This window comes from Thiohalophilus sp., from assembly GCF_034521165.1.
Taxonomy (GTDB): Bacteria; Pseudomonadota; Gammaproteobacteria; order UBA6429; family Thiohalophilaceae; genus Thiohalophilus.
In genome coordinates, this window is sequence record NZ_JAXHMV010000016.1 from 1 (window position 1) to 56,148 (window position 56,148).

Genomic DNA, 56,148 nt, shown 5'->3' on the forward strand with positions numbered 1-56,148 from the left:
GCATCAGTGTTTATATTATCTGTGCCTCACTGGTGCTGTTGATTGCCTTTGCTCGCCTCTATCTTGGCATTCACTGGCTGAGTGATATCCTCGGTGGCATATTACTGGGACTGATCTGGGTCGGCCTGCTGGGCATCGGCTATCGGCGCCATATCGAATCACCCCCGTTACCCCTCAAAACCCTGAGTTATCCGATCCCGCTGATTTTAATCCTGCTGGTGGCCTATCCGACAAGCCAGCTGGACAAGGGGCTCCCGGAACCGGTCGAAACAACCCAGCATTACCGACTGAGCATGACCGGCTGGCAACAAACCGGCTGGCAAGCGCTGCAGCAGTATCGATCCGATCTGCTACAGCAGCAAAAGTACCCGCTTAACCTGCAATGGGCCGCAAACCGACAAGCGATCATCACCACCCTGAAAGACCTGGGCTGGCAACACCGCGGCGAGTCTCACTGGCGCGGCTGGTTGCGGCCTTCCACGCCGATCGAGGAGCTGCCTGTCATTCCGCATCTGCATGAAGGGCGCTATGAAACTCTGCTCTTTGTACGATTCAACGAGCAAATGCAGCGACTGTTGACCGTGCGACTGTGGCAATCGGATCTGTTCGTACAACATGATGCCCGGGAAGTCCCGTTGTGGGTCGGCGAGGTGGCCTATCTCGAAACAGTGCGTATCGGGCCGCTCAAATATCTGAAAACTGCTGATGATTTCAATCGGGCGCTGGACAGTTTCCTCGGTGATCTGGCTAACCAGATACTGACAACCCGGCACGAAGCCGGTTCGTTGCCGATTATCCTGCTAAGAGAAAAGCCGGGACAGCAGACGGACAGAGAATAACCCGGGCCTGGGTTTTCAATCTCCGGGCTGCTGTTTCAATACCGCGGCGACTTCTGCGAGCTTCTGGCTGGCATTATCAACACTGAGTAAACGCTGTTTGACTTCCATATCCAGCGGCAACAATTCTATCAGGCGCGAAGCCACCCAATCCTCGTCATCCAGATGTTTCTGCATTGTTGAATAAGGTGGTTCCAGCTGGCTCAGGATATTGTCCAGTATACGGGCCAGGTACTGCTGTGAATCGGGCAGTGAACCACCGATAATTTCCGGCAACAGTTCCACCTCGGCTTCGATGGACTGGTTCTTGTTTATCTGGCGTGACAGGATACTGAAACGCTGTTCACCTTCGAGTGTCACCCCCAGCATGCCATCGGGGCGGCGATTCCAGTAGCGGATCTTGCATAGTGTTCCGACATTATAGGTTTCAGCGGCCTTGCCGACTTCCTGGCCCTGCTGAATCAACACCACACCAATACCGCAATCGGTGCGCAGGCACTGGCTTACCATATCCAGATAACGCGGCTCGAAAATACGCAGCGGCAACACGCCGCCGGGGAACAGAACGGTGTTGAGGGGAAACAGGGGAAGGGTGACTTTCATCGACTTACTACCCGCTCATGCGACTCATTCGGGAACAGGCTCGCCCCAGGAGCGGGTCAGGGACTGTTCGATACCCAGATGTTCCAGAATCCGGGCAACAACGAAATCGACCAGATCCGAAACACTCTGCGGCTGGTAGTAAAAGCCGGGATTGGCCGGCATGATGGTGGCGCCGACACGGGACAAACGTAACATATTCTCCAGATGGATGACTGACAGAGGCATTTCCCGCACCACCATGATCAATTTGCGCTGCTCTTTGAGCATCACGTCCGCGGCCCGTTCAATCAGGTTATCGCTATTGCCATTGGCCACCGCCGCCAGTGTGCCGGTCGTGCAGGGGCAGATCACCATGTGACCGGCATTATGCGAGCCACTGGCGATAGGCGCGGTCCATTGCTCTTTACCAAATACGGTCAACAATCCCGGATCGGCCTGGTAGTACTCGGTAAACCAGGCCTGCATGTCCGCCGGGCGAGAGGGAATATCCAGTTCACTTTCCATTTGCAGCACCATCTGCGCCGCCTTGGAAACCAGCAGATACACGGGTTGTTGTTTCTCCAGCAGGCACTGCAGCAAACGCAGGGCGTAAGGCGCTCCCGAGGCGCCGGTCATGGCCAGTATGACAGGGCGTTTAACCGATTCGGACATAATTCTCAGCCTTGATATTTATTGGACACATTCGTCCTGCTGCAGGCGCTCCAGCAGTCGCTGATGCAGGTTCTCAAACCCGCCGTTACTCATAATCAACACATGCGTGTCGCCATCGATCTGTTGCAGGATATGCTCGAGAATCGCCCCGGTACTGTCGACCACGCTCACCGGCACCGTAGCCTGATCAAATATAGCAGCCATATCCCAGGATAAACCAGCGGGACGCAACACAATCACCCTGTCCGCCTGTGCCAGCGCCGCCGGCAGGGCCTCGCGCTGTACGCCCAGACGCATGGTATTGGAACGCGGCTCCAGCACGGCGATAATCGGCGCCTTGCCCACATGGCGGCGCAGCCCATTGAGCGTGGTGGCAATCGCGGTGGGATGATGGGCGAAATCGTCATAGACCGTCACGCCGTTGACCTTGCCGCGGATCTCCATACGCCGTTTGATATTGCGAAAATCACTCAGCGATTCAATCGCCAAACCGGCCGGTACACCGGCATGGCGTGCCGCCGCAATCGCCGCCAGGGCATTTTCCACATTGTGCTGGCCGAACAACGCCCATTCGACCCGCCCCTGTGTCCGGCCCTGAAACTGCACCTCGAATGCCGAACCATCTTCGTGAATCAGATTGGCTGACCAGCCATCGGCATGGTTTATGGACTCCACCGGTGTCCAGCAGCCCATTGCCATCACCTCCTCTAACGCCGGGCTTGCATGGTTGGCAATGATCAGACCATTGCCGGGCACAGTGCGCACCAGGTGATGAAACTGGGTCTGGATAGCAGCCAGATCAGGAAAAATATCCGCATGATCATATTCCAGGTTATTCATGATCAGAGTACGCGGCCGGTAATGGACAAACTTGGAACGCTTGTCGAAAAAAGCGGTGTCATATTCATCGGCTTCCACCACGAAAAAGGGGGCCTGCCCGATGCGGCTGCTGACGCCAAAGTTGGCCGGCACACCGCCGATCAAAAACCCGGGTTCAAGGTGATTCGCTTCCAGCATCCAGGCCAGCATACTGGCGGTGGTGCTTTTGCCATGGGTGCCGGCGACTCCCAGTACCCAGCGCGATGCAAGCACATGTTGCGACAGCCACTGCGGCCCTGACGTATAGGGAATTCCCTCATCCAGGATATACTCAACTGCCGGATTACCGCGTGACAACGCATTGCCGATAACAACACAATCCGGGCGCGGCTCAAGATGCGCTGGTGCATAGCCCTCCATCAGCGTAATCCCCTGCTCTTCGAGCTGAGTACTCATGGGGGGATAGACACTGGCATCGGAGCCGGTCACCGTGTAGCCCAGCTGACGGGCCAAAATAGCAATACCACCCATAAATGTGCCGCAAATACCGAGAATGTGAATGTGCATGCGTGACCCAGTGTGTTCCGGATTAAGTTCAGTTCGCCTCTGGCAGCAGTGTGTTGAATGCCGCCAACCCCAGAATCAGATAACCAATAGCAATGATAACACCGGTCAGCCGATGAACCGACAGGGCATGAGAGAGAATGTGTCCGACAATCACCAGACTCCAGATTTGCATCGCCATGATAATCAGCGATGCCATGGTAAAGTTTTGCGGATTGAGGCGGGTAATATAATCCAGGGGTAACATTAACAGCGAGAGAATCACCCCGGTTCCGGTCAGTGCCGTCAGCGTCTGGACGATTCGTGCACGGTACCCGAACATCGTCAGCAAGGCCGCCGTGATCGACAGCATAAGCAGGGTATGCAGCAGCAGAATGCCGGCCAGCTGGCCGACAGTTACTCCGGGTAGCAGCAGATTGACGCGCAGATTATCGATAGCATAGCCGAGGATCAGCAACAATAGCAGCAGTGGCGACGAATAGGGCACATCCTCCGGCCCCTTGCGCAGCAAACAGATTTCCCAGAAGCGCGTCACCAGGGGTCTGGTATAGGCCAATAACCGGTTACTCATTACAACCACCCGTATTGCGTCTGTTATCTGCGTGTAACGGCATTTGATTCAGTGGATAATATCGGGTGGAACTGGTAGTGTCCTCACCCATGTCAAATTACCAATATATCGAGACTATACCGCAACTTGAAGCGGCCTGCGAAACCCTTCGCCTCAGCCCGGTGCTGGCGCTGGACACCGAGTTCATGCGCGAAAAGACCTATTATGCCCGGCTTTGTCTTATCCAGATTGCCAGCGAGGATCAGGTCTATATTCTTGACCCGCTGCGCCTTGAACATCTGCAGCCCTTGTATGAGTTATTATACGATCCTGCCATTCTCAAGCTGCTGCATGCCGGGCGCCAGGATCTGGAACTGTTCTATGACCTGACCGGCAGGATCCCCGCGCCGGTGTTCGACACCCAGATTGCCGCCACCCTGCTGGGTTTTGCCGACCAGATCGGTTATGGCGCGCTGGTGGAAAAAGTTCTCGGCGTACAACTGGACAAGTCCCATGCCCGCACTGACTGGGCCCAGCGCCCGCTCTCAGACAAACAGCTGGCTTATGCCGCCGATGATGTCGTCTATCTGATGCAGCTCTATCCGGAAATTGACCGTCGCCTGCAAAAGCTCGGCCGCGAAGCATGGCTGACAGAGGATTTTGCCGCCCTCTCCGACCCGGGCTTGTATCAAAACGACCCGGCGCAGAGCTGGCAACGGGTCAGTGGCCATGGTCGACTGAAGCCACGACAACTGGCGGCCTTGCAGGGTCTGGCCACCTGGCGAGAACAACGCGCCCAGAAACTGAACAAGCCCCGTAAATGGATACTGAGTGACGATGTGCTGTTGAACCTGGCGCAACGACTGCCTGACAAACCGGACAAGCTGGCCGCCATCCGCGGCTTGCCCGAATCGGTGGTACGGGATTACGGCAACCAGCTACTTGAAGCAATCCGGCAGGCCCGTACCTTACCCGAGGCCGAACTCCCGCAAACCCGGGATCGATTTATTCCCGATCGCGATCAGGAGTTGCTCATCGACAGTCTCTTGCTCTATCTCAAGTATCTGGCATTCAACAGCCAGATCAGTCCGGCAACACTGGCCAATCGCAAGGAAATAGAACGCCTGCTCAGAGGTGAGCGTGACCTGGCACTACTCAAGGGCTGGCGCGAACATATTGCCGGCCAACCAATGCTTGATATGCTGGAAGGTAAAACGGTAATTCAAATCCACAATGGACAGCTGCAAATCCACAACGCAGACTAAACCCGCTGGCACGACACTGCCACCCGGATTACAGCCATAGCGACTGACTGTTTGCCTGATCATGCCCCTGCCCGTTAAACAAGCCAATCACTTCCACTGGCATACCGGCTGCCGATTTACCTTGCTGGTGGACGGGGAGCAATACTTCCCGGCGATGCTGGCGGCGATTGATCGCGCAAAACAGTTTATTTTGCTGGAACTTTACCTGGTGGAATCCGGGCATATGACTCGCCGTTTTATCAAGGCGCTGATCAGGGCCCGTCAGCGGGGCGTGTCCGTTTATATGCTGCTGGATGACTATGGCGCCCGATTCCTGGAACTGCTGGATCGCGAGATTCTGCTGGCCCAGGATATCAAGCTGGTCTTTTTCAATCCATTTGATTACCGACGCTTCTATCGCAGCCTGCGCCGCGACCATCGCAAACTGCTACTGGTCGACGGCCTCACGGCCTTCACCGGCGGCACCGGCCTGAGTGACGCGTTTGCCCCGCCGTTCGAACCGCAACGGGCCTGGCATGAAGTGATGGTGCAAATTGAAGGCCCGGTGGTAGCTGACTGGGAACAGGTATTTTCCCGCACCTGGAAAACCGTTACCGGCCAGTTACCGGAGTTACCCGCTTGTAGCAAGCAACAGTACAGCCCCGGGCAGTCGGGTCGCGTCGCCCTGTCCGCCGGATTGACCTTGCAGGAAATCAAACGGGCTTTTATCAAACAGGTCCGCACTGCCCGCCAGCGCGTCTGGTTGACCACCCCCTACTTCATTCCTTCGCGCAAGATTCGCCGTGCCCTGGTCCGTCGCGCCAGGGCCGGCGTCGATGTCCGGCTTCTATTACCCGGTCCCCTGAGTGACCATCCCTGGGTGTCGCATGCCGCGCGCGGGTTTTATCATCGGTTATTACGCCATGGCATCCGGATATTTGAATATCAGCCCCGTTTTACCCACGCCAAGATCGGCCTGTGCGATAACTGGTGCACAATAGGTTCCAGCAACCTGGATCGCTGGAACCAGCACTGGAACCTGGACGCAAACCAGGAAATCGACGCCGGGGATTTCGCCTCACAGGTGGCAGAATTATTTGAAACCGACTTCGCACAAAGTCTGGAAATTGATCTTGATGACTGGCAGACCCGTTCAGGACGACAACGGCTTCAGGAATGGCTGGCAGCCCGTCTGGTTATGCTGATCGAGTTTGTCGCACGCCGTTACCGAAAATAGTCCGAAGCCCAACATAAAAAAAGGGGCCGAAGCCCCCTTTTTCACCTAGCGCCGCCTTCTGGCGCTTTTCTTCCCGGCCTTCTTTTTGGCCTTTTTCTTGGCGACTTTTTTCTTCGCTTTCTTCTTGGCCTTTTTCTTGGCGACCTTCTTCTTGGCTTTCTTTTTGGCCTTCTTCTTCGCTACCTTTTTCCTGGCGGCTTTCTTCTTCGCCTTTTTCTTGGTCACTTTTTTCTTGGCCGCTTTCTTCTTGGCCTTTTTCTTGGCGACTTTCTTCTTCGCTTTCTTCTTGGCGACTTTTTTCTTGGCGGCTTTCTTTTTGGCTACCTTCTTCTTGGCGGCTTTTTTCTTCGCCACCTTCTTCTTGGCAGCCTTTTTCGCGACTTTCTTCTTGGCTACCTTCTTCTTGGCGGCTTTTTTCTTCGCCACCTTCTTCTTGGCAGCCTTTTTCGCGACTTTCTTCTTGGCTACCTTCTTCTTGGCGGCTTTCTTTTTGCTGCTGCTCTTCTTGGCTGCCACCTTTTTCTTGGCGGCTTTTTTCTTCGTCGTCGTCTTCTTGCTGCCGGTTTTCTTCTTCGCCGCGGTCTTCTTCTTGGCAGTCTTCTTCTTGCTTGCCGCCTTTTTCGTCGCCGGTCTGGCTGCGGCACTTTCCGTGCCCGGCAGGCTGGCCAGGATGCGTTCTATCGCGGCGAATATATCGCTGATTTCACCCACACCCTGGACCGTACGCAGTTTGCCCTGACGACGGTAGTAATCGATCAGCGGGGCGGTCTGCTCCTGGTAAACATCCAGGCGCTTGCGAATGGTCTCTTCGTTATCATCTTCGCGCCGGGTCAGCTTGCCACCACACTTGTCGCAAACCCCTTCGATGCGCGGCGGGGAGAAATAGATATTGTACATCTGACCGCAGGAGCTGCAGGTACGGCGCCCGGTCAGGCGCTTGACCAGCACATTCATGTCCACGTCGATCAGCAGACTGACCTGCAGCGGCTTGCCCATGTCCCCGAGCAACTGGTCGAGGGACTCCGCCTGGGCCGTATTGCGTGGAAATCCGTCCAGGATGAAGCCCTTATCGGTATCCGGTCGCGACAGGCGCTCGCGAATCATGCCCAGTACGATGTCATCGGAGACCAGCTGTCCCGCATCCATCGCGGCCTTGGCCTGCATACCCAGCGGGGTTCCCTTGGAGACCGCTTCGCGCAGCAGATCCCCGGTTGAAATCTGCGGTATGCCGTATTTTTCTACCAGCAGTTTAGCCTGGGTGCCTTTACCACCACCCGGCGCACCAATTAGTACGATTCTCATTGTTTTCTATACTCCGTTGGCTGTATTTGTCTTGAGTCAGGCTTGCACTGAAAATTCTTGTCGTTAACAGACTGCCGTCTGTGTGCACATGTTGATTAAAACTAATCCCTGATATGGGCCAAGTCAATGTGAATCCGCCGCAATTTTGACCACTTTGACTAACTCAACAACGGCGCGATCACCAGGCTGACAATCGCCAGTACGTTGATCAGGATGTTCATCGAAGGCCCGGAGGTATCCTTGAACGGATCGCCCACTGTATCCCCCACGATGGCGGACTTGTGAGAGTCGGATCCCTTGCCGCCCAGTTCGCCGCCTTCGATATACTTCTTGGCGTTATCCCAGGCACCGCCGGCATTGGACATCATCAGCGCCAGCAGCACGCCGGTGACCAGCGCACCGCCCAGCATCCCGCCCAGTGCCTCGGGGCCGATCAAAAAACCGACCAGGGGCGGGGCGGCCACCGCCATAGCGCCGGGCAACAGCATCTTGCGCAAAGCGGCGTCGGTGGCAATCGTGATACAGCGGTCCGTATCCGGTTTCGCGGTGCCTTCCATCAAGCCCGGGATATCCCGGAACTGACGCCGAATCTCCTGAATCATCGAATAGGCCGCATCGCCTACCGCGGTCAGGGTCATGGACGTGACCAGAAACGGGAAAACCCCGCCGATGAACATCCCCACCAGGACCTCCGGCTGGGCCAGCTGCAGATTGAAATCGGGCAGGTTATGGGAAACCGTCTGGATATAGGCGGTGATCAGGGTCAGTGCCGCCAACGCCGCGGCGCCAATGGCAAACCCCTTGCCGATCGCCGCCGTGGTGTTGCCCACCCGATCCAGCGCATCGGTGATCTCGCGAGTCTCCTCGCCCAGTTCCGCCATTTCGGCGATGCCGCCGGCGTTATCGGCGACCGGCCCGTAAGCATCGATGGCCATGGTCATACCGACCGTGGCCAGCATGCCGACTGCGGCAATCCCCACACCGTACAAGCCGACCCAGTGGCTGGCCAGGTAGATAATCAGCGCGATACTCAGCACCGGAAACAGGACCGAGCGAAACCCGGTCGCCAGACCGGTGATGATGACGGTGGCCGCGCCGGTCCGGGATGCCTCGGCCAGATGCCGCACCGGCCGGCCGGCGGTGTAATATTCGGTGGACAGGCCGATCACCATGCCGCCCGCGGCGCCCAGCAAGACACAGAACCAGACGTCGATATGCACCCCCAGCGCGTTGATGACAAACCAGGCGCCGAGCATGAACAACATGGCGGTACCCAGCAGGGAATAGCGAATCGCCTGCTGGGCGCCGCGGTTCTGGTACAGCCGCATCACCGCAATCCCGACCAGCACGCACAACAGCCCCATGCTGGACAGCGCCAGCGGCAGAAACATCAGCGTCGCCTGGGAACCCAGTCGGGCCAGCGCCGCCTCGGACATGACCGCCGCCAGCGCCAGGGTGGCGATCATCGCGCCGCAATAGGATTCGAAAATGTCCGAGCCCATGCCGGCCACATCGCCGACGTTGTCGCCCACGTTATCGGCGATCACGCCGGGATTGCGCGGATCATCCTCGGGAATGCCGGCCTCGAACTTGCCCACCAGATCCGCGCCCACATCGGCCGATTTGGTGAAAATGCCGCCGCCGACACGGGAGAACAGCGCCACCGACGATGCCCCCATACCGAAGCCGTGAATCACATGCGAACCGGCGGGATCCCCGCCGTAAGCCACAAACAGCCCGCCCAGACCGATCAGTCCCAGCGCCGCGACCGTCAGTCCCATCACCGCGCCACCGGAGAAAGCGACACTCAGGGCCCGGCCGGCGCCGACCGTATTGGCGGCGTGGGTGGTACGCACATTGGCGTAGGTGGCCGCCTGCATACCGATATAGCCGGCGCCGGCCGAACAGAGCGCGCCAACCACAAAGGAGATCGTGGTGCCCGGCCCGAGGTAGATATACAGGAGTATCGCCACCACCACGGAAAACAGGGTCAACTGCAGATACTCACGGCGCAAAAAGACCATGGCGCCGCGATGAATTTCGCCGGCCAGCTCCAGCAAGCGGCGATCGCCGGCCGGGTAACGGCTGATACGATAAAAAACCAGTAGTGCGGCCGCCAGCCCGATAATGCCGATGACCGGGGGTACCCAGATAACTGACAACATACCTGCCTCCTATTCTGTTTAAGGTTATTATCCATTATTACAGGTACGGTAATATGACAATCCCACATTACCCAAAGGCCGCTTTCCTGACAATGTCCGGCGTTTCTGTTTGGCGCCGGTGCTGGTAGAATAGCCGCCTTTTGCGGCCACGGCCGATTCGCCGGTCAATCACACACTCCGGCGACCAAATCCGACACATTCGAGGCTTGAGTAATGAATCTGGACAGAGTGAATTCCGGCAAGGATATCCCCAATGACGTCAACGTCATCATCGAGATCCCGGCCCACAGCGATCCGGTCAAATACGAAGTGGATAAGGACACCGGCGCCATGTTCGTGGACCGTTTCATGAACACCGCCATGCATTATCCCTGCAACTACGGTTATGTGCCCCATACCCTGTCCGAGGACGGCGATCCGGTCGATGTTCTGGTAGTGACCCCCATGCCCCTCATCAGCGGCTCGGTGGTGCGCTGTCGTCCCATCGGTATTTTGAAAATGACCGATGAAGCCGGTCCCGATGCCAAACTGCTGGCCGTGCCGATTACCAAACTATGCCAGCTTTACGTCAAGGCCGAGTCCCCCGAGGACATGCCGCAGCAGCTACTGGATCAGATGGCCCACTTTTTCGAACATTACAAGGATCTCGAGGAAGGCAAGTGGGTCAAGATCGACGGCTGGGGTGACAAACAGGCCGCCCATCAGGAAATTCTGGACTCCATCGAGCGTTATAACAACGCCCCGGAAAAACCCTGCTTCTGATACATCAACGTTACTCCATTAACGTTAGCAAAGCGCTGCTGCCATGAAAGTCTGTATTGTCTCCGACAGCCACGATAACCGCTTCCTGCTCAAGGCCGCGGTGGAAGATGGCAAACAGCGGGGCGCCGAGGCCGTGCTGCATTGCGGTGATGTGGTCGCCCCCACCACCCTGCGCATACTCAATCCCCTGGGACTGCCGGTGCATGTCATCCATGGCAACAACACCGGCGACATGTACAGCATGGCCCGGCTCTCTTACGATCCCGACAGCGTGATCCACTATCACGGCCAGGACGCCGGCCTCGAACTGGCCGGGCGAAAAATCTTTATTGTTCACTATCCGCACTACGCCCGGGCCATGGCCACCACCGGCGAATGGGACCTGGTCTGCTGCGGCCACGACCATCGCGCCCTGATCGAACCGATCGTCAACATCCGCCAGGGTCATACCTGGTACGTCAACCCCGGCACCGTCGGCGGCATTGGTGCCGAACCCACCTACGCCATGGGCGATCTCGACACCCTGGAATTCGAAATCCTGCCCGTCCCGGTGGACGAAAGCCTCAAAGTCAACAAAATCTCCGTCACCCCGCACGACTAGTCCCTATCAGAGAGGGTTCCTGCTCTTAGCCTCTGATTAAGACGCAAAGGACGCAAAGGCGCAGAGTTCGCAAAGAACTTTTGATGTTATTTCGTACTGATTACCTGTGCACGTACAGAGTGATTTATGCCGTTCAACCAGGGCGAATAGCCTTTAAAATCGGCAGGACCATAAACGAGGAATATTTTTCGAACAAATGGCTGAAAAAAATATTCCTCCGCGTTCTTTGCGTCTCTGCGTCCTTTGCGTTATCGCCAGGGGAAATAGAGAAGAGGCCTTCAATACCCGGCGGTGTTATTTTCGACCCAGCGTTCGCCTTCGGGGGTCTGTTCTTTTTTCCAGAACGGCGCTTTGGATTTGAGTTCTTCCATCAGATAGCGACTGGCTTCGAAGGCGTCCTTGCGATGCGCGGACCAGACGGCGACCAGGACGATCGCGTCGTCGGTCTCGACCCGGCCGACCCGGTGCAGGATCAGGCTATCGAGCAGGTTCCAGTTTGTGGCGGCATGCTGGCTGATGTCTTGCAGATACTTTTCCGTCATCCCCGGATAGTGTTCCAGCTCCATGGCGGTGACGCTCTCACCCTCATTCAGTTCGCGCATGCTGCCGACAAAGACCGCAGTGGCGCCGTACCGGCCGGCGGCCTGCATGGCCTGCTGGTATTGCAACAGCTCGGCATAGGGTTCGAAGGCCTGTTCGCGGATTTCGCTGTGCATCTCAGCCCCCGGTGACCGGCGGGAAAAAAGCCACCTCGTCACCATCGTGCACCGGCGTCCCGGAATCCACATATTCCATATTCCGTGCCATTAACACGTTGGCCGGCAATTCGGCGTTGTCGGTGGCCTGCGCCCAGACCTCGGCCACGCTCAGCGGCTCGCTGGCGTCCAGACGAGCCTCACTGCGACCGATCTGTTCACGCAAACTGGCGAAAAATTTCACGTCAATCGTCATGGTTCCTGTACCGAATAGAGGGCAGGATTGCCCAAACGGGGCAGGCAGCCTATCATGGATGCTGGCACAGCCCCAACGGGATAGTCTCTACTATTTATGAGCAAACTGACCCATTTCAATCAGGACGGCGATGCCCATATGGTCGATGTGGGGGACAAATCCGTCACCCGCCGGGTTGCCGTCACGGGCGGCGAGATCCGCATGCAACCGGCAACCCTGCAACTGATTATCGACGGTGGCCACAAAAAAGGCGATGTGCTGGGCATCGCCCGCATTGCCGGCATCATGGCCGCCAAGCGCACCGCCGATCTGATCCCCCTCTGTCATCCGCTGATGCTGACGCATGTGGAGGTGGAACTGACCCCGGATCCGGAACACCAGTGCGTACACTGTCGCAGCACGGTGGAAACCCGCGGCCAGACCGGGGTGGAAATGGAAGCGCTAACCGCAACCCAGGTGGCGCTGCTAACCATTTACGATATGTGCAAGGCGGTGGATCGGGGCATGAGCATGCACAATATCGGCCTGCTGGAAAAACAGGGAGGCAAATCCGGTCACTGGCAACGCCAGCCGGCCTGAAGCAATGTCTGTCTCCTCACCGGTTGCTCCACCCGACTCGATTGAGCAACTGCTCGAACGTACCCGAACCATCGCCGGACTTTGTTTTGCCGACCTGGCGGAAGCCCTGGGTGAACCGGTGCCTGATGACCCGCGTCGTGCCAAGGGCTGGCTCGGCCAGCTACTGGAGCAGGCCCTGGGCGCCGATGCCACCTCGTTACCCGAACCGGATTTTCGAGCGCTGGGTGTGGAACTCAAAAGCCTGCCACTGAATGCCGACGGACAGCCACGCGAATCCACCTATGTCTGTACCGTGCCGATGCATGACACGCACCAGCTCAGCTGGGAACGATCCTGGTTGCGGCTCAAATTGCAGCGGGTATTGTGGGTGCCCGTCGAAGCCGATCCCGATATCCCCTTTGACCGGCGGCGCATTGGCACGGCCCTGCTCTGGTCTCCCACGGCCGAAGAGGAAACGCTCCTGCGCGAGGACTGGGAAGAGCTGATGGAACTGATTTGCCTGGGCCGCTGGGAAGAGCTTTCTGCCCGTCACGGCCAATACCTGCAAATCCGTCCCAAGGCCGCCCACTCCCGCGTGCTCACCGCCGCGCATGATAGCGACGGCAACCAGTGTCAGACCCTGCCGCGGGGTTTTTATCTGCGCACCCGTTTTACCCGGCGCATCCTGGATCACCATTATGCCCGAACCTGAGTCCCCGCTCAGGAATCGCGCCGCGTTGCCGATAACCGTTCAGATCGCAAAGATCTCCCCAACTCATACAACACTGGCCCAGGCTCTCTATGACCGGACTGAAACACTGGATTCATCTTATCGAGCAGCAGGAGCTGCCGATTTTTCGTTACACCATCAATGCCATCAATGACGTCGTCAGTGACGAAGACAGTTCCACCGCACGCCTGGCCCAGGTCATTTTGCAGGATGCCTCGCTCACTGCCCGCATCCTGAGAATCGCCAACAGCACGACCTATAATCCGACCGGGTCGCCCATCAACACGGTCAGCCGCGCGATCGTGTTTATCGGTTTTAACATGGTCCGGGATCTGAGCCTGACCCTGGCGGTGATCGAAGCTCTGCTCAATCGCCAGGGACAAACCCATGTCTTTCAACTCATGGCGCGTGCTTTTCATGCCGCGGTGCAGGCCCGCGCCATCGCGGTTCAACGCGGCGATGATGCACCGGAAGAAGTGTTTATTGCGGCCCTCCTCTATCCTCTGGGTGAAATGGCCTTCTGGTGTGTTACCGGCAAGGAAGGCGAAGAGATTCTCGGGCTGATAGAAAACGAGGGGCTGTCACCCAAAGTCGCTCAAAAACAGGTGCTGGGCTTTACCTTTGAGCAGCTTACCGTGGCACTCACCCAGGACTGGCACCTGAGCGATCTTTTGCACAGCGCGATCAACAACCCCACCCTGAAAAACCCACGGGTCCGGGACATCAATGACAGCCACCGGCTTTCGGCCGAAACCGAGAAAGGCTGGGACAGCCCTGCTGTACAGAATAGCATTGAACAAATTGCACAACGTCTGGATATGGAACCCCGACCGGCACGTGAGTGGTTAAAGGAAAATACGCTGGATGCGGTGGAAATGGCCCGACTGTTCGGCGCCGGTTCGATTACCGAATACCTGCCAATCCCGAATCCCCGGCCTTCCAGCGAGGAAGAGACACCGACGGACAAATACCCCGCCGCCGATCCGGTCCTACAACTGAGTATTTTGCGTGATCTATCCCGGATGCTGGAGAAACAACCCAATATCAATCTGATTCTGGAAACGATTCTCGAAGGCATTTACCGCGGCTGCGGTATGGATCGCACCCTGTTTGCCCTTCTCACTCCGGATAAAACCCAATTACGGGCCAAGCATGCGCTGGGGGAACACAATCAGCAGTTTACCGACAAATTTGTGTTCAACCTGAATGAGACGCCTTTTTTCAACTGGTTGTTTCGACAAAACGATGCGGTCTGGATCAAAGAGGGCAAGACAAGCGCCGCCGGATCGCCATTAACCCCCGATTTTCTGGCCGTGGTTGACACCCCGGCTTTTCTGGCCTGTCCGCTATCCATCCGGGGCAAGCCGATCGGGATACTCTATGCCGATCGCGCTCCCAGCAGCCGCGAGCTGAACGCCGACAGCTTTGAAAGCTTTCGTCACTTTTACCTGCAGGCCAAAATGGCGATCGATTACATCTCCATGTCCTGATGAGCTGCCTTTTGAAACATACTGTCGCTGTCTACAGGTCGATGTGCACGGGCAAATCCACGCATGACCGCGACCCCTTCGAATCGTGGCTAACCACCTGACACATCGCAGGTCCCCCCCCGCAAACGTCGTCCCGCAGCGGGTCAACACCGGTCGCTGTAAAATCTTTCGGCTAACCTTTATAATCGTTCCCTGATACAACTGATACACACAACGAATGCGCGGGAGTTCGCAATGAGTGAGTTTGATATTGATGAAGCCATGTTCGGTAACCGGGCGATGGCGTCGAATCCTGAAATGACACTGGAAGATCAACTCAAGCTGCATCAACAGCATGTTGCCGAATTGCCAGACAATGCGTCTGAACTGGATCGCGCCCGCGCCCGGCTGGATGTCGCTGAACTGCTGCTGGCCCTGGAGCGCAAGGAAGAATCCTGGGCAGAAGGCCGCGAAATTATCCAGACATTTTTGAACAATGAAGCCTGGCAGGAAGCGGTGGAAACCTACAATGTCCTGTTTCAGTGTGAACAGCCGGCCTCGCTTTCGGCGCTGGGCCAGGGTGTCTGGCTGGCGGTGACCTTTCCCATCATGCCGCAAACGACCATTGCCATGCTGAATCACATTATCGATGAAACCCCGGAGGATTCCGACGGTGCCGCCGTGGCGGCGATCACTTCCCATTACATCGCCGATCTGCGAGCCCCGGAAGACAAACATGAAAGCCTGACGTTCCTGACCTCCAAGGTTCTGGCCGACGTTGCCCGGCGACACAGTAATGTCGAATCCCAGGAGCAGATGGATATGTGGCTCAAGAAACTGGAACTGGAGGATCCCAAGGCCTTTTTGCCCCGCCTGTCCACCGTGATCGATGTGCTGGTCCAGGATGACTGGTGGTTTGATCGCGAAGCCGTACGCGAGAAGCTGCCGGTTAACTGAGCATGGAGAGAATGCGCAGGACGCCCTCTACACGGCTATAATACTCTCGCAGAGACGCAGAACGCGCTGAGACAGAATACACCAAACAGCACTGAACAACCAGGAAATCAGTTGGGCTCCACGGCCCGGGCCGCGGTCTGATTCGAGGCGCTTTGCGCGCGCAAGCGGTCGTGGCGATTCACAATAATCTGATTACGTCCCAGTCGTTTGGCTTCATACATCGCGTCATCCGCCCGCTTGAGCAGTGACTCGACATCATCGTCCTCTTTTAGCAAGGCCACGCCGGCCGAGAAAGTCGGTACGGAAATATCGACTTGCCCATTATGACAGATCGTTCCGTTGGCTTTTTCCTGTACCTTGTACAGGGCGGACAGAACCCCTTCGAGATCCGTATTCGGGAGAATAACGGCAAATTCCTCGCCACCATAACGGGCAACCATGTCATGATGCCGGAAGGTAGTCAAAATCCGGTCCGCATAGCAGGTCAGGACCGCATCACCGACCGCGTGACCGTATTCATCATTAACGATCTTGAAAGAGTCAAGATCCAGCAGCGCAAGTGCCAGATGAAATCCGTAACGTTGTGAGCGACCAAGCTCATCCTCGAGGCGCCGCATCAGGGCACGCCGATTGGGCAGATCGGTCAGTTCATCGGTCATGCTCAACAGGCGCACCCGGGCAAGTTCCTCGCTCAACTGCTGACTGTCGGTTTCGATCATCTTCAGATAGTGCTTGGCTTCGGCCAGTTTGCCCAGCAAGCCCTGATAGGCCCCGCCAAGTTTCTCTACGTCTTCCATCAGGCTCTGGCGCAACAGGTTAATATCATCAATTTCGTCGGCCTCTGCCAGACCCAGCTTGACGTTCTCCAGCATGTCACCGAACTGCTTGTTCTCGTCGATCGTCTCCTGAATATGCTGCATCAGCTTGGCCTGGACTTTTTCCGCCTGACGGTGCTGACTGTTAAGGTATTGACGATACTTGGAAGCCAGTTTCTGTTCAGTCGACGGATCGTTATGCGGCAACAATTCTTCAATCAGATTCTGAATCAACTGGCGTTGTGATTCATGTTGTGGTGGCGGGGATTCTCTATCCTGTTCTTCTTCTGCTGCTGGCGGTTCAGCGGCAGTTTTGCCAAGCGCGCTGTCACTACCAAAATCGTCACTATAATAAGAGAGTACCGGCTCCAGGGCACGACGCAATACGGCCTCGTCGATCAGCTCCATGCGGGAAATATGCAGGGCATACAGATCCATGTGCCGTTGCAACTCTTTCAGCTCATGACTACTGTGCGGTAACTGGAGCTGCTTTTGCAGCAGCTTGACATGCAGATGCATTGAACTGCCGGGGCTGAGATGCTTGGAGTAAACATCCAGTAGCGAACGTAACCAGAAGCGCAGAATTTGATCGCGGTTATTCTGTTCCTGCTCATGCTCTGTCAACATGCGTTCCACATGCTGATAGAGCACCATACCGGCCGTCGACGATTTGAGATCGTCAAGCAGATTTAAAATGCGGCCGGCAAGACCGGAAGAGACAGAGGTATTTCCCCCATCACGGTTTGCTCCGGTCAGCGCATCCGCCCCTTTGTTATCAGGTGCTGACATCACCGTTCCTAATCTGTCGGGTCTTTATTATTGTGATTGCCCAAACAATCTCTTCGGCCTGGCATACTGCTATTTGCCGTCACAACATAGCTGTACCGAATCACGGGGGGAGAAGAAACAGTCAGTTGGCCAAACCATTTTGTAAAAATTATCTGATTCGCCTGTCTGGCGCAAGCAGTTCTTTTCCCACACATTTCACCTGAAAACCAGGGGTGATGAGTTCAGTGTTACAAGCACTTGGAGCAACTTCGTAACCAGTTTGTTTAATTATGTCTTCTAACAAACTGAGTTCTTCGATATCTCGCTTTTAAAAACCGCTATACTTGGCCAGAGACTTAGGGGTTTTCCCTAACCCTGTCCCCCTGTCCGGAGGTGTTTCATGCCACGATTTTTTTTGATGTTTCCCCTGCTTGGAGTGCTCGGCGCCTGTCAGGCCCCGCCCTTCTCGCCCGATTCGCCGCTGACGGCGGTACCGGTACAATCCACCCTGATCCTGCATGAACCGCTGAACCTGCCGTCCGAAACCGTCAGTCTCTGGTTTCAAAATGGCCGCCAACAACCGGAGTCGAATCTGGATCGCTATTACCCGCATTGCAAATTCGAGACGCTGCGCATGCAGGACAATCCCAAAACCGTTCAACCCGACACGTTTGTGATCCATAAAGTCGTCCGCTGGGATGACTACGCCATGCAGTCCGTCCAGCTGGCCGCCAGCCGGTTCATCTCGGGCCTCGTGGTGGGCGACAGCGATGGCGGTCCCTCTCATGTCAACACCACAACTGAAATGTTCCTGCGCTCCGGGCGTCAGCCCGATGTCTATCGACTGATTTGCAGTCAGTGGGAGGATGCGGCCGAAGCCAATCATGTCACCATCAACCAGATCCGTCGCGTGCTGGGTGACACATTCACGCTAAAATTACCGGAGGAACGGTCGCTAAACCCGGACGGCTCCTGATAAACCGGGAACGTTAAGAACATGACCAGTATCAAAGTCATCCCCGACGATCGCGGCACCCAGAGCCTGCGCGCCGACAATTTGCGCCCGCAGGCCACGGGGCCGGTGTCGGCCATCACCGGCACGCGCGCCTTGCAGACGGGGGAAACACACCCGCCGCCGACACCCCGGTTGCGCATCGCCCATCCCCGCATTCGCCGTCGCCTGCTGGCCGAACGCCGAACCCGGCCCGATCGACGGCGGCATCAGGAACGTCGTCGCACTAACCGGCCGGTCATGCTCGATACCCGCAGCCAGCACGAACGCCGACGTCGCGCCGGACGCCGGCGCAGCGACCGGAGCTCCCCGCCCGTCCGCCACGGTATCGATACGGAAGTCTGAACAGGCCGGGAGACTAATCGACGAACGGCCCCCACTGATGAATCGGTTCCGCATGCGGCTGCCCCATCACCAGCATAAAGCGACTCGCCTGCTGACCTTTTACCGCCAGCTCGGACAACGTCTCGAAGAACAGCGCCTGCCCCGCCTCCAGCGATTGACCATTGACCTCAATCGCCCCTTCCAGGATATATAACAGTCCCCGAAATCCCTCGGGAACCGGCTCAACATACTGTCCACCGGCGGGGAGCTGGACATCGTAATAACGCATGTCGGTTTTGATCTGCAGCGGCGAGGGCTCACCCACAATCACCCGGACCCGGGCATCGTCCACCTGCTGCACGGGGATCGCCTCGCTATCGACCTGTTGATAGCCGGGATCGATCTGTTTGAGTCGTTGCGGCAGATTGATCCACAGCTGAATACCCCGGCTTTTGCCCTGGCTGGCGGGCATTTCCGAATGTTCAATGCCACGCCCGGCAGTAAAGCGCTGGGCGCCACCGGCTGTGACGGTTGATTGATTACCCAGGTTATCCTTGTGTTCCATGCTGCCACTGAACAGATAGGTAATCGCCTCAAAGCCCCGATGCGGATGGGTCGGAAAACCATTGCCCGGCTCAATGGTGAAGTGATCCCACAGGACAAACGGGTCGTAGTTCATCATGCGTCGCGGGATCGGAAACAGCCGCTGCACCTCGGCGCCATCGCCTTCCTGCATCAACAACGCATCGCTGACAAATATTGGCTGACTGCTCATCGCTTTTCTCCCCGGTTATGCTTCTGCAGTAAATCCTGCTGTGGCCCTCTGGGAACGATCCGGGTCGGATTCAGTTCCACATGACTGTAATAATAGTGTTGCTTGATGTGCTCAAAATTGGTTGTATCGGCAATGCCCGGCATCTGGTACAGCTCGAGCAGATAGTTAAACAGATTCGGATAATCGGCAATGCGTTGCCGGTTACATTTGAAATGCCCGACATACACGGCATCAAACCGCAGCAAGGGTCGGAAACAGCCGCCAGTCGGCTTCGGTCATCTGCTTGCCAAGCAGGTAACGGTTTTTCGACAGGCGCTGCTCCAGCTCGTCCAGCGCGGCGAACAGGCTGTCGAAATTTTTCTCGTATGCCGCTTGCGTGCTGGCAAAACCGGTGCGATAGACTCCGTTATTGACCGGCTCATAAATCCGTTCGTTGAGTTCATCGATTTCACTACGCAGTGCTTGTGGATACAGATCGACGTCTTTGTCGGCCCACTCATCAAATGCGCTGTTGAACATGCGAATGATCTCCGCCGACTCGTTATTGACGATGGTTTCCCGCTGTCTGTCCCACAGCACCGGCACGGTCACGATGCCGCTGTAATGGGGGTCGGCCCGGGTGTACAGCTGATGCATGTACTCATAACCATACAGCATGTCACCGGTGGCACCGGGATAATCCCGAAAGTCCCAACCTCCGGGTCCCATATGCGGATGCACCACCGAGACGCTGATGAGATCTTCGAGTTTTTTCAGCTTGCGAAAGAGCAGGGTCCGGTGCGCCCAGGGACAGGCATAGGAAACATACAAGTGATAACGCCCCGGTTCGGCCTTGAAGCCCCCATCGCTGCCGGGACCGGGGGAACCGTCGGGTGTCACCCAGTGGCGAAACTGCGAATCCTGGCGCACGAATTCGCCGTTTTCGGTTTCGGCATCGAGCCAGTCCTCGTGTAACTGGCCGTTTATCATCAAACTCATGGTAGACCTCTCATTCGTTTTCTCTTTGCCTGTCGCGGCAACGCGGGAGCGGCTCTGGCGTGGGGCATACGCCTAGCGTCGCTCCAGACTCAGTGATCCCGGCCCGTGTGCCGCCAGTACCAGCAGACCGCCGGCCATGGCCAGATTCTTCATAAACAGGATCGATTGCATCTGATCGGCCAGATTGCTGTGGAATATCACCGCCGACAAGACCGAAAATGCGGCCAGTGCCCAGGCGGCCCAGCGAGTCTTCCAGCCGACGATCAGCGCCAGCGCCCCGCCGATTTCCAGCAGAATGACCACGGGCAACAACATCCCCGGCACGCCCATCGATTCCATCCAGCCCTGGGTCCCGGCATAACCGGTGATCTTGCTGATCCCGGCCAGTAAAAAGATATGCGCCAGCAGTACCCGCCCGGCCAGTGTCAGATATTGGTTCATGTTGTTCTCCTTACACGTTGAGTTATCCAGTGCGAGAAACATAGCCCCGAATTAACCGATAAAAAAGTTCAAATATTGGCTTAAATTTATCGATTTAACTGATATATTTATTGCCATGCGCGTCCCTCATGTCAGCCTGGATCAGTGGCGGGTCCTGCAGGCCATTGTCGACCACGGCGGTTACGCCCAGGCCGCCGCGGCCCTGCACCGCAGTCAGTCTTCGATCAGTTATGCGATCAAACAGTTACAAATGCAGCTGGGGGTCTCCTTGCTGAAAGTGCGCGGGCGCAAGGCCTGTCTGACCGGGGCCGGCGAGGCGCTGCTGGGCCGCGCCCGGCAGCTGCTGGAGGAAGCCGCGGCCCTGGAAGAACTGGCTCATCACCTGGAACAGGGCTGGGAGGCGGCGATCCGGCTGGTGGTGGACGCCGCCTTCCCCCCGGATCTGCTACTCAATGCCCTGCACGCCTTTGCCCCGCAGGATTGCGGCACCCGGGTGCTGCTGGAGGAAGTGGTGCTGTCCGGCGCGCTCGACGCGTTGGAGCAGGAACACGCGGATCTGATCATCGGGGCCGAGCTGCCGTCGGCCAGCCTGGCCGATCCGCTGCTGGAAATTGAATTTGTGGCCGTCGCCCATCCCGGGCACCCCCTGCACGGGCTCGGGCGCCAGCTGAAAATGGCCGATCTGGAAAAAGAGATGCAGGTGGTAGTGAAGGACTCCGGCCAGCAGGCGCCCCGCGACTTCGGCTGGCTGGGGGCGGAACACCGCTGGACCGTCAGCAGTATCGATACGGCCGTCACCACTATCAGCCACGGACTGGGTTACGGCTGGCTACCGCGACATCAGATTCAGGCCGAACTGGAAAATGGCCAGTTACTGCCTCTGCCGCTGGCCACCGGCCAGATCTACCGCACCCACCTGTATCTGGCCTTCGGCCAGGAACACCCCGGGCCGGCGGCGCAGTTGTTGAGCGAGCTGATCCGGACCCAGGCCGAGAGCTGGCGCCGGGATCAGTCGCCTTTTTGATAGGTCCCGACCAGTTCGGCACGGACGAGAATATGCTCCTCCATCGCCGCCAGCAGCTGATCCCTGGTCGGATTGTGCAGATCGGGCAGCTCCGTATCCAGGGCGTACAGCTTGTGAACATAGCGGTGGCGCCCGATGGGCGGACACGGGCCGCCGTAACCGGGCCGTTTCCAGTCATTGAGCCCTTCCAGGGTGCCTTCAGGCAGGCCCGTCTCGCGGGTATTTTCCGGCAAGCCGCTACTTTCCGGCGGCAGGTTATACAACACCCAGTGGACATAGACCATTTTCGGCGCCTGCGGATCCGGCGCGTCAGGGTCATCGACGATCAAGGCCAGACTGCGGGTGCCCGGCGGCATGCCGGACCAGGTCAGGGGCGGTGAGATATCCTCACCCTCGCAGGTGTACTTGCGCGCAATAGTCTGTTGATCGGAAAACGCCGCTGAACTCAGTTGCAGACTCATGGTGACACCCCCTTGCGATCTATCTCCCAAGTATAGAAGTGATGCCGCCAGAGGGCATCGATCATTTCGGCGTCCGCCGGGGTGCTATCCGGGACGGGGAAGCGTCTAGCCCGCTCGTTTCTGGTCCATGAATGCCGCAAGCTCGGCGATGGTCTGGTATTCGAACAGGTCCACCACGTCGATCAACCCGGGATGTTTGTCGTCAATACGCTGATGAATCTCGGCCAGGGCCAGCGAGCTGATGCCGACATCGAAGAAGTTATCGTGCAGGTGCAACGGCTTGTCCGTCAGCACCTCGTCGCAAATCGTTTTTATTTCACGCTCAGTGGGATTCAGATCGTCATCCTCACCGGCGTGCAGGGCATTATCCTGCTGCTGCAACGCCTGCAGCACGCCGTCGTATTCTCCCTTGAGGTAGTCGTCACCCAGCAACCGGCGTTGCAGTTTGCCGCTGGTGGTTTTGGGAATACGTTTAACCGGGATGACATGCGCGATATCCAGCCCGGTCTGCTCGTTGATAATATGGGTCACTTCCCTTGCCAGGGGCAGGAACCCGGCGAGGTCGCCGCGATACAGAATAAAGATTAACAGCTCATCTTCCTGCTCATCCGGCTGGCGCACGCCATAGGCGACGACCTTGCCCAGTTCCAGTTCCTCGCACTGCAGGGCGATATTCTCGAGATCGTGGGGATAATAATTCAGACCATTGGCAAAGATGATCTCCTTGGTCCGCCCGGTGATCACCAGCTCGTTATTCTCGGTAAGGAATCCCTGATCGCCTGTATTCAGCCAGCCATCGCCGGTCAGAGCCGCATGATTGGCCGCCTCGTTGCGATAGTAACCGGCGGTCACACTGGGCCCTTTGATCTGGACATCCCCAATATGATTTTCGGGTAACGTGCCGTTGCGCTCGTCGGTAATCTTGATCTGCATATCCCACACCGGGGGGCCTTCGATGGCAAAGCTGACCGCATCGGGATGGGTCGTATCGACAAAGGTAACCTGATCATCGAGCCGCAGCTTGTGCCGATCCAGATGCACGGCGCGGTACATTTCCCCCTGCGGTGGGAACGCCACCGCCAGGGTCGCCTCGGCCAGGCCGTAGACGGTAAACATGGTCTCGCGTTTCAGGCCGTACGCCTGCATCGCCTCCAGGAACTGTTCAATCAGGGTCACGGAGATCGGTTCGGCGCCGTTATACAGCACCCGCACGTGAGATAAATCCACATTCTCCAGCTGTTTGTCGCCCAGTGACTTGAGAAAATGCTTGTAGCCAAAATTGGGCGAGCAGAGCACGGTGGCCTTTTTCTCGCTGGCCTTTTGCCACCAGATCAACGGCCGACGGCTGAACAGATCGGTGGGAATCAGGCACTGGCTCATGTTGCAGGCCACCATGTTCAGGTGAAAACCGATCAGCCCCATATCGTGGGTCAGGGGCATCCAGCTCAGGCTGATATCGGTATCGGTATAACCGGCACCTTCGGCGATCGCATTGAGATTGGTGAGAATATTGCGATGGGTAAGCACCACGCCCTTGGGGTCACTGGTGGAACCGGACGAGAACTGGATAAACGCCACATCATCCGGTTGCGGCGTATGGGGTTGCCCCGCCTCATGAGACTGTTCGAGTTGTTCCTGCAACAGGGTCCGCTGTTCAACAAACGCGTAGTCGGAAGTCATCTCGTGCGCCTCGGCAAACGTTTTCAGACGCTCGAGATTGTCCGCATCGGTAAACAGCCAGGGCTGTTCCAGTTTGTTGAATATCTTGTACAGCTTGGAGCGGTGCTCGTCACTGATCCCGACCGCCACCGGCACCGGCACAATGCCGCCGAGCACGGCGCCCCAGAAGGCGTCGATGAAATCGGGGTTGCTGCGGGTCAGGATGATCAGTTCATCACCGGCTTTTAAGCCCGCCGTCTGCAGTCGACCCAGCATTCGCAGAGCCTGTTCGTGCAATTGGCGATAGCTAATGACCTGTTCGCTGTCCCGGCCCTCGATATAGGTGACAGTGCGCTGATCGGAAGCATTGCCGATCAAGGCTTCGTTAAGCGTTTGATAATTCAGCATGGAATTGTTTCAACGACGTATCAGTTGCAAATAAATGGGCTGCTTGTTACGCAGATTCACCGCCGGCTCCAGTTCAAGTGGGCTGTCGTCCAGTAGCTGCACGCGGAATTTTCGCGCCATCAGCCCGAAGTGTATCTGCATCTCGACGGTAGCAAAAAAATCCCCGATGCAGCGCCGCGGCCCGGCAGAGAAGGGGATATAAGCCTGCTTGTGCTGCTCGCGAATATTCTCCTCGGCAAAACGCTCCGGGTCGAATTTTTCCGGCTGCGGCCAGTAGCGGGGATGGCGATGCAGGAAATAGGGCGTAATAAAGATATCCGTACCGGCCGGCACAAAATAGTCGCCGAGCTGATCGTCCTCGATGGCCCGGCGAGTGTAAAGCCAGACCGGCGGATAATAGCGCAGCGCCTCTTCAACCACCTGCTTGACGTAGGGCAGCTGTTCCAGATCATCAAAACCGGGAATCTGCGCGTAATCGGCCCCGTCGACCTCGGCATGCAGCTTGCGCTCGACCTCGGGATAGCTGGCCAGGAAGTACCAGACCCAGTTGAGGGTAATCGCACTGGTTTCATGCCCGGCAATGATCATGGTCATGATCTCGTCCAGCAATTCTCTGTCGCTCATGGCCTCGTCGGTTTCCTTGTCCCGCGAGTCCATGAACATGGCCAGAAAATCGACCCGCTCGGGCTGCTCGCGCCGACGCCGTTCGATCACTTCCAGAATGATTTTGCTCAGGGCCCGGAACTTGATCACCAGCTGCATATCCCGGGTCATCTCCTCGGTGAGGATCGAGAACGGATTACTGCCCTGCTCGGCGATAATCCGATCCAGGTCCTCGCTGAACAGCGAGCGCAACACGATCTGCAATGCCAGCTCACTGGCCTCACTGGTGATATTGATCGGTTCGCCACGATCGGCCTTCGCCTCCCAGCTGTCGAGCCGTTCCAGGTTACAACGTTTGATCTGATCGGAGAGCTCGGCGATTACCTTGCGACTGAAAGCCGGCTGGATCATTCGGCGCTGGCGACGCCAGAACGGGCCGTCACTGACAATAATTCCGTTGCCCAGCAACATCTTGACCCGATCGAAACCCACGCCTTTGGTATAATTCTGATGATTCTTGACCAGAATGTGCTTGAGGTAATCGGGATGATTCACCAGATAGCCGTCGCTCTTGCGACTGCTGGACCTCAATCGGCAGATATCGCCATACTCGGCAATCAGCCCGGCGATAATATCAAAGGATTCCGGTGTGGTATTGAGATCGCAGGGCTGAGCCGGGCCGGGCGGCAATTTTTTTGAACCCTGTGCTGTCGCCGTCATTCGCTTGCCTGAACGTTGGAAAATCGTGATACGAGTTGATTATGAGCCAGTCTGAAGTCCGCCTACTATATATGAATATCGATCCGGAGAAAATCAGCCCGGCGACGCTGGAGCGGTGGCTGGCACAACTTCCCGCCCGTAAACGTGAACAGATTGGCAAACACCGCCACCATGCCAACCGGGTCCAGTCCGCCGCGGGCTGGCGTCTGGTAGAACAGGCCATGCACGAGCTGGGTTTTGCCGATTTCAGCCTCGAGGCGGTCGACTTCGCCAGTCCCCACAAATCCGGCTCCCCCTTCCCCGCCGATTTCAATATCAGCCATTCAGGGCAGCTGGTCTGCGCCGCGGCACTGGCCGGTGGGCGGATTGGCATCGATGTCGAACAGTTTCGACCTCTGAAAAGTGACGTCATCCACAAATACCTGACGGCCGAACAGGCCCGTCAGTGTCAGCAGGATCCGAACCGGTTTTTTGATTTCTGGACGCAAAAAGAGGCCGTGCTCAAGGCTCACGGTCGCGAAGGCATCCTGCGACTGCGTGAGGTTGAGCTGCGGGAAGACGGCCAGGCCGCTTTTGCCGGCAAGACCTGGTATCTGACCTCGCTGCACCTGGCCGACAGCTATGCCGGCCACATTGCCACGGATCGCCCGAACTATCAGGTAAACATTACCCAGATTGATCCTTTAGAATAGGCGCGAAGGCAGTCGCCGGATAACATAACCTCTCGCAAAGCCGCAATGACGCAGAGAAATAATAGATCACCGGTCCGGTTTTGGGATACATCATCAATAAACCCTGCTCTTGAGTCCGAACATGAGCGACTTTGCGCCTCTGCCGCATAGCAAGAGTCATTTTGAACACAAACTATACGTTGCGTGTATACATCGTGAGGAAGTATGAAACTACGCCGCCATCTTCTGTCACTGTTTGCCAAACCCCTGCTCAAGGGCCTGATGAATGTCCTGTGGCTCACCTGTCGGGTGAAGGCCGTCATCGGCGAAGAACATGCCGAACAGGTGCTGGCCGACGGCAAACCGGTGATTCCCTGCTACTGGCATCAGCATCATATCTTCGGCATCTGGTACATGCTCCGGCTGCGCCGGCACGGGCTCCGGGTCGGCTTTTTGATCAGTCCCTCGCGGGACGGGGAAGTGCCGGCGAAGATCGCCGAGTCCTGGGAACTGCGGGCCATTCGCGGCTCCAGCCACCGCACCGGCGCCCGGGCCCTGAAAGAGTTGTATGAATTGATCACCAAAGAGGGCATCTCGCCGGTCAATACGTCCGACGGGCCGACCGGACCGATTCACAAATTCAAACCCGGTGCCATCATGCTAGCGCAAATGAGTGGCGCACCCATCCTGCCCCTCTCCTGGGCCGCCGATCGTTACTGGCAACTGGCCTCCTGGGATCGGTTTATTATTCCCAAACCGTTTTCCCGCATCGCCATCGCCGTCGGTGAACCCCGGCATATCGATCGCCAGCTGGGTATGACCGAACTGGAGCCGGTGCAACAGGAACTGGAGCAGACACTGCAAGGGCTAACCCGGACAGCCGAACAGGCCCTGCAGGAATAAATCACCATTATCCTGATACCGAGATGGTAGTGCACAGGACGCACTCGCCGTGACTGCAAAAAGAAAAACCCAACGCAGAGGCGCAAAGACGCAGAGGGACGCTGAGAATGAATATAAATTTGGTCCGATCATGCTGGTCACGCTGACGACAGCCTGCATGACACCGTAATGGATATAACCACTGAAACACTGAATACATCGAACAGCACTGAACAACCCGGTCATTCATCGTCGCCGGATTCGCTTAGTTCAGAACCCCGGCAAAATCTGGATCCGTCGCGTTACTCCTTGACCCAGGCGACTCAGTAAAATGGACGTGTATTCGGAACACGGCGATCAGGCGCTTAACTCTTCGCGTACCCCGGCGAGTATCTCCTGCATGCTGATCGAATCGCGCAGCAGGTCCATGACCTCTTTTTCATTCAACGGCCGGCTGAACAAAAAGCCCTGGATAGTATGGCAGCCAAGCGCGTGCAAATAGGCCAGCTCGCGCGCGGTTTCCACCCCTTCGGCCACCACGTTCAGACGCAGACTGTGCGACAGGGCCATGATGGCGGTCACAATACTGGCGTTATCGCTGCTGGCCCGATCGTTCACATTGGTGACAAAGGAGCGATCGATTTTCAATGTATCGATGGGAAAACGTTTGAGATGACTCAGGGATGAATAACCGGTGCCAAAGTCATCTACCGCAATGCGCACCCCCATGGCCTTGAGCTCCTCGAGTACCCGGGTACTGGTCTCGACATCGGACATCAGGCAGCTTTCGGTCACTTCGATCTCGATATTGTCAGGCTCGGCCTGACTTTCTTCGAGGATTCGCCCAACCCGCCGGGTGAAATTGTTTTGCTCGAACTGCGGCGCCGCCACATTCACCGAGATCGGTAACACCGGCAGTCCCTGTGCCTGCCAGCGATTACTGGCGGCGCAGGCTTCGCGGATCACCCATTCGCCGACCGGAATGATCAACCCGCTTTCCTCGAGCACGGGCACAAACTCCAGTGGCGGCACCAGTCCCCGCTCGGGATGCTGCCAGCGAATCAGCGCCTCGAAGCCTTTGATAGCCCCGCTGGTCGAATCGACCTTGGGTTGATAATGCAATACAAACTGATGCTGTTCCAATGCCGCACGCAGACCGTGTTCGGCCCGCAGGCGACCGGCACTACCCTCGCCCATCTGGGGCGTATAAAAAGCGATACGCCGGCCACCGGTTTTTTTGGCCCGTTGCATGGCGGCATCAGCCGACATCAACAGTTTTTCATCTTCCTGATGATCGATGGGATAGACGGCAATACCCACCCGGGTTGTGATATCGATCTCGTGCTCGTCAAACAGATAAGGCTCGTCGGCGACCTCAACCAGGCGCACTACGGCCTTTTCGATCTCATCCTTGCGCTCGACATCGCCCAGAATGATGGCAAAGTCATCGGCGCACATGCGGATAACGCTGTCACTGGCCCGCAGGATATTGCGCAGACGCTGGGCCATTTCCATCAGCACGCGATCCGCCACTGCATGACCCAGGGCATGGTTAATCCGCTGAAAGCGATCGATATTGATACGAACCAGCGCCACCAGTTTCTCTTCCCGCCGGGCATGGGCACAGGCTCGCTCCAGCCGGTCCCAGAACAACACCCGGTTGGGCAGCCCGGTCAGATCGTCATGATAGGCCCGCCGGGCCAGTTCGATATCGTGCAGGCGGGAGCGGTGCACTAACCAGCGATCCAGCACGACCAGCGCCAGTAGTCCGGCGCCAATCAACAACAGCATCGCCACCACCACGGTGCGTGTGGTGCCCTGCGCCAGTGCCTCGAGTGAGTCGGCGGCGCTAACCAGTTCCAGCGAGGCCTGCGCCGGGTCTCCCACGGGGAGCCGGTTCAGCACCCGGGTACCGTCTTGCGTCTCGAACACGGCCGTATGTCGGGGCGCCGGGCTGGCAAGCGCGTCGTCGGGCAACCCGCCCGCAGACGCGGACAACAGTGGCTGGCCATCGGCCCGGGAGAGTTGATAGTGGTCTGGCCCGAATGCCTGAATAAAGTGGTGCAGACTTTCGCGTTCGGCCGGGGAAGCCTGGCCTTCGAGTAACGCCTGCCAGCCCGCTTGCTGTGGCAACAATCGGGCGAGGCGCTCGGCCTGGGCTGTCTGTTGCGCCAGCAGCTGCGCCTCCTGCTGGGCGAGAAGCACATGCTGTACCGCGATACCCAGTCCGAGTACCAGCAGCAGTACCAGCAAGAGCCCCGCGTGGACCACCTGGCCCTGCTGCCGGAAAAGAGAATGTCGGGTCATACAGCCTGTATCGCCGCGGGTGCGGTTCCTTTGTGGTTTATTGGGACAGAACAGGTAGCGCAGGCGGATTTATCGACACGTTCCGCGACAAACTTGAGAGTCCTGTCACAGTTCCACCGCCCGATTCGGCCCCTTGCTCCAGGTTCTTGATTTTAAAGATCAAAACCACAGAGAAGCCGGTCACAGATCGACACCCCGGACGCCTGGGCAACCGGGCCGCGACCTATAATTGGTTGCATGCAATCCAGCCTGCCCAGATTCGCCCGCACGGCCGCCCTGCTGCTGGTGGCGATGCTCTTGTGCCTGCAGCCGGCCCAGGCCGCGCTGGTCAAAATCGGGGTGTTCAGCCCCGAGGGCTTCGCCGCCGGCATGCAACGCTGGCAGCCGAGCGCCGATTATCTCGCTCAGCAGCTGCCCGCGCACCGCTTCCAGGTGTTGCCCTACCAGGATCTGGGCGAGCTGGAGCAGGACGCGCGCCGGGGGAAATTCGATTTTGTCCTCACCCACCCGGCCTCCTTCGTTCAGCTCGAGCAACAGGCGGGCCTGCTCCGGCTTTTGACCCGTCGCCACCGCGACGGTGCGCAGCAGCATGCGCATGCCGCCGTGGTCATCTTCACCCGCGCCGACAATCGCCGGATCCAGGGGCTCGCCGATTTTGCCCGGACCCCGTTTGTCGCCACCCGGGGGCAGGATTACAGCAGCTGGCAACTGGTCCGGCTGGAACTGCAACGCCTGGGACAGGACCCCGACCACGCCTTCTCCGGAGTGACCTTCGCCGGGCACAGCGAGGCGGTGCTGGACGCGGTGATGCGCGGCGATTATCCGGCCGGGGCCATGGCGGCGCGGGATTTCGATCGTTTCCTGCGCCAGGGGCGTATTTCCCCCCAGGCGGTCCGAATCCTCGAAGCGAGTGAAACCGCCGACTTTCCCTTTCGTTTCAGCGGCCGGCTCTATCCGCAATGGCCGCTGGGCGTCCTGCCCGATACCCCGGCCGAACTGCGCCAGGCCGTGCAGCAGAGCCTGCTGGCTCTGCCCGAAGGGCATGCGGCACTGCAGGCCGGCGATTATGCCGGCTGGCAACCGGCGGATAATTACCAGGCCGTGCGACCAATACTGAGCAAAAGCCTGAGTCGCCATGTGGTTGAACGCCAGCTGAGTGTGGCCAACCTGTGGCTGGAACAACACCGTCAAACCCTGTTGATCACGCTGGCGTTCACCCTGCTGGCCTGGTTACTGGTCCGCCTGTTCGGCCCAGCCGCGCAAACTCGCCCGCGCTTATAAACGCCCTGCTGCCCTTTAACCCGATATCCAATCGGGATTTTTTGCCGCGCCATCCCAACCTGTTACAATAAGGCCGGTTTCAAACAACACACTCCCCGCATGGCAAACGACGACAGCAAAAAATATTCCGGCGAACTGCATAAGGGCGCGGATCGCTCCGCCCCCTACCCGGTCAGCCGCCTCGCCCCGGCCTTCGAGCTGGTCGATCTGGCCAAGCAGATCAGCGAGGCCGATAAAATGCTCAACACCCGGGTCAGCTCCAAGCTGAAGGTGATCGCCGATCAAATCCGGCACCTGCAGGACGAAGCACGCCAGGTCCTTGAAGATACGCAGAAGGATCAACAACTGCACCAGGCGGCCTGCAACTTTCAGCGCCAGCCGGGGCACATCTATCACCTGTACCGCAAGCCAAACGGACAGACCTGGTTCTCCATGCTCTCTCCCGATGACTGGCAGGGCCGGCCACCCAACGAATATATCGGCTCTTACCGACTTGAAGCCGACATGTCCTGGACCGACATGGCCACGGTGAACGACGGCGATAGCGACGAAACCCGCGAGCTGGTCAAACGACTGCTGGAAGGTCACGGACTCTGAGCGGGAACAGACAGGGAATTTTCCTGTCTGTTTATACCAGGTCGGGTTATTACCTGTCTGGTTCCCCCTGAAACTGATCCCCGAAACGTAAATCCCTGCAACCTGAATCAAGGAAACGTCCGTGTCGCTGCGAGTGAAGCTATTCGTCCTGTTGCTGTTATTGACACCCGGTTATCCGCTCGCCGACGAACCGCCGCGCATGACGATCAGCGTCAAGAATCAGGAGCTGGAACTGCGCCACTATCCCGCCGAAGGCGAGACTCTCGCGCTGTGGTTTCCCCCGGGTTATGGGTTCGTGGAACGGCATGATCAAGTAATCCGGGGTCTGCAACAGCATGGTATCGAGTCGTGGCAGGTGGATCTGCTGGAGAATCTGTTTTTACCGCGCGGCTCGGACAGTATTCGCCAGATCGACCCGGAACTTGTTGCCGGGGTGATCGAAGAAGCACAGCAACAAACCGGCAAGCCGGTGGTGCTGATCACCAATTCCTATGGTGCCATTCTCGCCCTGCGCGGAATGCGGGCGTGGCAGCAAAAACATCCGGGCGACAATAGCCTGATTGGTGCCGTCATGTTCTCGCCCAATGCCTATCAGGGGATTCCGTCGCTGGGTCTGCCGCCGCAATATATTCCCCAAACCTATGCCAGCAACATGCCGCTGATGATTCTGCAAAGTGCGCGCAATGGCAATCGCAGCCAGCTGGAGGATCTGCTGGGCGCCTTGCGAACCGGCGGCAGCCCGGTCTTCGTCCAGCTGATGCCGGGCGCCACGTCGTTGTTCTACAAAGAAGATCAGGCCGACGCCACACTCAAACATCTGCAACAGGCCCCACAGCGTATTGTGCGAGCCATTGCCGTGCTGGACAAACTGCCCACGCCGCAGAACGTCGCCCGTCTGCCGCATGAAACGCCTGTCGAAGAGACACCGCTGGGCCTGGATATTGGCCTCAAACCGTTTCGTGGCGAGTGGGCGCCGCCCGTACTGGATCTGCAAGATGCCAACGATCAACAACATACCTTGCGGGATTACACCGGCAAGGTACGGGTCATCAACTTCTGGGCCACCTGGTGTCCGCCCTGCGTGGAGGAGATTCCCTCCCTGAACCGGCTGCGCGAAAAAATGGCCGGCGAACCGTTTGAACTGATCTCGGTTAACTACGCCCAGCAGGCCGACGAGGTCAAGAAGTTCCTGGAAAAGGTGGATGTGCAGTTTCCGGTGCTGATCGATCACGACGGCGCCGAAGCCGCCCGCTGGCGGGTCATTGCCTTTCCCTCGACCTATATCATCGACGGTAATGGCAAGATTCGTTATGGCGTCAATGCCGCCATCGAATGGGATACGCCGCAGGTCATCCAGGCCCTGCGACGCTTAATCGAAGAAACGACTGATTGACCAAACCGCCGTCGACACCGAAAAATTTCTACCTGCAAAGAAGAAGCTTTAACTGTTCGGTGGTTTAATCGCCCTGGTACCGGTTCAGTCAAATATCTGTTCGAAAAACTCCAGCATATCCGCCCAGGAATCCTTGTCGGCCGCTTCGTCATAGGCCAGTGGCAGGCCAAATTTCTTGCCAGCCCCGGTCGCATCGGGGTTGGTGAAACCGTGTTTGACTCCCGGATAGCTGGTCAGCTTATAGTCAACATCGGCCGCATCCATTTCTTTTTTGAATGCTTCGACATCTTCTGCTTTGACCATCTGATCGGCTTCACCGGTATAGACGCGGATCTGCGCTTCGACATCTCCCTTTGAAGCCGGACTATCGGTACCGAGCATACCGTGGAAGCTGGCCACGCCGTCGATGTCGATCCCGCGGCGGGCCATTTCCAGCACCACGCCACCGCCGAAACAGTACCCGATCGCGGCAATCTCATCGGCCTCGGTCATGGGATGATTTTTCAGTTGTTCCAGTGCAGCCAGGAAACGGGATTCGGCCACGTCCATGTTCTTGCGGACTTCACCGGCGAACTTGCCGGCCGTGTCGGGGTGATCGGCGGTTTTGCCTTCTCCGTACATATCCAGGGCAAAGGCTACATACCCTTCTTTGGCCAGCATACGGGCCCGCTCGCGGGAGTATTCGTTATGGCCCCACCATTCATGCACCACCAGTACCCCGGGACGTTTGCCCTCGATACTGTCATCGTAGGCAACATACCCTTTCATTTCGGTGCCGTTATCGCGATAGGTGACAGTTTCGGTTTGCAGCGCGGCCATGGCACCCGGGGCAACCGTTAACAACAGCGCTATCAGCCAAATGCGGTTCCGTTTCATTCTCCACTCCTTATTATTCTGGGTTAGCGGTTTCGATCATCGATCTCAATAAACGTTCCAAATACTCTGCAAGTATGCGGTGCGGCTGCATCCATCAAAAACAACATACTCCGGCATTCAAAACACCTGATTCAGCCCGGTTGTCCATCGACCCGGGGTTTGATCAGTATCGGTATATACTCAATCACAAACAGGCCAAACGCAACCAGCCAGAATGCGGCCGAGGTTACAATGCTGTCACTATAGCCGCTTCCCCCCAGGATGCCACCGACAACCCGGATAATGGCCGCCAGCAGAAGACAGATAAACGCGATCGTCGTCACCCGCGAGGCACCAATGGTGCGTCCGCTATGGCCCTGACTGACACGGGCCATCATCCCCAGAGTAATCAATCCCAGTGTCCCCAGCGTAAAGGCGTGTACCTCAACAATCGCCGGGATCCAGCCCAGCCCCGCCAGTACCGCGAACAACAGACTCAACACCAGCCAGAGATAGGCCAGATGCAGGACCCACAACATGGGAATTCGCCACAATGCCGGATGGTGCCAGCTCCACCAGCGCAGCGCATTGAGCACAAACGCCAGGGCTGCCAGCCAGATGCCGACGGGACTTTGCGGCTGCCAAAAGCTCACCAGCGCATACGCGATCAAAGAGAGCACGCCCAACCGTTCCAGCCAGGGATTTTGTTTGAGCTTGATTCCGCCGATGCCCCGTTCGATGAAAAACGGGACCACCCGTCCGGCCATGACCGCGATGAGGATCATGATCAGAAAAACCATCATCTGGATGCCGGAGCCGGCCAGTGGCCCGATAAACGTATGCTCCAGATGGGTCAGCAGGTTGGCGACCATCATCAAACCCAGCAGGCTGATAAAAATCAGCAGGTTCGGCATTTGTCGGGCGCGCCATAACGGCACGGCAATCGCCAGTGCCAGCACCGGCAAAAAAGCCACATCCACAATCAGCACCAGCATGGCCGGCAGCCATGCGGCCGAAGCGATGGCCAGCCGCCCGGCCAGCCAGAGTAATGCCAGCCACATCAATGGCACGCCCGTCAGCGTTTGCCTGCCGGTCCAGTTGCGCACGGCAGTTAACAAAAACCCGGCTATGACCGCCGTGGCATACCCGAATAACAGTTCATGGCTGTGCCAGAAAGCCGGGTTGGCAAAATACGGGGCCGGGATATATTGAAAATAGATCAACAACCAGAAAGCCATCAGGATCACCGCCGATAACCCGGCCAGCAGGAAAAACGGCCGAAAGCCCAGTTGCCACAGGGCAAACCGGGGACACTGTCCAGAATGAAGCTGCTCAGGATTCAATGACATGGCGCACTCCTTGTCACGCTGCGTTGCAAAAATCCGCCCTGCCAGAACCACAGAGAGGAACCGGAGGACCGATTGTGAACAAACAACCCTGTCACCGGCTTTGATGCGCATCAAGGCCCTGCGCCGTTCAGCTCAAATATCCAGCCACAAACCCACGCCAATATAACGTTCATTATCCTGGAAAAACTCGCCAAGCTGGGCCTTGCCGTCATAGGCTTCGATGCCGATGCGCCACACGCGTGTCGGGGTCGGAATCTGCCAGCCCACCTGTAAACTGAGGTCTTTTTGCCAGTCACGTTCCTCACTGGCACCGATATCCAGCCCGGCATACCAGTCCGTTTCGCGGTCATTGCCCGGCTGGTATTGCAGCCCCGTTTGCGCCCGCCAGGGTTTTTGCAGCCGGTTATTGCGTCGATCGTATGCGCGGCCAGCTTCAACATACCATTGCCAGCGGTCATCCAGGGCCAGGTTTACCCCCGCCTGTAACTCCTCGCGCGTGTAATTGATCCGGGCGCGCCCGGTCCGCTCCATATATTCGTCACCGACATGGCTGGAAATATGATAGGCCCCGATTTTAAATGCCAGAGAGCGATTCGGCCGGTAAGAGAGCATCAGGGCATAGATACCATCCCAGCCGATATTATCCTGACTGGCATCCACATCGAACTGGCCATGAAAACCCGCATCAATGCTCAGCAACCAGCCCCGGTTGTCTTGCCCCGAAACATCGGGCCAATGCAGCAACCCGAGCCGGCCACCCAGCTTGAGATCAAAGCGGCGTTCGCCGGTTTGATCGATCGTGGTTTGTTCGAAATAGAGAGATTTGGCGGAAAACTGAATACGGCGCGGATCGGCCAGGTTCACCGGGTACAGCTGCTGCTCCGGAAACAGAGTAACGTCTCTTGCCAGAACGGAATCCGGCAACAGACAACTGGATAGCAGGGCAAGCGAGACAAACGGCGAGAACAGCTGGCGGGACATAATTGGCCTAGTAACCGAACTCCCCTTGCCACTGTCCCCGACGATAGTCGATCTGCAACCAGTGCGGCGTGAAAGCCGCCGGTTTTTCGATGGGAAAATCAGTCAACGGAGGCTCATCGCCGGCATAGTCGTTACCACAACGGGCGGTCATCACCGGGCGAAAGCGCAATTGCAACTTGTCATTCACCACAATGCCGCTGCCGTCCGTCGGTTCCTGAAATCGTACCTGGTAACGGATAAGACAACTGAAGTAGAGCTCCATTTCCGCCAGCAAAGGTTGTTGACGCTCAGCCAGTGCCTGCTCCGCAGCCCTGGACAGGTGAACGTCAACCGGCCTGCCATTGAGTTCCACGCGTGTTTGGGCACCGGTGCGGCGGGCCGGCATCAGGAAGCCGGCACCACATTGGTGGCATGCAGGCCCTTGGGGCCCCGCTCCGCGTCAAATGAGACCGTCTGACCTTCCTTGAGTGTCTTGTAGCCATCCGCGCTGATGGCGGAATAATGAACGAAGACGTCCTCGCCGCCTTCTTCTGCCTGAATGAATCCGTAACCCTTGGAATTGTTAAACCATTTTACAGTACCGTTCACCATTTTCCTCCAACCTCTGTTTTTGTTTACTGCTATTTTTATCAGCTTTGTGGGAAAATGCCGCCTTGCGGACGCTTCCCTCCCCAATCGGACAAAGCCTGATTTAAAGTATAGACCAACTATTTCTCGAATAAATATACTGATAAAAATTTTCTGCCCATACGCCGCAAAGGGGTGGATTATTAACAATCCTTAATATATAACCCCGATAAGGGAAATAAAAACAGAGACTTATCTTCGCATGGCCGCAAAGCCCGCAAAAAAACCACGGAAAATTGATGCCTTCAACCTGGCTCCCGGCCGGGTTCTGGCCCGCAAGTACGAGGTCGTTCGACAACTGGGCGCCGGCTGGGAGGGCGAGGTTTACCTGATCCGGGAGCTCTCCACCGGCATCGAGCGCACCGCCAAGCTGTTTTTCCCGCAACGCAATCTGCGCGACAAGAACACCCACTTTTACGCGACCAAGCTGCACAAGCTGCGCCACTGCCCGATTGTCATCCAGTACAGTCACCAGGACAGCATCACCGTCCAGGGCGAGCCGGTCACCCTGCTGATCTCGGAATACGTGGAGGGGGCTCTGCTCAGCCAGTTTATCCAGCGCCATCCGGGCAAACGCCTGGCGCCCTTTGAGGCCGTGCACCTGCTGCATGCCCTTGCCTCGGGCATGGAATGCATCCACGCCATGGGGGAATATCACGGCGACCTGCACTCAGAAAATATTATCGTGCAGAGCTTCGGTCTGCGTTTCGATCTCAAGCTGGTGGACCTGTTTCACCTGGGCGCCCCGACCCGCGAGCATATCCGCATGGATACCGTCGACATGATCCACGTGTTCTATGAAGCTCTCGGCGGCCAGAAACACTATGCGCGCCAGCCGCCCGAAATCAAATACATCATCAATGGCCTCAAACGCAGCCTGATCCTGAAAAAATTCAAAACGGCCGGGGAATTGCGACAGCATCTTGAAACCATGCGCTGGAGCTGAGCCATGTTAGTACGATCGTACCCCCGAACACCTGAACCCCGATCCCGGCATAACCAAGGAGGCCACTCTGGCTGCGTCACAGCTTTTCAGTAAGCAGGATTTCGAGACTCCACAAACTATGGCCTTATCCGGTGGGCAGGTGGTGTTTTATACCCATCGCGCTCCGAACAAGGAGACGGTCAACGAGGACAGCATGGGACTGGTGGAGCTCGATTCCGGCAGTTGTGTGCTGATCGTCGCCGACGGTCTGGGCGGCCAACCGGCTGGCGCCACCGCCTCGGAGATCGCCGTGAAAACCCTGTCCCGCTCATTGCACCGCACCGATGCCACACCACGCGAAACGATCCTGCAAGGGTTTGATCGGGCCAATCACCAGATCATCGAAAACGGCGGCGGCAGTGCCACCACACTGGCCGTGGTCGAGATTCGCAAAAACCAGTTGCGTCCCTATCATGTGGGTGATTCGATGATTGTGGTCACCGGCCAGCGCGGCAAACAAAAACTGTTCACGGTTTCCCATTCCCCGGTCGGCTACGCCGTGGAAGCCGGATTGCTGAATGAAGAAGAAGCCATCACTCACGCGGAGCGGCACCTGATCTCCAACGTCGTCGGTGCCGATGACATGAATATCTCCATGGGTTCGCTGATCAACCTGGCACCCCGTGATACCCTCTTGCTGGCCAGCGATGGTCTGTTCGACAATCTCTATTATGAAGAAACTATCGCAATAATCCGTAAAGGTACCCTGCCGGCCGCGGCAACCCGACTGGTGGAACTCGCTCACCAGCGCATGACCGGCAAGGCCCCCGATCAACCCTCTCATCCGGATGATTTGAGTTTTATTCTCTATCGTCCGTCGACCTGATCCCCGGGAGGTATCAGAATAATATGGCACGCGTGATGATTTACAGTACCGGCACCTGCCCGGTATGTGATAACACCAGGAACCTGCTGACAAAGTGGCGTATTCCCTTTGACGAGGCACGCGTGGATCAGGATCGGGATAAACTGCGGGAAATGCTTGAGGTCACCGAGCATGCCCGCGCTGTGCCGCAAATCACCATCGACGGTAAATGGATCGGCGGCTTCACCGAACTGACCGAAATGCATATGGATGGCCAGCTGGCTGACCTGGTGGAAGACTGAACCCGACTTTTCCTGTCATGCGCGTGCCGGCAGGATCAATCGCGATACCGCATGTTAACTAAAATAGCCGTTCCTGAAAGATGCACAAGGCGCAGGTCGGGCTGCGCATCATGCTGCCTGACATTTCGGCTCAATCAACCCCTTTCTTATCCCGGTACATTTTCTGAATCAAACCGGTGATTCCCATACTATTTCTACAGGCGTCAATATGCCGGGCGGACTCCTCGTCGACTATTGTGCGTTGTTGCCCCACATTCCGGTATCAGGGGAAACCCTGAAAAAATGCTGTTTTGCGTCGACCGAAACACAAAATGCCAGGCATGAGGATAGCGAGCGTCTCGGCAGGTAAGGATGTTACGATTTGGTCAACAATTGCGATCCCGCCCGCGCACCATTAGTATTGTGCGTCTGTCGAGTTTTATACTGGGCGCTTGCCCGGTTCCTCTGGATGTCACTGGAATATCATTATGCGTAAACGTTTAATCCTGGCCGTTCTGTTCCTGGTTCTGTTTTTGACCGCCATTTTCGGCATCAAGTACTGGCAAAACATCCAGCAGGCCGCCATGATGGCGCAGCCCCGGCCACCGGCTACCATTGCCTCTGCTGAAGTGCGTGAACAGCGCTGGCGCCCGATGCTCGATTCCGTCGGCAGCCTGGTCGCCATTAACGGCACAGCGGTGACCACCGAGGTGGCCGGACAGATCAGCGAGATTCAGTTTGAATCCGGCAGCCATATCGAACAGGGTAAAGTGCTACTGCAGCTGGATGACGCCGTCGACCAGGCGGCACTGGATGCACTGCGCGCCGAGCGCCGTCTGGCCGAAATCAAATTCAAGCGCGCCCAGGATCTGCTCAAACGCCAGGTGATGTCCCGTTCGGAGTACGACGAGGCCCGGGCCAGCTTCGATGCCGCCACCGCCCGGGTCAAGCAGCAAGAGGCTACCCTCCGGCGCAAGGCGATTCGCGCCCCGTTTAGCGGGCGACTGGGTATTCGTCAGGTCAACCTCGGCCAGTATCTGGAACCGGGCCAGCCTATCGTCATGCTGCAGGCGCTGGACCCGATCTACGTGGATTACACCCTGCCGGAACGTTATCTGCCGCGCCTGAGCACCGGCCAGGAAATTCGCGTGCGGGTTGATGCCTATGCGGGTGAGTCTTTCAACGGCCAAATCACTGCCATCGACTCGGGCGTGGATGCCGGCACCCGCACCATTAAACTGCGCGCCACACTGGCCAACCCCGAAGGCCGGCTGCAACCGGGGATGTTTGCCAAGGTCAAAACCCTGGCGCCGGAAGAGAAAACCGTCCTTACGGTTCCCCGCACCGCGATCAGTTACAACACCTATGGCGATTTCATCTATCTGATTGATGAAAATGACCAGGGTGAGACCATCGTCAAACGCCAGCAAATCAAAACCGGCGAGACACGCGAAGGCCATGTTGCCATCGCAGGTGACATTGAGGTTGGACAAAAAATCGTCCGTGCCGGCCTGGTTAAACTGCGTGATGGCATGAAAGTCGAACTCGACAACAGCGTCGAACTGGACGACGACAGGGTCGACACCGAATGAAGTTCACCGATATTTTTATTCACCGTCCGGTTCTGGCGACGGTCGTCAGCCTGCTGATTCTGCTGATCGGGTTACGCTCGCTCGGCATACTGGAAGTACGCCAGTATCCGGAAATGAAAAATACCGTGGTAACCATTACTACGGTCTATCCCGGCGCCAGTTCCGAGCTGGTCAAGGGCTTTGTCACCACGCCCCTGCAACAGGCCGTGGCCGAAGCCAATGGCATCGACTACATCACTTCGACCAGCGCCCAGGGACAATCAACCATCGAAGTCTATATGGAACTGGACTACGACCCCAATGCAGCCGTGTCGGAAATCCAGGCCAAGGTGGCCAGCAAGCGCAATGTGCTGCCGGCCGATGTGGAGGATCCGGTCATCGATTCGAGTACCGGAGATTCCACGGCGCTGATGTATGTCGCTTTCTTCAGCGATACGCTGCCCCGCTCGCATATCACCGATTACGTGCTGCGGGTCACCCAGCCGCAGATCCAGGCACTGGCCGGGGTTGCCAAGGCGCGCCTGTTCGGCGAGCAGTTCGCCATGCGCATCTGGCTGGATCCCGATCGCATGGCCGCCCAGGGCGTCAGTGCCGAACAGGTTGCCGAAGTGCTGCGTGCCAACAACTACCTGGCCGGGATCGGCTCCACCAAGGGCAAGTACGTGGCCATGAACCTGACCGCCACCACCGATGTCAGCGAACCCGAGGATTTTCGCCAGCTGGTGGTGCGCAGTGAAAATGGGGCGCTGGTGCGCCTGCAGGACATCGCTCGCACCGAACTGGGCGCGGAGAATTACAACTCGACTGCCTGGTACAAGGGGATTCCGGCCGCCTTCATCGCCGTGGAACCGGCCCCCGGCGCCAATCCGATCGATGTCGCCGATCGGGTCAACAACCTGATCCCCGAAATCCGTAAACAGCTACCGGAGGGGATCCAGGTCAAGATTCCCTATGACGCCAGCCAGTTCATCAAGAACTCCATCAAGGAGGTCTACAAGACCATCGCCGAGGCCGTGCTGATCGTACTGGTGGTCATCTACCTGACGCTGGGCTCGTTCCGCGCCGCGATCATTCCCGCGGTGGCCGTGCCCCTGTCCCTGATCGGCGCCGCCTTTGTCATGCTGGCGCTGGGTTATTCGCTGAACCTGCTGACCCTGCTGTCGATGGTGCTGGCCATCGGCCTGGTGGTGGATGACGCCATCATCGTGGTGGAAAACATTCACCGTCACATCGAGGAGGGCGAGAAGAAGCTCGACGCCGCGCTCAAGGGCGCCCGGGAACTGGCGGTGCCGATCATCGCCATGACCACCACCTTGCTGGCGGTGTATGCGCCAATCGGTTTCCAGACGGGACTGACCGGCACGCTGTTTACCGAGTTCGCCTTTACCCTCAGCGGCGCGGTACTGATTTCCGGGGTCATTGCCCTGACCCTCTCACCGGTTTTATCGGCCGCGGTTCTCAAGCCGCACGGTAGTGAGGGCAAGTTCGAACAACAGGTGGAGAGATTCTTCAACTGGCTGTCCCACCACTATCACCGGCTATTGAACAGTTCGCTGGATACGGTCTGGGTTTCTGTTCTGGTCGGGGCCGTCATCTTCGCCTCGAATATCTTCATGTTTATCGAAAGCAAGCATGAGCTGGCGCCCACCGAAGACCAGAGTATCCTGTTTTTCAACGGCACCGGCCCGCGTACCGCCACGCTGGATTACCACAAGGCCTATTCGAACCAGATCCAGAGGATCTTCGAAACCTTCCCCGAATACACCGACAGCTTCTTTATTCTCGGCCGCACGCAGGACACGGTGTTCGGTGGCTTCAAGATGGCACCGCAGGATCAGCGTGAGCGCTCGCAAATGCAAATCAAGCCGCAACTCAATGCACAACTGAACCAGGTCGCTGGCTATCAGATCGGGGTCTTTCCCCGGCCCAGTATCCCCGGCGCCAGTCGCGGCCTGCCGGTCCAGTTTGTGCTGACCTCCGACCGGAGTTATGAAGAGATGGTCAATCTGGCCAACGAGATCATCGGCCGGGGCATGCAAAGCGGCAATTTCCTGTTTCTGATGAAGTCCATCGAGCTGGACCGGCCCACGGTCAGCATACAGATCGATCGCGACCGCGCTGCCGATCTGGGGATCAGCATGCGCGATATCGGCCGCAATCTCGGCACCCTGCTGGGCGGCGGCTATGTCAACCGCTTCAGCATGGATGGTCGCAGTTACCGGGTTATTCCGCAGGTGGAACGGGAATTCCGTCTGGATACCGACATGTTGAAGGATTATTACCTGTCGACCGCCAGCGGTGAGCAGGTTCCCCTGTCGAGCGTCGCCAGCCTCGAGCGCACGGTCGAGCCCTCGAGCCGTACCCAGTTCCAGCAACTCAATTCACTGGTTATTCAGGGCAACCTGGCCCCGGGCGTCACCATGGGGCAGGCCCTGGACTTTCTCGAATCCCAGGCCAGCGAACTGCTGCCCCAGGGCTTTGATTACAACTATCTGGGCGAGTCGCGCCAGTACGCCGCGGAAGGCGGCAGCCTGATGCTGACCTTCTTCCTGGCAATGCTGGTCATCTACCTGGTACTCGCCGCCCAGTTCGAAAGCTGGCGCGATCCGCTTATCATTCTGGTCTCCGTACCCGTCTCCACCGCCGGCGCACTGGTCTTCATCATGCTCGGCGTCGCCGACGCCTCGATGAATATTTACACCTGGGTCGGATTGATCACCCTGATTGGCGTGGTGGCCAAAAACGGCATTCTGATCGTCGAGTTCGCCAACAAGCTGCAGATCAAAGAGGGGCTGAGTCGGCGCAAGGCGGTGGAACAGGCCGCGACTGTCCGCCTGCGTCCCATTATCATGACCTCTATCGCACTGATCGTCGCCATGGTGCCCCTGCTGATCGCCACCGGCCCGGGCGCGGTCAGTCGCAGTCACATCGGCATGACCGTGGCCGCCGGGCTGGGGATTGGCACCCTGTTTACGTTGTTCATCCTGCCCGCCGTTTACATGCTGCTGGCACGGGATCACTCGGCGCATAACAAGACGCGCTAAAAGGCCTATCAACAACGACCCGCCATGCGGATAGAAAGCCTTAAGGGGTGAGCCCTGTCAGGAACAGGGTGCGTAGAAGGCACTCTACATGACAATAATACTCTCGCAGAGACGCAGAGTTCGCCGGGAATGAGAGCAACATCAGATTTCTCTGCGCCCTGGCGTCTCTGCGAGAGACAAGGTTCTCATTCTACGGCACACTCTATCCGACTTTATCCAGGGCAGCGGTTTACCAGGGCTTAATTAATGAGGCTCTAGAGCTGATCGAACTTCGACGGATCGATGGCAACCAGTTCGCGAAAGGCGAGACGGGCAAACCAGAAGCCCTGGAACAACCGGATACCGGCATTGCGCAGCCAGCGAATCTCCTCGAGCTCTTCGACCCCTTCGGCCACCAGTTCAACCCCCAGCTTACTGCAGGTATGCACGATACCTTCGACAATCGCCTGCTTGGGGAGCTGCCGCTGGATATCGGAAATGATCTGGCGATCCAGCTTGATGATATCCGGCTGGTATTCGGCCAGCAGGTTCAGCCCGGAATAGCCGGCCCCGAAGTCATCGATCGCCATACTGAAACCCAGCCGATGGCATTCGTTGACGATATCGATCAAATGCTGGTGGTCCTCGACCTGCTCCCCCTCCGTAATCTCGAACACAATCTGATCCGTGGGGAAGTTGTAGGTATTCGCCGCCTCCAGCGTCGTTTGGATACAGACTTCCGGTTGATAGACCGCGTTGGGAAAGAAATTGATATTCAGATTGACCTTCAGTCCCAGCTCACTGGCCAGCTTGACGGCCTTGACCCGGCAGGTCTGATCGAAACGATAACGGTTGCTGTCGTTCACCTGATCCAGCACCCAGGGAGCCGGCTCGCCCTCCGAACCCCGGACCAGGGCCTCGTAAGAAACAACCCGACGCTGCGATACATCGACAATCGGTTGAAGGCAAAGCTGAATTTGAAGCCGAGACTTTCACCGCTGGCGCACTGGCCACAGGAGCGGGTTTGGGTTGTATCCGTCATGGCGCAGCGTATTGGCCACAGAACCGGTTGACTTTAGGCGGGCACCCCCGCGCCAAATCCCCGACCTGCTCACACCTGAACACTCACACAAAACAGTAGACAGGGATGCTTTACGAGCCAATAATATGCCGCTAACCCCTTGTGACTTCCCTGTCCGGTTACCTGTTGTTCCTGGCCGGTACTGTATTCGCAGCCCGGCCAAAGGCGACCCCGCTCGGACTGTATCGGATCAAACTATGCTGGCAGAGACCACATGAATCTTCAGTATTTATCCAACTTTGTCTCCACCGAATCGCGGATTGCCGAGCAGCTGAACAGTCATGGCTATGCGGTCACGGATCATTATCTATCGCCACGGGCGATCAATAAACTGCATGCTGAAATGAGAGAAGCCTGGCAAGGAGGCTGTTTTCGTCATGCCGGCGTGGGCCGGGGGGAGAACTGGGAACTGCAACCGGCGATTCGCAACGACAAGGTGCTATGGCTCGAACGGGCGACCTGTTCCCCTTCACAGGCGATCTATCTGTCGGCCCTGGAGAAGTTGCGCCTGCGGCTTAACCGGGATCTGTTACTCGGGCTGTTCAACTTTGAGGGACATATGGCGATCTATCCTCCCGGTACACGCTATCGGCGGCACAAAGATCAGTTTCGCGGTATGGGCACCCGGCGGGTCAGCTGTATCCTGTACCTGAACCCGGACTGGCGAATCAGTGACGGCGGCGCCCTGCGGCTCTATCTGGATAACGACAGTCCGGACAATTACCGCGATATCTACCCCTATGCCGGCCGCCTGGTCAGCTTTTTAAGCGAGCGTTTCTATCATGAAGTGCTGCCCGCCAGTCGCGAACGCTACAGCATCACCGGCTGGTATCGTCAACGGGACGACATGCTGGCAGGCTAAATAACTCTTCCAAGTTCATGCACACCTTATACTCTGGCTAATCTTGTAGGTCATGCTGGCGTTAGCCTGCGTGATATACCTGACGAGACGGAGAATGTCAGGTAGCGCGAAGCGCAACCTGACCTGCACCTGAACAATCAGGGGATGATAACCCACGGCAGGGTGGATTGGATGTTATCGGTAAATCACCTTCCGGATCGGTAAACATCATGTCGGAGCTCCATGGCGATATGCTGGCTCATATCGCCAGTTTATCCAGTGTCTCGCGCATTTGCGCCTCACTGACCGGCTGGACCAGAATCGCCGCCAGCTCGAACAGTTCAGCCAGCCTGTCCACATAGGGCCGTTCGGCTTTCTCCACCATCACGATTACCCGGGCCCGGGGCGCATACTTCAGCAGACTGTGTAAAAACACATCGAGGTTGCTGATATTGATCCCGGCGTAATTATTACCATAGCCATAGAAAAATTCGGCCGCCACCACATCCGGCGGCTGTTTGCGCAGCTGACTGATGGCCTTGCGCATGGAGCTCAGGCGAATCTCTTCCCACCCGCGCTCCTGGTAAAGTCCGGAAAAATCAGGGTGTCCCGCTGATTCAACAATGGAATAAACAACGTTTCGGCTCATACTGCCTATCTTACACACCCAAAACAGATTTGTCGGCCGACCAGGTCAAGACTACGAGTGAATCACAAGGGTGACTTCCCGCTACTTTCCGCCGCGCGAAACTGACAAGGCAACCTGGATTTCGCCCCCGGCAAGGGACCCGACATCCGCAGCTTCTCTTGCGACTTTAAACTGTGACAGGGCAGCGTAGCGGAATCAGCATTGCTCCCAGGGCAGACCGGCATAACGCCAGCCACCCAGGGTACTGCGATGATGTTGTTCATCCAGTTCGCCTTCAAACCCGTCACTGACGTTATAGACCTGCACAAACCCTTCACGCAAAAGCAACTCCCCGGCCTCGCGCGAGCGCCGCCCGCTGCGACAGATCAGCACGACCGGCACGGCCTGGCTACCCGAATCCAAATGCGGCAAGCCGCCCAGCATCAATTGACGCAACTCACGAATAAAATCGGGATTGATATTCCAGTCCGGTTCATCGATCCAGGGCACATTAATCGCCCCCGCCGGGTGTCCAATAAACAGAAACTCCATATGGGAACGGACATCCACCAGCAGCGCCCTGGGTTCATCCTGCAACAATTGCCAGGCTTGCTGCGGAGTCAGTTCTTCAACAGTCAAATCGGTCATCATTTTTTACCCGTTTCAGGCCGGTGATAAACCAAGCCTAGTCTATTGTGTCAAAAAAATCAGTTGGGCCGATTTCGTATTGCCGTTGCGGCAGGTTATGGCGTCAAACAGATCCGCCTGTCAGATTTAATAAAAAGTCACCACCACTTTATAGCCACATTATCAGCAACAATTCGGGTGCCGCGTCGCTCTTCGAGAATGGCCTGAGCCTCGGTCAGGCGACCAATACCGGCGAATGCGCCGCCAGCGCGAACGAAACGACAGGCGGCTTCCACCTTCGGCCCCATGGACCCTTCCTGGAGCCCCAGCTTCCGCAGACTGTCGCAACCGGCCAGGCGCACTGCTCGTGCAGCAGGCTGTTCCCAGTTGTCATACAACGCCTCGACGTTGGTCAGTAACAACAGGGCATCCAGTTGCAATTCGCTGGCCAGCAAGGCACTGGTGTAATCCTTGTCAATCACGGCGCTGATGCCCCGATACTGCCCCTGCTGTTCCAAAACCGGAATCCCCCCGCCGCCGGCGCAAATCACGCTGTACCCCTTGTTCATCAATTGACTGATCGCGGCACTTTCGATGACTCTTACCGGCTGAGGGGAGGCCACTACGCGGCGCCGGCCGCCGGCTACCTCGGCGAATTGCCAGCCCTGCTGACTGGCCAGCCGTTGTGCGCGCGACTCATCCAGCACCGGGCCGACCGGTTTGACAGGATGGCTGAACGCCGGGTCATCGGCATCCACCATTACCCGGGTCAATAAACTGAGACTGCGCTCGCTCTGGCGACAATTGTCCATGGCCTGCGCCAGACGATAACCGATCAGCCCTTCGCTCTGGGCATCGAGCAAATCCAGCGACATGTTGGCCTCGATCTCCTGCATGGCCAGCCAGCCCACCTGCGGTCCGTTGCCATGCGTGATGATCAGTGAATGTTCTTCCTCCAACGCGACCAGACTTGCGGCGACCGCCTCGATCTTTGCCTGATCGATCTGCCCGTCGCTTTCATTATCCGTACTGACCAGCGCGTTGCCGCCAATGGCCACCAGTAATTTCATGGTACAACCTGTTACATCATTGGTTTTATTCTGACAACACTACTGCTATGTTCCTTACAGGACAAGTATCACAGGAGATGTCAATGTCGGATAATGTTTACAAAATCATCGAACTGGTCGGCTCATCCAGCAAGAGCAGTGACGATGCCATACAAAATGCAATCACCAGGGCCGGCAACAGCCTGCATAACCTGGACTGGTTTGAAGTTGTGGAAACCCGGGGCCATATCGTGGAGGGTAAGATTGGGCATTATCAGGTCAAGCTGAAGGTGGGATTCAGACTGGATTAAACAGACAGGCGCGCAGTATTGTGCTGCGCGCCGGCTGTTTGCCTGCTCGAGGGGGTAATATCAGAGCAGGGTTATTTCTTGTTACGTGAGGACCACTGTGAAGGACCTTTGCCGCCACTGCGGGAATTGACATCATCGGCCAGTTCCTCGGCGTAACGGGTTACCTGGTTCAATGTACCCTGTCTTTGTCCAACCAGCATGGAGCCATTGCGCTCCAGCACATAGCGATACCAGTTATTACCGTCACAACCATCCGGCGCGGCGGTTTTCTCCACGGCCTTGACCAGATAACGGCCCGCCGACAGATCGACTGTATTCATTGTATCCATATGCTTCACCTCCGTGGTTCGCAGACCGTATTATCACGGCCTGATGAGCACCGGCGCCTAACGGCGACCGCGCCCCTTGCCTTTATTAAAACGTTTACGTTCTTCACTGACCCGCAGTGAATTGCCCTTGTAATCACGTCCATTCAGCCCGGCCATCGCGGCCCGGGCCTCGTGGCCTTCCATGTCCACCGTGGCGTGTCCGCGGCAATTGCCGCTGAACACATCCATGGCTATTTTAATCCCCCTGACGGTACCGAACTCGCCGAACAGCTGCTGTACATCGCCTTCCTGCGTGTCGGGGGTTAAATTGGTGACGAATAGGGTTTTCATAATCCCTCCCGCTCAGGTGTAACGATTCTGCGCCCTGCCGCTGGAACGACGTTTGTTACGGTTCGGCTGGGCCGGAGCACCCCGTTTGGCACCCATCGGCTGTTTGCCGCGCGGGCGTGCCTCATCGCGGATTTCGCGCACGCCACCGGCCGGTTCAAAACCGGTCATGGTCTTGCCCGGAATCTTGGTCTTGAGCAGGCGCTGGATAGAAGACACTCGTCCACGTTCATCGGAGCCGACCAGGGAGATAGCCGTCCCCGATTTGCCACCGCGACCAGTACGCCCGATGCGATGCAGGTAATCTTCCGGGTTATCGGGTAACTCGAAATTAATCACCAGCGGCAGATGATCGATATCCAGGCCCCGTGCCGCCACATCGGTGGCAATCAGCGCGGTCACCTTGTTATGTTTGAAATCACGCAGCGCCCGGGTGCGGGCATTCTGGGTCTTGTCGCCGTGAATCGCGGTGGCGGTCACGCCATCGGCCTGCAGTTGCTTGGCCAACCGATCCGCGCCGCGCTTGGTGCGGGTGAAAACCAGCAGCTGCTGCCAGTCACCGCCGTCGATCATATGCGAGAGCAGCTCGCGTTTGCGCGGGCTGTCCACCCAATAGAAGGACTGGTCGATATTCAGTGCGGCACTGTTGGCTTCGGCCACCTGGATATATTCCGGCTTATTGAGAAAACGGGCGGACATTTTCTTGATCGCATCGGAGAACGTGGCTGACAGTAACAGGGTCTGGCGTTCGGCCGGGATCAGCTTGAAAATCTGCTCGATTGCGGGCAAAAAGCCCATGTCCAGCATGCGATCGGCCTCATCGAGTACCACTGACTCCACGTGGGAGAGATCCACGGAACGACGATTGACCAGATCCAGCAAACGCCCGGGCGTGGCGATCAGCAGATCCACGCCCTCGTTCAACTGCTTGATCTGTTTACCGATGGGCATGCCACCGTAAACCACGGTACTGCGCAGCGGCAGATGCCGGCCGTAGGTCCGCACGCTATCGGCCACCTGCTGGGCCAGTTCACGGGTCGGGGCCACCATCAGCACACGGATGTGCCGGGAAGCCGGTTTCGCCGCGCTCAGGCGTTGCAACAGGGGCAGGGTAAAGGCCGCCGTTTTACCGGTACCTGTCTGGGCGCCGGCAAGAATGTCGTGGCCGGCCAGGATCGTCGGAATCGCACGGGTTTGAATATCGGTCGGAGCGCTATAGCCCTGATCCGCAATAGCAGACAACAGCTCGGCATTGAGACCGAGATTGGAAAAAGACATGGAATTCGCCTTATAAATTTAGAGATCTATGCCAAAAATCGAGCCTGGCAGAATAAAGAAGTGTGACAGGGTCGAGATTACGTATGCGGGGAATGGCCGAAGAGGTCATGCCACGGCGGGTTTGAGATCGGCGCCGCTTGCTTGTAGCGCCGAATCCTGATCCCGCCGGGTCGAAAATATCAAAAATCGGAGGGAAGTCAGACAAACTATACAAAATAGTGTACCACAGAATCCGCCACCACTGCCGGTTAAATCGAATATTTCTGCTTCTCGCAGTGGCACTTGCCGGAAAAGTGTCGTACATTCAAATGAGCTGCAGAGAACGCAGCGGTGTATTTTGGCGGTCCCAGAACACTCCCGAATAGTTCCGTCTGAATGACCTGCAGCCGACTCCGATTCCGTTTTTTGAAGGGTATTTGTAATGGCTACAGGTAAAGTAAAGTGGTTCAATGATCGCAAGGGCTATGGCTTCATCGCCCAGGATAACGGCGAAGGCGATGTCTTCGTTCATTTTCGGGCTATCCAGGGCAGCGGCTTCAAGAGCCTGGCCGAAGGTCAAAGTGTCAGCTTTGATGTTGAGGACGGTCCCAAAGGCCCCCAGGCAACCAATGTCGTACCCCAGTAAATCCGCCCGTCAATCCCGCCACATTCACTGACCCGACTGTCAGGTCACCCGCCCCGCCCCGGCGGGGTTTCGTCATTGGCGCTGTCCGCCGCCTTTGAAAGCCACCCCCTTTGTTGGCTATGCTTGAGACAGGTTTTCACGGAGTCACCCCGATGACCAAACAAGCTGTCGACGCCGATACCCTGCTCGATACCGCCATGCGTCTGGCCAATGAAAGCTCCTGGGAAAAACTCCACTTACATGAAGTGGCCAGGGAACTGGATATTCCCCTGCACGAGATCCAGCGCCACTTTGCCCAGAAAGATGATCTGGTCGAGGCCTGGTATGACCGCGCCGATCGGGCCATGTTAAAGGCGGCCCAGGCACCGGGTTACAGCGAACTGACCCTGCACGAACGCCTGCACCTGTTGATCATGCGCTGGCTGGATACCCTGGCCGAATACAAGACCGTCTCCCGCGACATGTTGCTGTATAAACTGGAACCCGGGCATGTGCATCTGCAACTGCAGGGACTGTTGCGCGTCAGCCGCACCGTGCAGTGGATTCGCGAGGCCGCCCTGCAGGACAGCACCCACCTGCGGCGGATTATCGAGGAGATCGGCCTGACCGGGCTCTATTTGCAAACCTTCCTCTACTGGATGGGCGACAGCTCCGCCGGACAGAGCAAGACCCGCCGCGTTTTGCACCGGCGTCTGGGACTGGTCGATCGCTGCGAAAAAGGCATGGCCCGGGTTCAATCCTGGCTGCCCGGCTTTGGCCGGCGTCAGGCCCGGCAAACCGCCGCTCATGATACCGCGCAACCGGACACCGGAAACCGGTGACCTGGCAAGCCCGGCGTAACGTACCCCCGGACCCGGGTTCGACATGTGGCGCACCATGAGCACGTGGCTGCTGGCCCTGGCCGGCGGCTATCTGCTGCTGGTGGTCGTGGTCTATTTCTACCAGCCACACCTGTTGTTTTTACCCGGGCTGCCCTCGCGCGAGCTGGCGCGCACGCCGGCGGACATCGATCTGGCCTACGAGACAGTTCAGCTGCAAACCGATGATGGCGTACGTCTGCACGGCTGGTGGGTGGGCCATCCCCAACCGCGCGGGACGATCCTGTTTTTTCACGGCAATGCCGGCAATATCAGTCACCGGCTGCAGACGCTGCGCCTGTTCCACGAGCTGGGCTACCGCAGCCTGATCATCGATTATCGCGGTTACGGGCAAAGCGGGGGCAAACCCTCGGAGGCGGGCCTGTATGCCGACGCCGAAGCAGCCTGGCACTATCTGCGCCAGGACCGCCAGTTATCGTCCGGGGAGATTGTCCTCAGCGGCCGCTCGCTGGGTGCCGCCGTGGCGTTGTATCTGGCCGAACAACACCGCCCTCGCGCCCTGATAATGGAATCGGCCTTTACCTCCATCCCCGACATGGCTGCCGTGCATTACGGCTGGTTACCGGTGCGCTGGTTAAGTCGCTATCAATTTGATAACCGCCAGCGCATCGTCAGTCTGGACTGCCCGGTGCTGTTCGTACACGCCACGGAGGATGCGATCGCCCCGTATGAACAGGGCCGAGAACTGTATCAGCTCGCCTCGCAACCCAAACAGTGGCTGGCCCTCAATGGCGGCCACAACGATGCCCAGCTGAACGATTATCAGACCTACACCCGCGGACTGCAGGCGTTTCTGGCCCGCCACTGAACCCGAAAGACCGAATCACACTCGGGTGATTAACCCGAACCGGGGCGCACTTTTTTGGCGCTCGATGGTCTACAGTGTTACGTACGCGTTAATAATCTCTCACTCACAATCAATAAAGCGACGAGGAGCTCTTCCATGAAACTGAACATCAAACCCCTGTTTGCCACCCTGCTGGGGCTGTCCCTGCTCAGCCCGGCCGCCGTACAGGCCGAAAAGATGACCATCGATATCAAGCGCCTGAAGATGCACACCGCGCTGAAGATCGCCGAGGCGGCCATCGAACAGTGCCGCAAGGAAGGGGTGCAGATCGCCGTCACCGTGGTGGATCGCGGCGGCCACATCCAGGCCGTGCTGCGCGATGATCTGGCCATGGACATCACCATTCCCATCAGCAAGCAAAAAGCGCACACGGCGATGGCCTTCAACAGCCCGCTGTCCCAGATGGAAGGCCGCTTCGAAGGCGCTTATTCGGTGCCCAAGATTGATGGCCTGGTGATCAGTGCCGGCGGGATCCCGATCAACGTCGGCGGCAGCATCATGGGCGGTATCGGCGTCAGCGGCGCCCCTTCCGGCGAGATCGATGAAAAATGTGCCAAAGCCGGCCTGGCTGCCGTTGAAATGGATCTGCAAATGGAAGGCATGTAAATCCCCGACGCGCCGGCGGAGTGATGCCGTGGCGTCTCACTCCGTCGGGCGTTTTCCCCTGCCTGCCTCGTTCGACATCGGCAGGGAAAGCTCGATACACAAACCACCCCCTTCACGATTACTCGCCTCCACAATACCGCCGTGAGCCATCACCGCCCGTTTGGCGATAGCCAGCCCCAGTCCATACCCCTCACGAGCGCCGGTGGCGTCACCGTCGGCCCGCACGAAGGGTTCGAAAATCTGCTCCAGCGCCGCCGGTGACACGCCCGGCCCCTGATCGCAGACCTGAATCACAAACCGCCCCGTCCGGGTTGCGGCATTGACGGCAACGTCGGTTTGCGGCGCGGTATAACGCACGGCATTGCGAATGACATTTTCAAACGCCCGGCGCAACAGCTCCGGCTTGCCCTGGATCTGCGCTTCACCTGCCAGTGACAGGCTAACCCCGCGTCCGGCCGCCTCCGCCTCGAAGCGGGCATCCTCCACCACCTCCTCAAGCAATGCGGGCAGATCCAGCGGCTCGTCCCGCTCCTGGTCCACATGCGCCTCGAGCCGGGAGAGGGTCAGCAACTCCCCGACCAGTTCGTCCAGCCGGCCGGTCTCCCGCTCGATGCGCTCCAGCATGCCGGCCAGCCGCTCCGGCTGCTGGCGGCCCAGCCCGACCGCCACCTGCAGGCGGGCCAGCGGCGAGCGCAGCTCATGCGAGACATCGTGCAACAGCCGCTGCTGGGCCGACACCAGCGCCTGAAGATGAGCCGCCATATGGTCAAAATCGCGCCCCAGATCGGCAATCTCGTCACGCCGCCGACCGATGTCGGGCATCACCCGGGTCGCCAGCTCGCCGCGGGCCAGCCGATGGGCGGCCGACTGCAGGTGACGGACCGGGCGGGTCAGATACCAGGCCAGAATCGCACTGAACAGCAAACTGGCGATCAACGCCGCCACTAGCTGAAAGCCCAGCGACATCTGGCGTGTCGGTGTCTGTGGCAACCCTTCGGGGCCGGGACGGGGAATAAAAATGACATATTCATGGCCGTTATGGCCCAGCACCCGGCGTACGCCGGAGAGCATCTGCGCGCCGCGCAATTGCTCGCGAGCCCGCTCCAGCGCCACACCGGGCACCGGTCGATCGAAAATATCCCGGCCCTGTTCATCGACGATCAACACCAGCGGCAGGCGTTGGCCGGGCCAGCTGCGGAACAGGGATTCCACCGATTCCGGCCCGCCCTGGGCCAGCGCCAGCGCCGTGGCGTTGACCACGAAACTGGCCCGCGGCCCCGCCGCCAGGTCGGTGATCGCCTCGATCCGGTTTTGATTGTAAATATGCACGGCCAGCCCGACGCCGATGGCGATCAACACCAGCGTCAGCCAGAAGCCCAGAAAGATTTTCCAGAACAGGCGCCCCATCACTCGTCCTGCAACAGTTGGTAGCCCACACCGCGTACCGTCTGGATCGGAGACCGGCCGTCGGCCAGGCTGCCCAGCTTGCGCCGCAGATTACTGACATGCATGTCCAGCCCGCGGTCGTAGCGCTCCAGCTCGCGCCCGAGCGCCTCGCTGGACAGGTCCGCCTTGCTCACCACCTGGCCGGCATGGCGCATGAGCGTGTCGAGGATATTGAATTCGGTACTGGTCAGATCGAGGCGCTGTCCGTCCCAGCAGGCCACCCGCCGGCCCGGTTGCAGGCTGATGCGCCCCACCACCCGATCCTCGACCCCGCCGGCCGCCCCCGCCGGGGCGACGGCACGCCGCAGGATGGCCCGCAGCCGGGCCACCAGCTCGCGCGGATTACAGGGTTTGGGCAGATAATCGTCGGCTCCCAGCTCCAGGCCGACGATGCGATCCACATCGTCACCCTTGGCGGTCAGCATCAGCACCGGCACCCGCGATTGCTGGCGAATCCGGCGCAGGGCTTCGACACCACTGAGCCGGGGCAGCATGACGTCCAGCACCACCACATCGTGCTGCCCCGACAGCGCCGCCTCGACCCCGGTTTCACCGTCGTAGACGGCCTGCACCGTGAAATCCTCGGCGCTCAGGTAGTCGCTTAGCATCTCGGTCAACTCGGTATCATCATCGATCAGCAGAACCCGGTTCATGTGTGCCGTCATTCCGTTATTCATACCAGGCGTTATGTTGCCACAGAGCCGGCCGCAAGGTGCGGGATTTACCGGCCTTTACACACCTTTACACCCCCGTGACCCAAGCTTGCAGTCAACCTGTCCATACTCTGCACATCGGATGACGGTACAACATCAGTCCAGATAAGGATTAACCACGAGGAACCGGTCATGAAAATGAAACCTTTTGCAGTCAACACGGTGATCGCCATCAGCCTGCTGGCCGGCGGCACGACACTGGCCCTGGCCGCCGATAGTGAGGTATGTGACAAAAGCGCCAAACAGGCCGCCTACAATTCGCCCGGGCGCAGCGAAAAACCCATGCACCGGTTGATGCAGACGCTGGATCTGAAGCCGGGCCAGCGCAAACAGATCAGGAATATTGTTGCCGGGCAACGCGGCGAGCTGCTGAACAAACGCCGGGCTCTGCGGGACATTCGCCAGAAGCTGTACCGCGCCGCCAGCCGTGATGATTATGATGCCGCACAGGTCAAACAACTGATTGAACAACAATCCGCTCTGGCTGCCGACATGACACGCCAGCGAGCTGACATGATGCAAAAAATCTACCGTCAGATGACACCGCAACAACAAGCGGAGTTTCAGTCAATGCGCCATCGTTATCGCCACCACAGAGGCTAACCATTTTCTTGTTCATGCTCTCTCCCCATTGAGTGTGCTTTGCGGGCCAATTTTGGCCCGCTTTTTTTTGCTCGCGTGTGGCGCGCTGGAAAACCAGGTGATATGACGGATACACACCGGTGAGTTCTGCTCACCGGTGCGTTATCACTACGCCGCGCTGTGGTGCAGCTCGTGCCATGCCGAACGAATCACCCGCAAGGCGGAGCGCAGTAACACGATCACCAGCGCCGAGGCGACTGCGATATCCGGCCAGCCCGACCCGGTCAGCCAGACCCCGCCGGCGGCCAGAAACACCGAGATATTCGCGGCAATATCGTTACGCGAGCATTCCCAGACCGAACTC

General features: G+C 57.8%; 58 protein-coding genes and 2 pseudogenes (1 of these 60 only partly in view). 29 read left to right on the plus strand and 31 right to left on the minus strand.

Annotated elements, in window-relative coordinates; genetic code table 11:
* Positions 1-839: LssY C-terminal domain-containing protein (locus U5K34_RS14510; protein WP_322569120.1), on the plus strand; the 839-nt coding region annotated here is incomplete at its 5' end.
* Positions 840-854: 15 nt separating this feature from the next.
* Here the strand turns inward: U5K34_RS14510 and U5K34_RS14515 are convergent.
* Genes U5K34_RS14515 through U5K34_RS14530 form a run of 4 tightly spaced genes read right to left on the minus strand, consistent with a single transcriptional unit; the run spans position 855 to position 4,044 of the window.
* Entirely contained in the window at positions 855-1,439 is a 585-nt protein-coding gene (locus tag U5K34_RS14515; protein WP_322569121.1) for an LON peptidase substrate-binding domain-containing protein, read from the minus strand.
* Between the two features lie 24 nt (positions 1,440-1,463).
* Positions 1,464-2,090: a flavin prenyltransferase UbiX gene (locus U5K34_RS14520; protein ID WP_322569122.1), complete on the minus strand. Its 627-nt coding sequence runs from the start codon at positions 2,088-2,090 to the stop codon at positions 1,464-1,466.
* An 18-nt stretch (positions 2,091-2,108) separates the two neighbouring features.
* The gene (mpl, locus tag U5K34_RS14525) at positions 2,109-3,476 is read right to left on the minus strand and encodes a UDP-N-acetylmuramate:L-alanyl-gamma-D-glutamyl-meso-diaminopimelate ligase (RefSeq protein ID WP_322569123.1); all 1,368 of its coding nucleotides are present in this window, start codon (positions 3,474-3,476) and stop codon (positions 2,109-2,111) included.
* A gap of 28 nt (positions 3,477-3,504) precedes the next feature.
* Positions 3,505-4,044 (minus strand): hypothetical protein, encoded by a 540-nt coding sequence (locus tag U5K34_RS14530; protein WP_322569124.1) that lies wholly within the window; start codon positions 4,042-4,044, stop codon positions 3,505-3,507.
* Between the two features lie 89 nt (positions 4,045-4,133).
* Between U5K34_RS14530 and rnd the strand changes: the two genes are divergently transcribed.
* A complete protein-coding gene (gene rnd, locus U5K34_RS14535; RefSeq protein WP_322569125.1) occupies positions 4,134-5,288 on the plus strand; it encodes a ribonuclease D in 1,155 nt (384 codons plus the stop codon).
* Between the two features lie 61 nt (positions 5,289-5,349).
* A complete protein-coding gene (locus tag U5K34_RS14540; protein ID WP_322569126.1) occupies positions 5,350-6,504 on the plus strand; it encodes a phospholipase D-like domain-containing protein in 1,155 nt (384 codons plus the stop codon).
* Positions 6,505-7,176: 672 nt separating this feature from the next.
* Here the strand turns inward: U5K34_RS14540 and U5K34_RS14545 are convergent.
* Positions 7,177-7,806: pseudogene (locus U5K34_RS14545) on the minus strand (adenylate kinase); the annotation flags it as partial.
* A gap of 158 nt (positions 7,807-7,964) precedes the next feature.
* A complete protein-coding gene (locus U5K34_RS14550; RefSeq protein ID WP_322569127.1) occupies positions 7,965-9,971 on the minus strand; it encodes a sodium-translocating pyrophosphatase in 2,007 nt (668 codons plus the stop codon).
* A 213-nt stretch (positions 9,972-10,184) separates the two neighbouring features.
* On the opposite strand from U5K34_RS14550, the gene ppa reads away from it, so the two are divergent.
* Both ppa and U5K34_RS14560 read left to right on the plus strand, forming a co-directional pair.
* Positions 10,185-10,733, plus strand: a complete 549-nt coding sequence (gene ppa, locus U5K34_RS14555; RefSeq protein ID WP_322569128.1) for an inorganic diphosphatase — start codon at positions 10,185-10,187, stop codon at positions 10,731-10,733.
* A 43-nt stretch (positions 10,734-10,776) separates the two neighbouring features.
* The gene (locus U5K34_RS14560; RefSeq protein ID WP_322569129.1) at positions 10,777-11,334 is read left to right on the plus strand and encodes a metallophosphoesterase family protein; all 558 of its coding nucleotides are present in this window, start codon (positions 10,777-10,779) and stop codon (positions 11,332-11,334) included.
* A 278-nt stretch (positions 11,335-11,612) separates the two neighbouring features.
* Here the strand turns inward: U5K34_RS14560 and U5K34_RS14565 are convergent, their stop codons facing one another.
* Together U5K34_RS14565 and U5K34_RS14570 are read right to left on the minus strand one after the other, a co-directional pair.
* Positions 11,613-12,050: a molybdenum cofactor biosynthesis protein MoaE gene (locus U5K34_RS14565; RefSeq protein ID WP_322569130.1), complete on the minus strand. Its 438-nt coding sequence runs from the start codon at positions 12,048-12,050 to the stop codon at positions 11,613-11,615.
* Position 12,051: 1 nt separating this feature from the next.
* Positions 12,052-12,285, minus strand: a complete 234-nt coding sequence (locus tag U5K34_RS14570; RefSeq protein WP_322569131.1) for a MoaD/ThiS family protein — start codon at positions 12,283-12,285, stop codon at positions 12,052-12,054.
* 96 nt (positions 12,286-12,381) lie between these two features.
* On the opposite strand from U5K34_RS14570, the gene moaC reads away from it, so the two are divergent.
* The 4 genes from moaC to U5K34_RS14590 all read left to right on the plus strand — a co-directional run bounded on the left by moaC (position 12,382) and on the right by U5K34_RS14590 (position 15,999).
* Positions 12,382-12,864: a cyclic pyranopterin monophosphate synthase MoaC gene (gene moaC / locus U5K34_RS14575; protein WP_322569132.1), complete on the plus strand. Its 483-nt coding sequence runs from the start codon at positions 12,382-12,384 to the stop codon at positions 12,862-12,864.
* Positions 12,865-12,868: 4 nt separating this feature from the next.
* Positions 12,869-13,555, plus strand: coding sequence for a DNA mismatch repair endonuclease MutH (mutH, locus tag U5K34_RS14580; RefSeq protein WP_322569133.1), 687 nt, complete (start codon positions 12,869-12,871; stop codon positions 13,553-13,555).
* A gap of 89 nt (positions 13,556-13,644) precedes the next feature.
* Positions 13,645-15,063 (plus strand): HDOD domain-containing protein, encoded by a 1,419-nt coding sequence (locus U5K34_RS14585; RefSeq protein WP_322569134.1) that lies wholly within the window; start codon positions 13,645-13,647, stop codon positions 15,061-15,063.
* 234 nt (positions 15,064-15,297) lie between these two features.
* Entirely contained in the window at positions 15,298-15,999 is a 702-nt protein-coding gene (locus U5K34_RS14590; RefSeq protein WP_322569135.1) for a hypothetical protein, read from the plus strand.
* Positions 16,000-16,106: 107 nt separating this feature from the next.
* Here the strand turns inward: U5K34_RS14590 and U5K34_RS14595 are convergent, their stop codons facing one another.
* The gene (locus tag U5K34_RS14595) at positions 16,107-17,603 is read right to left on the minus strand and encodes a GGDEF domain-containing protein (protein ID WP_322569136.1); all 1,497 of its coding nucleotides are present in this window, start codon (positions 17,601-17,603) and stop codon (positions 16,107-16,109) included.
* A 379-nt stretch (positions 17,604-17,982) separates the two neighbouring features.
* Between U5K34_RS14595 and U5K34_RS14600 the strand changes: the two genes are divergently transcribed.
* Positions 17,983-18,558: a hypothetical protein gene (locus tag U5K34_RS14600; RefSeq protein WP_322569137.1), complete on the plus strand. Its 576-nt coding sequence runs from the start codon at positions 17,983-17,985 to the stop codon at positions 18,556-18,558.
* Positions 18,559-18,579: 21 nt separating this feature from the next.
* Entirely contained in the window at positions 18,580-18,939 is a 360-nt protein-coding gene (locus tag U5K34_RS14605; protein WP_322569138.1) for a hypothetical protein, read from the plus strand.
* A gap of 13 nt (positions 18,940-18,952) precedes the next feature.
* Here the strand turns inward: U5K34_RS14605 and U5K34_RS14610 are convergent, their stop codons facing one another.
* From U5K34_RS14610 to U5K34_RS14625, 3 genes and pseudogenes are all read right to left on the minus strand, one after another.
* On the minus strand, positions 18,953-19,693 hold the full coding sequence (locus tag U5K34_RS14610; protein WP_322569139.1) for a pirin family protein: 741 nt from the start codon (positions 19,691-19,693) through the stop codon (positions 18,953-18,955).
* Positions 19,690-20,671 (minus strand): annotated as a pseudogene (locus U5K34_RS14620) (glutathione S-transferase family protein). The gene U5K34_RS14610 and the pseudogene U5K34_RS14620 overlap by 4 nt, the downstream one beginning before the upstream one ends.
* 72 nt (positions 20,672-20,743) lie before the next feature.
* Positions 20,744-21,112 carry a DoxX family protein gene (locus tag U5K34_RS14625; RefSeq protein WP_322569142.1) on the minus strand — a complete coding sequence of 123 codons (369 nt, stop codon included), beginning with the start codon at positions 21,110-21,112 and terminating at the stop codon, positions 20,744-20,746.
* Between the two features lie 115 nt (positions 21,113-21,227).
* Here U5K34_RS14625 and U5K34_RS14630 point away from each other — a divergent pair, with 115 nt between their 5' ends.
* Positions 21,228-22,136, plus strand: coding sequence for a LysR family transcriptional regulator (locus tag U5K34_RS14630; RefSeq protein ID WP_322569143.1), 909 nt, complete (start codon positions 21,228-21,230; stop codon positions 22,134-22,136).
* Here U5K34_RS14630 and U5K34_RS14635 read toward each other — a convergent pair.
* The 3 genes from U5K34_RS14635 to U5K34_RS14645 all read right to left on the minus strand — a co-directional run bounded on the left by U5K34_RS14635 (position 22,121) and on the right by U5K34_RS14645 (position 25,987).
* The gene (locus U5K34_RS14635) at positions 22,121-22,597 is read right to left on the minus strand and encodes a YbhB/YbcL family Raf kinase inhibitor-like protein (RefSeq protein WP_322569144.1); all 477 of its coding nucleotides are present in this window, start codon (positions 22,595-22,597) and stop codon (positions 22,121-22,123) included. The two genes, U5K34_RS14630 and U5K34_RS14635, sit on opposite strands and share 16 nt — an antisense overlap.
* A gap of 105 nt (positions 22,598-22,702) precedes the next feature.
* Positions 22,703-24,664 (minus strand): non-ribosomal peptide synthetase, encoded by a 1,962-nt coding sequence (locus U5K34_RS14640; protein WP_322569145.1) that lies wholly within the window; start codon positions 24,662-24,664, stop codon positions 22,703-22,705.
* A 9-nt stretch (positions 24,665-24,673) separates the two neighbouring features.
* A complete protein-coding gene (locus U5K34_RS14645; RefSeq protein ID WP_322569146.1) occupies positions 24,674-25,987 on the minus strand; it encodes a cytochrome P450 in 1,314 nt (437 codons plus the stop codon).
* A gap of 41 nt (positions 25,988-26,028) precedes the next feature.
* Between U5K34_RS14645 and U5K34_RS14650 the strand changes: the two genes are divergently transcribed.
* Both U5K34_RS14650 and U5K34_RS14655 read left to right on the plus strand, forming a co-directional pair.
* The gene (locus tag U5K34_RS14650) at positions 26,029-26,679 is read left to right on the plus strand and encodes a 4'-phosphopantetheinyl transferase family protein (protein WP_322569147.1); all 651 of its coding nucleotides are present in this window, start codon (positions 26,029-26,031) and stop codon (positions 26,677-26,679) included.
* A gap of 204 nt (positions 26,680-26,883) precedes the next feature.
* Complete coding sequence (locus U5K34_RS14655; RefSeq protein WP_322569148.1) at positions 26,884-27,561, plus strand: lysophospholipid acyltransferase family protein; 678 nt, start codon at positions 26,884-26,886, stop codon at positions 27,559-27,561.
* A gap of 336 nt (positions 27,562-27,897) precedes the next feature.
* Here U5K34_RS14655 and U5K34_RS14660 read toward each other — a convergent pair whose 3' ends face one another.
* Positions 27,898-29,847 (minus strand): bifunctional diguanylate cyclase/phosphodiesterase, encoded by a 1,950-nt coding sequence (locus U5K34_RS14660; RefSeq protein WP_322569149.1) that lies wholly within the window; start codon positions 29,845-29,847, stop codon positions 27,898-27,900.
* Between the two features lie 237 nt (positions 29,848-30,084).
* On the opposite strand from U5K34_RS14660, the gene U5K34_RS14665 reads away from it, so the two are divergent.
* From U5K34_RS14665 to U5K34_RS14675, 3 genes are all read left to right on the plus strand, one after another.
* Complete coding sequence (locus tag U5K34_RS14665) at positions 30,085-31,128, plus strand: phosphate/phosphite/phosphonate ABC transporter substrate-binding protein (protein WP_322569150.1); 1,044 nt, start codon at positions 30,085-30,087, stop codon at positions 31,126-31,128.
* 99 nt (positions 31,129-31,227) lie between these two features.
* Positions 31,228-31,725 carry a DUF2452 domain-containing protein gene (locus U5K34_RS14670; RefSeq protein ID WP_322569151.1) on the plus strand — a complete coding sequence of 166 codons (498 nt, stop codon included), beginning with the start codon at positions 31,228-31,230 and terminating at the stop codon, positions 31,723-31,725.
* 121 nt (positions 31,726-31,846) lie between these two features.
* Positions 31,847-33,118, plus strand: coding sequence for a TlpA disulfide reductase family protein (locus U5K34_RS14675; RefSeq protein WP_322569152.1), 1,272 nt, complete (start codon positions 31,847-31,849; stop codon positions 33,116-33,118).
* 84 nt (positions 33,119-33,202) lie between these two features.
* Here the strand turns inward: U5K34_RS14675 and U5K34_RS14680 are convergent, their stop codons facing one another.
* The 5 genes from U5K34_RS14680 to U5K34_RS14700 form a co-directional block, all read right to left on the minus strand.
* Complete coding sequence (locus U5K34_RS14680; RefSeq protein WP_322569153.1) at positions 33,203-33,994, minus strand: dienelactone hydrolase family protein; 792 nt, start codon at positions 33,992-33,994, stop codon at positions 33,203-33,205.
* Between the two features lie 131 nt (positions 33,995-34,125).
* Complete coding sequence (locus tag U5K34_RS14685; RefSeq protein WP_322569154.1) at positions 34,126-35,322, minus strand: NnrS family protein; 1,197 nt, start codon at positions 35,320-35,322, stop codon at positions 34,126-34,128.
* A gap of 132 nt (positions 35,323-35,454) precedes the next feature.
* On the minus strand, positions 35,455-36,303 hold the full coding sequence (locus tag U5K34_RS14690) for a DUF1207 domain-containing protein (RefSeq protein ID WP_322569155.1): 849 nt from the start codon (positions 36,301-36,303) through the stop codon (positions 35,455-35,457).
* A 7-nt stretch (positions 36,304-36,310) separates the two neighbouring features.
* Complete coding sequence (locus U5K34_RS14695) at positions 36,311-36,688, minus strand: hypothetical protein (protein WP_322569156.1); 378 nt, start codon at positions 36,686-36,688, stop codon at positions 36,311-36,313.
* A complete protein-coding gene (locus U5K34_RS14700; RefSeq protein ID WP_310692670.1) occupies positions 36,688-36,894 on the minus strand; it encodes a cold-shock protein in 207 nt (68 codons plus the stop codon). Before U5K34_RS14700 ends, U5K34_RS14695 begins: the two co-directional genes overlap by 1 nt.
* A 238-nt stretch (positions 36,895-37,132) precedes the next feature.
* Between U5K34_RS14700 and U5K34_RS14705 the strand changes: the two genes are divergently transcribed.
* The 5 genes from U5K34_RS14705 (at position 37,133) to U5K34_RS14725 (ending at position 43,637) form a co-directional block, all read left to right on the plus strand.
* Positions 37,133-37,876, plus strand: coding sequence for a protein kinase domain-containing protein (locus U5K34_RS14705; RefSeq protein WP_322569157.1), 744 nt, complete (start codon positions 37,133-37,135; stop codon positions 37,874-37,876).
* Positions 37,877-37,994: 118 nt separating this feature from the next.
* Positions 37,995-38,741 (plus strand): PP2C family protein-serine/threonine phosphatase, encoded by a 747-nt coding sequence (locus U5K34_RS14710; protein ID WP_322569158.1) that lies wholly within the window; start codon positions 37,995-37,997, stop codon positions 38,739-38,741.
* A 23-nt stretch (positions 38,742-38,764) separates the two neighbouring features.
* The gene (locus U5K34_RS14715; RefSeq protein ID WP_322569159.1) at positions 38,765-39,022 is read left to right on the plus strand and encodes a glutaredoxin family protein; all 258 of its coding nucleotides are present in this window, start codon (positions 38,765-38,767) and stop codon (positions 39,020-39,022) included.
* A 467-nt stretch (positions 39,023-39,489) separates the two neighbouring features.
* Positions 39,490-40,593 (plus strand): efflux RND transporter periplasmic adaptor subunit, encoded by a 1,104-nt coding sequence (locus U5K34_RS14720; RefSeq protein WP_322569160.1) that lies wholly within the window; start codon positions 39,490-39,492, stop codon positions 40,591-40,593.
* Positions 40,590-43,637 (plus strand): efflux RND transporter permease subunit, encoded by a 3,048-nt coding sequence (locus U5K34_RS14725; protein ID WP_322569161.1) that lies wholly within the window; start codon positions 40,590-40,592, stop codon positions 43,635-43,637. The genes U5K34_RS14720 and U5K34_RS14725 overlap by 4 nt, the downstream gene beginning before the upstream one ends.
* Before the next feature lie 254 nt (positions 43,638-43,891).
* Here U5K34_RS14725 and U5K34_RS14730 read toward each other — a convergent pair whose 3' ends face one another.
* Positions 43,892-44,593, minus strand: coding sequence for an EAL domain-containing protein (locus tag U5K34_RS14730; RefSeq protein WP_322569400.1), 702 nt, complete (start codon positions 44,591-44,593; stop codon positions 43,892-43,894).
* A gap of 318 nt (positions 44,594-44,911) precedes the next feature.
* Here U5K34_RS14730 and U5K34_RS14735 point away from each other — a divergent pair, with 318 nt between their 5' ends.
* Complete coding sequence (locus U5K34_RS14735) at positions 44,912-45,559, plus strand: 2OG-Fe(II) oxygenase (protein WP_322569162.1); 648 nt, start codon at positions 44,912-44,914, stop codon at positions 45,557-45,559.
* 238 nt (positions 45,560-45,797) lie between these two features.
* Here U5K34_RS14735 and U5K34_RS14740 read toward each other — a convergent pair whose 3' ends face one another.
* The 3 genes from U5K34_RS14740 to U5K34_RS14750 all read right to left on the minus strand — a co-directional run bounded on the left by U5K34_RS14740 (position 45,798) and on the right by U5K34_RS14750 (position 47,863).
* On the minus strand, positions 45,798-46,187 hold the full coding sequence (locus tag U5K34_RS14740; protein WP_322569163.1) for a hypothetical protein: 390 nt from the start codon (positions 46,185-46,187) through the stop codon (positions 45,798-45,800).
* Positions 46,188-46,382: 195 nt separating this feature from the next.
* Complete coding sequence (locus U5K34_RS14745; RefSeq protein ID WP_416224116.1) at positions 46,383-46,814, minus strand: rhodanese-like domain-containing protein; 432 nt, start codon at positions 46,812-46,814, stop codon at positions 46,383-46,385.
* A 137-nt stretch (positions 46,815-46,951) separates the two neighbouring features.
* Positions 46,952-47,863 (minus strand): carbamate kinase, encoded by a 912-nt coding sequence (locus tag U5K34_RS14750; protein WP_322569165.1) that lies wholly within the window; start codon positions 47,861-47,863, stop codon positions 46,952-46,954.
* Positions 47,864-47,946: 83 nt separating this feature from the next.
* Between U5K34_RS14750 and U5K34_RS14755 the strand changes: the two genes are divergently transcribed.
* Positions 47,947-48,153: a dodecin gene (locus U5K34_RS14755; protein ID WP_322569166.1), complete on the plus strand. Its 207-nt coding sequence runs from the start codon at positions 47,947-47,949 to the stop codon at positions 48,151-48,153.
* Positions 48,154-48,224: 71 nt separating this feature from the next.
* Here the strand turns inward: U5K34_RS14755 and U5K34_RS14760 are convergent, their stop codons facing one another.
* Genes U5K34_RS14760 through U5K34_RS14770 form a run of 3 tightly spaced genes read right to left on the minus strand, consistent with a single transcriptional unit; the run spans position 48,225 to position 50,087 of the window.
* Positions 48,225-48,482, minus strand: a complete 258-nt coding sequence (locus U5K34_RS14760; RefSeq protein ID WP_322569167.1) for a hypothetical protein — start codon at positions 48,480-48,482, stop codon at positions 48,225-48,227.
* A 57-nt stretch (positions 48,483-48,539) separates the two neighbouring features.
* Positions 48,540-48,812 carry an RNA-binding protein gene (locus U5K34_RS14765; RefSeq protein WP_322569168.1) on the minus strand — a complete coding sequence of 91 codons (273 nt, stop codon included), beginning with the start codon at positions 48,810-48,812 and terminating at the stop codon, positions 48,540-48,542.
* Positions 48,813-48,824: 12 nt separating this feature from the next.
* Positions 48,825-50,087 carry a DEAD/DEAH box helicase gene (locus U5K34_RS14770; RefSeq protein ID WP_322569169.1) on the minus strand — a complete coding sequence of 421 codons (1,263 nt, stop codon included), beginning with the start codon at positions 50,085-50,087 and terminating at the stop codon, positions 48,825-48,827.
* 421 nt (positions 50,088-50,508) lie between these two features.
* Between U5K34_RS14770 and U5K34_RS14775 the strand changes: the two genes are divergently transcribed.
* The 4 genes from U5K34_RS14775 (at position 50,509) to U5K34_RS14790 (ending at position 53,043) form a co-directional block, all read left to right on the plus strand.
* The gene (locus tag U5K34_RS14775; protein ID WP_322569170.1) at positions 50,509-50,712 is read left to right on the plus strand and encodes a cold-shock protein; all 204 of its coding nucleotides are present in this window, start codon (positions 50,509-50,511) and stop codon (positions 50,710-50,712) included.
* A 152-nt stretch (positions 50,713-50,864) separates the two neighbouring features.
* Entirely contained in the window at positions 50,865-51,533 is a 669-nt protein-coding gene (locus U5K34_RS14780) for a hypothetical protein (RefSeq protein WP_322569171.1), read from the plus strand.
* Positions 51,534-51,588: 55 nt separating this feature from the next.
* Positions 51,589-52,398, plus strand: coding sequence for an alpha/beta hydrolase (locus tag U5K34_RS14785; RefSeq protein ID WP_322569172.1), 810 nt, complete (start codon positions 51,589-51,591; stop codon positions 52,396-52,398).
* A gap of 135 nt (positions 52,399-52,533) precedes the next feature.
* Entirely contained in the window at positions 52,534-53,043 is a 510-nt protein-coding gene (locus U5K34_RS14790; RefSeq protein WP_322569173.1) for a heme-binding protein, read from the plus strand.
* Positions 53,044-53,079: 36 nt separating this feature from the next.
* On the opposite strand, the gene U5K34_RS14795 is transcribed toward U5K34_RS14790, so the two are convergent.
* Entirely contained in the window at positions 53,080-54,450 is a 1,371-nt protein-coding gene (locus tag U5K34_RS14795; protein ID WP_322569174.1) for an ATP-binding protein, read from the minus strand.
* A complete protein-coding gene (locus U5K34_RS14800) occupies positions 54,450-55,142 on the minus strand; it encodes a response regulator (RefSeq protein WP_416224117.1) in 693 nt (230 codons plus the stop codon). Before U5K34_RS14800 ends, U5K34_RS14795 begins: the two co-directional genes overlap by 1 nt.
* Before the next feature lie 192 nt (positions 55,143-55,334).
* Between U5K34_RS14800 and U5K34_RS14805 the strand changes: the two genes are divergently transcribed.
* Positions 55,335-55,805, plus strand: a complete 471-nt coding sequence (locus tag U5K34_RS14805) for a Spy/CpxP family protein refolding chaperone (RefSeq protein ID WP_322569176.1) — start codon at positions 55,335-55,337, stop codon at positions 55,803-55,805.
* Positions 55,806-55,952: 147 nt separating this feature from the next.
* Here the strand turns inward: U5K34_RS14805 and U5K34_RS14810 are convergent, their stop codons facing one another.
* Positions 55,953-56,148: the 3' end of a cation transporter gene (locus U5K34_RS14810; RefSeq protein ID WP_322569177.1), read on the minus strand. It continues 422 nt past the right edge of the window; 196 of the gene's 618 nt are visible here — the last part of the coding sequence; the start codon falls outside the window, past its right edge; it ends in the stop codon at positions 55,953-55,955.

Coding starts and splice junctions, on each gene's coding strand:
- U5K34_RS14515 (WP_322569121.1), bottom strand. CDS start 1,439: ATGAAAGTCACCCTTCCCCTGTTTCCCCTCAACACCGTTCTGTTCCCC.
- U5K34_RS14520 (WP_322569122.1), bottom strand. CDS start 2,090: ATGTCCGAATCGGTTAAACGCCCTGTCATACTGGCCATGACCGGCGCC.
- mpl (WP_322569123.1), bottom strand. CDS start 3,476: ATGCACATTCACATTCTCGGTATTTGCGGCACATTTATGGGTGGTATT.
- U5K34_RS14530 (WP_322569124.1), bottom strand. CDS start 4,044: ATGAGTAACCGGTTATTGGCCTATACCAGACCCCTGGTGACGCGCTTC.
- rnd (WP_322569125.1), top strand. CDS start 4,134: ATGTCAAATTACCAATATATCGAGACTATACCGCAACTTGAAGCGGCC.
- U5K34_RS14540 (WP_322569126.1), top strand. CDS start 5,350: ATGCCCCTGCCCGTTAAACAAGCCAATCACTTCCACTGGCATACCGGC.
- U5K34_RS14550 (WP_322569127.1), bottom strand. CDS start 9,971: ATGTTGTCAGTTATCTGGGTACCCCCGGTCATCGGCATTATCGGGCTG.
- ppa (WP_322569128.1), top strand. CDS start 10,185: ATGAATCTGGACAGAGTGAATTCCGGCAAGGATATCCCCAATGACGTC.
- U5K34_RS14560 (WP_322569129.1), top strand. CDS start 10,777: ATGAAAGTCTGTATTGTCTCCGACAGCCACGATAACCGCTTCCTGCTC.
- U5K34_RS14565 (WP_322569130.1), bottom strand. CDS start 12,050: ATGCACAGCGAAATCCGCGAACAGGCCTTCGAACCCTATGCCGAGCTG.
- U5K34_RS14570 (WP_322569131.1), bottom strand. CDS start 12,285: ATGACGATTGACGTGAAATTTTTCGCCAGTTTGCGTGAACAGATCGGT.
- moaC (WP_322569132.1), top strand. CDS start 12,382: ATGAGCAAACTGACCCATTTCAATCAGGACGGCGATGCCCATATGGTC.
- mutH (WP_322569133.1), top strand. CDS start 12,869: ATGTCTGTCTCCTCACCGGTTGCTCCACCCGACTCGATTGAGCAACTG.
- U5K34_RS14585 (WP_322569134.1), top strand. CDS start 13,645: ATGACCGGACTGAAACACTGGATTCATCTTATCGAGCAGCAGGAGCTG.
- U5K34_RS14590 (WP_322569135.1), top strand. CDS start 15,298: ATGAGTGAGTTTGATATTGATGAAGCCATGTTCGGTAACCGGGCGATG.
- U5K34_RS14595 (WP_322569136.1), bottom strand. CDS start 17,603: ATGTCAGCACCTGATAACAAAGGGGCGGATGCGCTGACCGGAGCAAAC.
- U5K34_RS14600 (WP_322569137.1), top strand. CDS start 17,983: ATGCCACGATTTTTTTTGATGTTTCCCCTGCTTGGAGTGCTCGGCGCC.
- U5K34_RS14605 (WP_322569138.1), top strand. CDS start 18,580: ATGACCAGTATCAAAGTCATCCCCGACGATCGCGGCACCCAGAGCCTG.
- U5K34_RS14610 (WP_322569139.1), bottom strand. CDS start 19,693: ATGAGCAGTCAGCCAATATTTGTCAGCGATGCGTTGTTGATGCAGGAA.
- U5K34_RS14625 (WP_322569142.1), bottom strand. CDS start 21,112: ATGAACCAATATCTGACACTGGCCGGGCGGGTACTGCTGGCGCATATC.
- U5K34_RS14630 (WP_322569143.1), top strand. CDS start 21,228: ATGCGCGTCCCTCATGTCAGCCTGGATCAGTGGCGGGTCCTGCAGGCC.
- U5K34_RS14635 (WP_322569144.1), bottom strand. CDS start 22,597: ATGAGTCTGCAACTGAGTTCAGCGGCGTTTTCCGATCAACAGACTATT.
- U5K34_RS14640 (WP_322569145.1), bottom strand. CDS start 24,664: ATGCTGAATTATCAAACGCTTAACGAAGCCTTGATCGGCAATGCTTCC.
- U5K34_RS14645 (WP_322569146.1), bottom strand. CDS start 25,987: ATGACGGCGACAGCACAGGGTTCAAAAAAATTGCCGCCCGGCCCGGCT.
- U5K34_RS14650 (WP_322569147.1), top strand. CDS start 26,029: ATGAGCCAGTCTGAAGTCCGCCTACTATATATGAATATCGATCCGGAG.
- U5K34_RS14655 (WP_322569148.1), top strand. CDS start 26,884: ATGAAACTACGCCGCCATCTTCTGTCACTGTTTGCCAAACCCCTGCTC.
- U5K34_RS14660 (WP_322569149.1), bottom strand. CDS start 29,847: ATGACCCGACATTCTCTTTTCCGGCAGCAGGGCCAGGTGGTCCACGCG.
- U5K34_RS14665 (WP_322569150.1), top strand. CDS start 30,085: ATGCAATCCAGCCTGCCCAGATTCGCCCGCACGGCCGCCCTGCTGCTG.
- U5K34_RS14670 (WP_322569151.1), top strand. CDS start 31,228: ATGGCAAACGACGACAGCAAAAAATATTCCGGCGAACTGCATAAGGGC.
- U5K34_RS14680 (WP_322569153.1), bottom strand. CDS start 33,994: ATGAAACGGAACCGCATTTGGCTGATAGCGCTGTTGTTAACGGTTGCC.
- U5K34_RS14685 (WP_322569154.1), bottom strand. CDS start 35,322: ATGTCATTGAATCCTGAGCAGCTTCATTCTGGACAGTGTCCCCGGTTT.
- U5K34_RS14690 (WP_322569155.1), bottom strand. CDS start 36,303: ATGTCCCGCCAGCTGTTCTCGCCGTTTGTCTCGCTTGCCCTGCTATCC.
- U5K34_RS14695 (WP_322569156.1), bottom strand. CDS start 36,688: ATGCCGGCCCGCCGCACCGGTGCCCAAACACGCGTGGAACTCAATGGC.
- U5K34_RS14700 (WP_310692670.1), bottom strand. CDS start 36,894: ATGGTGAACGGTACTGTAAAATGGTTTAACAATTCCAAGGGTTACGGA.
- U5K34_RS14705 (WP_322569157.1), top strand. CDS start 37,133: ATGGCCGCAAAGCCCGCAAAAAAACCACGGAAAATTGATGCCTTCAAC.
- U5K34_RS14710 (WP_322569158.1), top strand. CDS start 37,995: ATGGCCTTATCCGGTGGGCAGGTGGTGTTTTATACCCATCGCGCTCCG.
- U5K34_RS14715 (WP_322569159.1), top strand. CDS start 38,765: ATGGCACGCGTGATGATTTACAGTACCGGCACCTGCCCGGTATGTGAT.
- U5K34_RS14720 (WP_322569160.1), top strand. CDS start 39,490: ATGCGTAAACGTTTAATCCTGGCCGTTCTGTTCCTGGTTCTGTTTTTG.
- U5K34_RS14725 (WP_322569161.1), top strand. CDS start 40,590: ATGAAGTTCACCGATATTTTTATTCACCGTCCGGTTCTGGCGACGGTC.
- U5K34_RS14735 (WP_322569162.1), top strand. CDS start 44,912: ATGAATCTTCAGTATTTATCCAACTTTGTCTCCACCGAATCGCGGATT.
- U5K34_RS14740 (WP_322569163.1), bottom strand. CDS start 46,187: ATGAGCCGAAACGTTGTTTATTCCATTGTTGAATCAGCGGGACACCCT.
- U5K34_RS14745 (WP_416224116.1), bottom strand. CDS start 46,814: ATGACCGATTTGACTGTTGAAGAACTGACTCCGCAGCAAGCCTGGCAA.
- U5K34_RS14750 (WP_322569165.1), bottom strand. CDS start 47,863: ATGAAATTACTGGTGGCCATTGGCGGCAACGCGCTGGTCAGTACGGAT.
- U5K34_RS14755 (WP_322569166.1), top strand. CDS start 47,947: ATGTCGGATAATGTTTACAAAATCATCGAACTGGTCGGCTCATCCAGC.
- U5K34_RS14760 (WP_322569167.1), bottom strand. CDS start 48,482: ATGGATACAATGAATACAGTCGATCTGTCGGCGGGCCGTTATCTGGTC.
- U5K34_RS14765 (WP_322569168.1), bottom strand. CDS start 48,812: ATGAAAACCCTATTCGTCACCAATTTAACCCCCGACACGCAGGAAGGC.
- U5K34_RS14770 (WP_322569169.1), bottom strand. CDS start 50,087: ATGTCTTTTTCCAATCTCGGTCTCAATGCCGAGCTGTTGTCTGCTATT.
- U5K34_RS14775 (WP_322569170.1), top strand. CDS start 50,509: ATGGCTACAGGTAAAGTAAAGTGGTTCAATGATCGCAAGGGCTATGGC.
- U5K34_RS14780 (WP_322569171.1), top strand. CDS start 50,865: ATGACCAAACAAGCTGTCGACGCCGATACCCTGCTCGATACCGCCATG.
- U5K34_RS14785 (WP_322569172.1), top strand. CDS start 51,589: ATGAGCACGTGGCTGCTGGCCCTGGCCGGCGGCTATCTGCTGCTGGTG.
- U5K34_RS14790 (WP_322569173.1), top strand. CDS start 52,534: ATGAAACTGAACATCAAACCCCTGTTTGCCACCCTGCTGGGGCTGTCC.
- U5K34_RS14795 (WP_322569174.1), bottom strand. CDS start 54,450: ATGGGGCGCCTGTTCTGGAAAATCTTTCTGGGCTTCTGGCTGACGCTG.
- U5K34_RS14800 (WP_416224117.1), bottom strand. CDS start 55,142: ATGAACCGGGTTCTGCTGATCGATGATGATACCGAGTTGACCGAGATG.
- U5K34_RS14805 (WP_322569176.1), top strand. CDS start 55,335: ATGAAAATGAAACCTTTTGCAGTCAACACGGTGATCGCCATCAGCCTG.